Below are 56744 nucleotides of genomic sequence, written 5' to 3'. Positions count from 1 at the left end.
AGCGATTGAACAGCAATCGGAACATCCCTTAGCAGAAGCAATTGTTGAATATGCTAAAACTCAGGGGGTTGATTTTCCCTTACCGGAAATTAACAATTTTCAAGCCTTAGCTGGAATGGGAGTTCAAGGTTATAGTTCGGATCAGTTAGTACAAATTGGAACCTCTCGCTGGATGGAAGAATTAGGAATAAATACGGAACTTTTACAACAGTATCAATCAAGTTGGGAGTCGGAAGGAAAAACCACGACTTGGATAGCAATTAATGGGAAAATAGAAGGATTATTTGCTATTTCAGATGCACTAAAACCGACTTCAAAGCCTGCAATTCAAGCCTTACAAAAAATGGGGTTAGAGGTAGTAATGTTAACGGGAGATAATCAAAAAACTGCCCAAGCGATCGCCTCGGAAGTGGGAATTAAACGGATCTTTGCAGAAGTTCGTCCTGACCAAAAAGCTAATATCATTAAATCCCTGCAAACTGAACGGAAAGGGCAAAAAAAACAGGATCAAATTGTGGCAATGGTGGGGGATGGTATTAATGATGCTCCGGCTTTAGCTCAAGCGGATGTGGGAATTGCAATTGGTACAGGAACAGATGTAGCGATCGCGGCGAGTGATATTACCTTAATTTCAGGGGATTTAATGGGGATAGTTACGGCGATTAAACTGAGTAAAGCTACCTTAAATAATATTCGCCAAAATCTGTTTTTTGCCTTTATCTATAACTCGGCGGGAATCCCAATTGCAGCAGGAATTTTGTATCCTTTAACCGGTTGGTTACTCAATCCCATTATTGCCGGAGGAGCCATGGCATTAAGTTCAATTTCTGTTGTTACGAATGCGTTAAGATTACGTCAGTTTAAACTGAATTAATTTCTAAAAAAAGAACGGGAAATAGGTAATGGGTAATGGGTTTTGGACTAATAACTGGTAAGTAAGGGCGGGTTCATCGAGATGTGCGGTGATTAACAAAGATCTAAAAGAACCCGCCCCTACAAATGGGTTTGATATAATCAGGAGAGGAAATCATGAACAAAAAACTAAAAATCGGATTACAATTGAGCGGAATTTTCCTATCGATTTTAATGGGAAATTCTGCCCCAGTGCGGTCAATGGAATCCCATACAGAACCCGCTAATAATCAATTGCGGACTATTGAACAGCCGTTATCAACTAAAATGGCGGTTACTGCGGGGGGATTAGCCTTAATTGGATTAGAACTTTGGTGGTTTTTATTGAGTAAACCTAAAGCCAAAAAAGCAATAATTAATCAAGATACTCAAGAATTAGATATTTTAGTGGATGGAGGTTATCAACCTAACCGTATTACCGTTCAATTGGGTAAAAAAGTCCGTCTGAACTTTATTCGCAAAGATCCCAGTCATTGCTTAGATAAAGTGCTGTTTCCTGACTTTAACATTGCTCAAGATTTACCCCTGAATCAAACGACAACTATTGAGTTTATACCGGAAGAATCGGGAGAATATACCTTTAGTTGTGGGATGAATATGATTCGAGGAATCTTAGAAGTTCAGCATCAGTTACCTTAACCTTATTATCATCAGCAAAAATCATGAAAACCTTACAAAATTTGGGACTTTTGATCCTTGCGTTATCTCTAATCAGTTGCTCGTCTCCCCAGTCTAAAGTTGAAACTCAACCCAATTCTGTTGTAACTTCAACCCCTAAAATTTCTACAACAAAACCGCCCACAGTGACCTTAACTCCAGCAACAGATTGGCAAAGGGAGAATCATATTCATGGGATAGCAATTGATCCGAATAATCCTAATATTTTATATATTGGAACCCATCATGGATTAATCCAATATTCTCAAGATAAAAAATGGTCTTGGGTTGGTAAAGATCGTTCCGATTATATGGGATTTGCTGCCCATCCCACGGATAGTAACCGTCTCTATTCTAGCGGACATCCCCACACCGGAGGAAATTTAGGATTTCGAGTCACAGAAGATTACGGGGAAACTTGGCAAGTTTTGTCTAAATCCGGGGTTGATTTTCATGCTTTAGCGATTTCTAGTAGTAATCCTAATCTGATTTATGGTTGGGCAACATCGGGAGATAAGGGATTTTTAGTTTCAAAAGATGGCGGTAAAAATTGGGAGTCGATTACCCCAGTTGGTTTGGATCATGGGGTCTTTAGTTTAACCGTTAACCCGCAAAATTCCGATCATATTTTCGCTACTACTCAAGAAGGTTTATATGAAAGTAAAAATGGGGGTAAAAATTGGGAATTAATTCCCGGGACGGATACCAGTTTAATTGTTGGTTTAGCTTTGATTCCAGACAATAATAAAATGGTGATGATTGGATATCGGTTATTAGAATCTGACCCTGGAATTTATCAAAGTTCCGATAGTGGCAAAACTTGGGAAAAATTGGGAACTGGAACCGAAGGTGTTATTGTGTATCTGGCAACTAATCCTAAAAATCCCCAGATTATTTATGGGGTAAATCAGCAAAATGCTGTTTTTCATTCTTCTGATGGGGGAAAATTTTGGCATTCCCTTTAAACCAAACCCAGAAACAGGGCTTCTATAGTAGAGAAACCTGGTTTCTTTCACCCATTAAAAATCTGCACGGCGGTCAAATTTAATTCTGGAAAAACTACCGATTCAACCCTTTCATCTCCTCGAAATAGCTTAATTTGATACTCGGAATCTACTAACTGATAAACCGATAAAGTTGGCTGTTTTGGAGAACCAATATAACGGCTACCACCTAAACCCAAATAATCTACAATCCAATATTCAGCAATGCCTAATGCTTCATAATCAATCATTTTGTGGGCGTAATCATCGCGCCAATTTGTGCTGACAACTTCAACAACTAATTTTATGGAATCTCCTTGAGTAATAACTGATTCTCTTTCCCATCGAGACTCATTCGCTGCTACGGCTTGTTTATCTAATACAATGACATCTGGATCGTAGCCAGAGTTATCGCTAAATTTAATTGTACATTCCTTGGGAATAAAGTAAGGAAGTTGGAGTCGCCTGATTTCTAAACCAAACTCGAACGCCTGAAAACCTGCGCTGGCTGAATGTTTACCAGTTGGATTTGGCATTTCAACAATAACTCCGTTATGTAATTCATAGTGTCCGTTTTCTGGTTTCCATTCCAGAAAGTCATTAAAAGTTATTAACTTGGGTATTGCTTGAGTCATTGGGAAAACCTCATTACCTATTAATTGACAGAAAAATCAGATAAACTACTTCCTACAATCAATCCCTCTACAGACTGAAAATGTCGATCGTAGCTAAACAAAGCTAAACCATGATCAAGTCTATCAAACGGGTCGAAAGGTAACTGATAATTTCAAAAAAACTCTGAAAATTGTTTTTGATGAATATTTATAGCAAGAGGCAATAGGGAATAGGCAATGGGCAATAGGTAAATACTTACTGTGAGCAGCTTTTAGCTTTCAAGAATGTCCTAACAGATGCGGCAACTGCTATACCTAAATGGAACTATCGAGCCGTACCTCAACTCACTCATTAATCCATTTATTGATTTTTCGTTCCTTACTTCAATTTAGCCCTAAAGGGCTTACTACATAAATTCACTTCAGAGCTTGAATTTCCCTAGAGTGAACTTTGTTGTACATTAACAAATTATTGTCGTCAAACCTTTAAATCGATGGACTCTCCCTCTAACAGGGATTATAGCATTTTTTTATGTTTTTGAGGCGATCGCAAAGTTGATTTTTTTTGATTCAGACCCAAGATAATCAATAATTTGATTTTGCTCTTGTAAGCTAGGAATAGGAATAGCTAACAACGCTTCATGCTACAATCTACTCCCTAAAATAATGACCATAATTTGCAACGGCTTGGCGTTCGTGGCTTGACTCGAAATCAGATAGAAATTTACCTGTTAAATCTTGCAAAAGCTCTTGAATTTGTTTGGTTTCCCATTTGTATTCTCTTTGGTAATAGTCAATGGAGTATTTATTCCCCTTCAAAAGCTGGCAAATTGTTTTAGCATCTCCAAGAATCTCTCTCATTATACTATCTCCTCTAAGTAGCTATTGATAGATTTGATCTAACCATAAAGAAGGAAGCGATCACACTTTCCATCTCAAACTCTACCAGTGGAAGTGATCGCTATTGAAAAAAAAAGGACTCCTAGTATGGAATCCTTTCTACTAAATTAATAATGTGGACAAATAATTGATCAAACTGACAGCAATCTGTCACCACAAATTAAACTAAAATAGTTACCGATTTAGAATCGGAGCGACAGGATTTGAACCTGCGAGAAGCTCTAAAACACTGATTCTATCGTAAAAAAATCTACCCAAACTTAATCACTTATTTTAGGTTGGGTAGAAAATGGGTAAACAAGATAATGTGACTGTAGAAGGTTTTGGGACGTTTGGGGATGTTCTAAAGCATTGGCAAGTCATTGAGCCATTAATCCCCAAAGGAACTTCCCAGAAGGTAGAAACACGACTTAACTTTAAGTTTGTTGATCCCTGGAAAGGAGGTAAGCAACGTACGTTAGGCAGTGATTGTGAATGGAGTATCACAGGTATCAATGACTTTTTGGAAAAGTGTATCAAGCTCAGGCAGAAACTGAGCGCCGCTAAACGGGAAGGGATTAATGCTAGTGAATGGGATTTGTGGCTCAAGGAGAATATCTTACCTAGCAACAAGTTAGGAAGTGATGATCGCCTAACCTACCGTCAAATCTTTGAGATTATCGAAAATGAGTATTACAGTGGAAGACACAAATTTACGGGCGAGAAACGATCAAGAGATAGCGTTAGTTATCAAAAAAGTTATCAGACAAGTTATCTGGATTATTTTCTAAAATGCCCTAACTGGGATGATTACCCAAAGTGGGATAACGTCAAAACCTTTTGGGAATCGTTCCCAGAAGATACACGACAATATGAAGCGTTAGGCAAAATTAAAAAAATAATTAGTTATTGCCCTGATAGCGTTAAAAAGGAAATATTACCCAAACTAAACAGAATTAAAGTCGAAAAGCCAAAACCACAAAATACAATAGCTATTGACTGGGAACAATTTTTTAAATGGTTACAGGAACAGGAAAAATTAATTGAACAAATGCCCGAAAAGCAAGCAATGGCAAGGGAGGGATGGTTATGGGTATTTAAGATGTGCATAGCTTACGGGTTAAGGCCCGCAGAGATAATGAGCGCCGCCAACCTGTTCAAACCAATCAGTGATAGTGAAGTTAAAGCCCTGTGGGGCGAAAAGGGTAAAAAGTACGGGGAGTCTAAAGGAACTAATCCAGCGTTCAATGATAAGGTTAACAACCCTAAAATGCTTTTGATCTTAGGCAATGGGTTTATCGTCACTGACACATCTGGAAAAGCACACTTTATCACTAACAAAACAGGGGGGCGGTTCTGTTACCCGTTAATCAAGAATAAGGAAATACTGGGCTATCTCAATATTCAAGCACTACCTCAACAACTACCAGAATACACCCCCAAGGCCAACAGCAAACCCGCTAGTATTGCGGGAGGTTTCACCAATCAATTAGGGGATAAATTGGAAGACTGGAATTGCCCAACTACTCAGGGCTACAGTTTTAGACATCTGGGAAAAATGTTAGGGCTATTATCGGGATTACCTCTAGCGGTTATCGCCAAAAATATGGGGCATACAGAGTTGGCTAGTGAACAGTTTTATAACCGTCAAACAATGGCGACCGCTAATGATTTAGCAGAACAAGCGACAAAATACCCGCTACCCTATCAGGTAGCCATAGGAGAACTAGAATCCTCTGGCTTTAACTTAGACGATCCATCGGTTAAAGCAATTCTGCGAATCATTTACCAGTTAGACGATTAGAACCCAACTAATCTAAATATTTATCAGGCAACCTCTAACCAGGGTTGCTTTTTTATTGGGGCAGTGTCGATAGGGATTGTGAATGTTAATCGCAATTCTTCCCAAGGTATGTATAAAGGGAAGATAGAAAATATTTTTACAGAACCGTAAAAAGTAGACACTTAAAAACCCCGTACAAGCTCCAACACTAGCCTTGATAGGGTTCTATCTCATGCTCATAGACGCTGTTCATCAACCCAGGGATTGAGGCGTTATCCCACATGACCTTATAGATACCCCCCATACCGTCCCGTCGTGGCTCCTCTACTTCAACAACGCTTCCATAAAGTTTATGCCCGTCAACGGTTTTCTGACACGCCTCTATCACCCTGTCACCAACCTTGAACCCTTCTGGTTTAGGCATCGGTACGGGATCTGATTTTATATTTTCAAAGTTTTGTGTTTTTAGCTGTGTAGGCCGTGTAAACTGTGTATCTCCCTCTGTGTCGGGGTTTGAGCTTACACAGTCATCTACACAGCTAGGGGGGGTTGTGTAAGGGGATTGTGTATCTCCCTCTGTATCAGGAACCGTTACTACAGGACGCTTGTAACCCCGTTTACGATTGCCGTTATCATCCTTTAAGTTTTCAGTCTTGACCCATTTTAGTTTGGTCATGACATCGGATATCTCGCTTTGGGCGCGCTTAACCTGACTCAGATTATCCTTGCTAATTCCCATCAGGTTTAATAGTTCATCCGTGGTAACAGTTGCTTTACCCTCTAGGAAGTTCTCAATGTCATCTAACCAGGGGGAAGTCGCCGAAAATGCTTCATTGTTAGCGGTAGATTGTTTCTGTTCAGCGCTGTTCAGATACCACGTTTCGCCACTCTTGTAGGCTTGTACCGCCGCTCCCCATATCGCGTCGCGTTCTTGCTTCAAAAGGTCAATAGGGATCTTTTTAGCCACGGGTATTAACCAGAAGCGGCGGTCGCCTGTGGGGTCACGGAGGACGTCTACAGGGTTGACCCATTCAATACCTTGACCGCTACAGTTTAGGAATTGAACTTGATAGCTCCACTTGCCGTAGCTGTGTTCCATACCAGTTACCCGCGCTGGGAACCAACGCTTTTCGCTAGGGTTATCCCAACTGACTGAGGAAAAAACTTCTACCAATTGACCGATACGATACTCAGGTAATGGGATATCTGTTGACACAAAAAACTCAATTTTGCGTCTTTCAATTTGTGTTACAATCATGTTACAATTCTTTTTAGTTAGTGTTGTAGTTGTACATTTTGATTTGACCCGCCCTGGCATAAAAGGACGGGTTTATGTTTTTGAGTTTTACTCTGTAAAATCTACTCAGTAGAGTAGTTACAATTGAGCCATCAAATTGTTAATAGCTTGGTCTGCTAATTGTTCAGACTTTTCTAAACCTTTACCCATGGCTGCATAACGGGGACGCATCCCATGTAATGCTTTGGCGGTTGTACCCTTGTAGCCTTGAGTTTTAACCTCAAATTCAGCTTCGTTTCTGATCATCCGTTGCCCGTGACGGTTGATTTTTGCCTCGGCTTTTAAGATGACTTCGTGTTTATCGGCTGCTTTTTTAGTAGCAGTAGCATTTTGCTTTTTAACCCGTGCTAACTCGCTTAATCCGTCCGCCTCCTCTGGGGTAAATTCCCGCACACGGTCACAAACTGGCATTGTCCGATAAGTGTCAAAAATTGTTTCCGGTGGGTTGTCAGGGGTGATGGCGTTATCAGCACTGCGTTTGAAAACGTTATCCTTGCTAATCCCTTTATGGGAGCCGTCAACGGGCGCAATTGTTGATGATTTAAAATCATCTCCTCTCAAGAATCCGAGCATAGCTAATCTCCTATGGAATGAGTGTTACACTGATAACTGTTTTGATAAAAAGGGTTAGAATAATTCGTTTGATTCTGTGAACCGTTCTTTAACTTGTTCGACAAATTCATCCCAGTTATCCCAGCCCTCAATAGCTGAGCTATAAACCTCTATAGAAGAAGATTGGGTATAAAGAGTTATCCTGTAATACTCGGGATTAATGAAATACCCGCTTATGTCCCGAGTTGCTATTACAAACTCTTTTTTGTTGTTGGTAGAAAACAATCGTAAACAAGTCATAATGAGTGTTACAGTGATATTGTGACATGAACATTGGTTGCTAAATAAAACCCAGTTAGAAAGCACATCAGGTACAACAAACCAGGGAATAAGTAATCAATAATTCCCTTGGGTTTCATGTTGCCAAAGCTCCCGCTAGAATTTCTTGACCCGCTTCTAACCAGCCGAGATAAACGGCGGCGGTATCTTCGTCTAGTGGCTCCTGTTTGAGTGTTTCAAACTCCCCATCGGTCATAGTCACTCCTATGTAGGGTTCCATCCGTTCAAGGAGTTGTTTCCGCAAGGGTTTCTGATTCTGGTTGGTAACAGTCTTTAAGCAATTGGTCGGGGTGTTCTTTAACCCATTGATTGAGTTTTTTGTCCCACCGATGCCAACCTTCCATGTCACCTTCTAATTCAATTGGTGGGATGGGTTCAGACTTTTTTACAGAATGATCCGTCGCGGTGTTAACGATGGTTTCAATTCGGAATGAATGCCAATGGGTATCAATTCCCTTGGCGTTACAATTACCGTAGTGATCAAAGTACAAGATTTCATAGGCTTGATGACCCGTGGTAAAAGTTGCACCAGGCATCATCCAGGGTTGCCATGCTTCAAACCGTGGATCGGTTTCTGCGAGTTCAGGGAGTTGGCTAGGGTCAACGATTTCAGAACACAGCACCCACTCCCCATCAATCATGGTATGGGTAGGGTTGTCAAAAGGTAAATCTTCAACACTAGGCTGATTAACTGTTACAGCGATATCGGCACTGGGTTCAAACCCCTCTGTTTCATCCTCTGGGTATGACCACTGAGGGATACCCATTGCTTCACAGTGAGTATCTACCGCTACCTTCATCTCCTCAAACTCTGCGATCGCAATCTCCCACGTTGCCTTTTTGGACAAGCTACCGTACTGCCGTACTTCATCAGGGGTTAATCCCAGTGCGGTCGCTTTTGCTTTGAGTTCTGTCAGTGTCATAATTAAAATGCTCCTAGTTATTAGGGGTGAGTACCCGTTAGTAGTCTCAAGTCGCCAAACTTCTCTACTAACGGGTTTTTGTTTGTTCTATAGATACGGTAGACTACTTGCAAGATAATGTCAAGCTACGGTAGTATAGTATTACGAAGCTGTAATGAGGTAACATGATGTCAGTAGTAACAACCCTTCCTGAAGTGGGACAAACAAAATTAGACAGGGTTACTGTCTACCTAGACCCTGAAACTAAGAAAAAACTAGAGGAGTTAGCCAAATTAAAAAAAAGAACCGTGTCTAACCTTGTCTCAGTCCTCATTGATGAGGCGATACAAAATGCAAGCCAAAAAGAAACAGACAACTAACCCACTAACGCCCAAACACTAAAACCCCTGACTAACTATCAGGGGTTATTTTTTTGGCTATTTCACTGTGTAGGCTGTGTAAATGTTGTAATGCTTACAGGGTAATGGTTAGAAGCTATTTAGGATAAAAGTGTTTAATGGGGTTGTGTAGGGTTGTGTAGGGGGGTTGTGTAGGGTTGTGTAGGGGGGTTGTGTAAACCTCTAACCCTTATATATCAATACTTCCCACTTTCTTACACGGCCTACACAGCTATTTTAGTTAAATTTATTTTTTTACCAGCTATACCAGCTTTTGCCTATTTATTGCATGAAAAAAGTTATAGGTTATTGAGTTTGGCTAACGCTTCCTTGATTTCCTTTTTGATGGCACCCCCTGTGTTAGCAGGTAGGGTTAGGGCGTGGGTTAATGTGTCAATGGCGGCGTCTAATTCAGTTTGGCGGTCATAGCTACCCTTATCCAATTTGTGGGCATATTCTAAAACTTTAGGTGCGATCGCTTCTGGTAGTCGGTAGACTTTGATGGGTTTATTTACCCAGGGGGACTTATCTAGTCCAGAGGTGTTAGGAATACGGTTAGGCATAATGATTGCGTCCTCTGTTACGGTAGTTAAAACTTTCTACCGTTCCTATCCTAAAACTTTCTGGTTATCTTCCCAAGCTGCATACAATGGGAAGATTTACAAATTTCTCCAATGGCTGTGACAAAATTTTTAACTTAGCTGAGGATTGGGAGAATATACCCTCTCCCCCTAACCCCTGACAAATATTGATTGGAGGTTTCAGGTAGCAGTCAAGGTGTCTTCAACGTAGTGTGCCTTGACGGGTAACTGAACCGACTTAGAATCAATAGTCGGGTTAGGGGGGGAAACTTGTAGAGATAGTTTATAGGGATTATTCCTTATATATAATTTTCTATTTATCCCATTTGACACTTTTAAATTTATGTGTTAATGGGATTTTTAAGTTTTAAGGGTATAAGTAAAAATTAATTATTTAGGGTTTTAGATTAAATGTCTGTATGGGTAGGTAAAAAGTAATCTACCCAAAATCCTTTCGACTATGATGGATTTGGATAGATTCTGGATAGATTGTCCTGCTTACCTACCTTGGGGTGGTAGGGGTCGCAGGTGATAATCTTGACGCTGTATAGGTTCTATAGTTACTGACTTAGAATCGGAGCGACAGGATTTGAACCTGCGACCCCTACCACCCCAAGGTAGTGCGCTACCAAGCTGCGCTACGCCCCGACACAATTAACTAATGTAGCATAGTAAACAGAAACTTGTCAAGGCTATTTCAAAAGATTTTTAAGGTTTTTGTGGCTTGTACCAATTCCGCCACCACTTCCACGGGCCAAGCACCCTCCGCCCGGCGTCCGGTATTCAAAATCAACTGCACCGTATAAGCATTAGCATAGCCTTCTACCTGCATCCACAACCGATCGCTTTCTGCTTCACAGGCTATTTTTTCTTCATCCATCAACTCAACAGCCATTTGGCTCATGGTATCGGCTAGTTCACCCAACAACCGACAAAAATCATCAAACTCCGCCTGTGTCAGTTCCACCGCCCAGGTATCACCCCCAACTAACCCTTGAAATTCCGGGGCTTGGGGGTTCCAACCCAAACGCCATCCGCTTCCTGTTTTGAGAATTCTTTCCATATTCCCCAGGTTATTTTAGGCCTTGGGCACCTCCCGACTCAGGGGAATTACCGGAGGGGGTTGGCGGTTTAGGGGTGGGTGCAGAAGGAATCGGGTCAATACTAGCCGGATTAGGATTAAATAGACCCGCCAGCGTGTTAACTAACGCATCACGTTCAACTCGATTTAACTGTTGAATGGCTTTTTGATCCCCGATTAAAGGATTTTCTTTTAATACTTCCTGACCGGGATAACTTAACACTAACATCGGTTCATTGACCCCGAGATAATCGGCTAAGGTGAGTTTCCAATCAAAACGATATTGAGTCGGTCGAGCTTTCACATAAATATGATAACGAATTAACCGACTAATCAAGGTATTATCTTCGGCGACTTTCCCCGTTTCCTTGGAAAGATATTGATTTTCCTGGGGTAAATTTGGTAACTGTTCATAGACTTTTTTCCACACCTCTGAGACCCTCACTCGTCCCGATGGGGAGGATATTTCTGATGGAGGAGTTTGGGCGAGTCCCTGAATTTCCAGACCCTCAACAAACCCACCTAAAACAATGAATAGGGTAATCGTAACGGCGAGTAATAAAAAACTTAAAATAACTGGTTTTTGGGGTTTTCGAGATTTCAACATAAACCTATGATTAAGATATCTTGGAGTCTTTATCACCTCGGTGAATGAGGTTTTAAAGACACCCAATACCGCAATTTATCAATCTAACGATCCGCGATAATTTGCGGTTGATTTAGTTCATCGGACATTTCAATAATTGCGCGTAAAACAGGTTTGATGGTGTTCTCATCCCCATTATCAAAATCTTCATACCGACACCGTTTAGCCCGATTTGCGACTTGTACCGTAATCCGATAGCGATTAGTGGCGGCACTGACGAGATCGGCAGCCCGGCGAGTAATTTCTGTTGAGTCTATTTGATGGGAACGCTTGTGCATGAAGTTCACGATTTCCTAACCCTAGAGTTGTGTTTATATCTTATCAAAACTCCAGGAAGTAGGGAATGGACAATGGGCAATACGGTGGAATATCCAGATCATCGTTTCACTTGAACATAGGGATTGGGATCTTCTGCAATCCATCCTAAATCGGAGTTATAACGGATTTCAAAATGGAGATGGGGTTGATCCGTATCTGGTTGTCCCGTCGTCCCGACTGTTCCTAATACATCCCCTAACTTTACCGACTGACCCAATTTCACCCCAACATTGTCCAGATGGGCATAACGGGTTTGTTTCCCCGACCCATGATTAACCACAACTAATTTTCCATACCCCTCCCGTTCTCCCGCAAAGGCTATTTTCCCTGCCCCAACGGATAAAACCGGAGTTCCCACCGTCGCCGTCAAGTCCAAACCACTGTGAAATATCACCTTACCCGAAACGGGATTGAGTTGCCAACCATAACCCATTTGTATTGTTGTCGGTTGGGGTAACGGATAACCTGGTAACACCAATATCGCCACGGTTGGTGGCCCTTTGGGTGACCAATTCACGCCGGGTAAAAATAGGGCTGTTGGTTGGGTTTGACAACCATTCATTTCAAAAACCACATCAGGACGGGCATTATAAGCTCTGACCACTTCCTGCCAACTCCGACCAGGGGGAATATCTACCCGAATCCCATTATGGGGCGGAATCAAAATCTCCTGTCCTATGGGAATCGGCCCCCGTTGTAAAATTGGATTCATCCCCAGTAGGGTTGCTGGAATCAGATTATATTGGCGGGCAATACTTTCGAGGGTATCTTCAGGGGCAATCCGATGAGGTTTTAAACGGGATAATACCGGGGTTGGGCAAACATCTTGAGCTTCTGAGTTAAAGGGTTCATTTGCCTCTACAGACCTTATCCATGGCGTAATACTAACTAATATTCCGATTAGAGCCATCGACCGCAATAATAATATTTCTAAACGTTGAACCCGCATAATCAGTAATTAATCAAATTTAACTTTAAAGAAACCGATTCCCCTGTTAGTGATTGTTAAATAATAATCAGTTATCACCGTAATATGTAGTTTACAGTTATAATCAGATGGTGAAGTCTTTATTTTATTTCTTTCACTGATAACTGATAACTGATTACTGATAACTGATTATTGATTTCCACCACAGCAACAAAGATGGATTTATCATTCAAACAGTTTACGATATACCTGGCCTTAGTCTCATTAGGTGGCGGTGGTGGGTGGCTAGGAAGTCGCTATGTCCAAAATAATAACTCTGCCCAGTTATCAGCGACGGTCGCCATCGTTAAACCTATGCCTGCGGTTTCTCCCCCTAGGGTGACAGAAGATCAGGTGATTGACCGTAGTAGTTCTAATTTTATTGCCGATGCCGCCGAAATTGTTGGCCCGACGGTGGTTAGAATTGATGCGACCCGCAAATCGGCACAAGATGTACCCGATGCCTTTAAAAATCCCCTATTTAAACGCTTTTTTGGCAATCAAATCCCCACACCTGAAGACCGCGTTCGTAGAGGAACAGGTTCAGGATTTATTCTACATTCCGATGGTCGGATAATTACCAATGCCCATGTTGTGGATGGGGCGGATACGGTACAAGTTACCCTCAAAGATGGTCGGGTATTTGAAGGGAAAGTCAAAGGAGTTGACCCGATAACCGATGTGGCGGCGGTGAAAATTGAGGGGAAAGAGTTACCGACCGCCCCGATTGGTTTCTCTGACCATTTGGTTCCGGGTCAGTGGGCGATCGCCATTGGTAATCCCCTAGGATTAGATAATACCGTAACGATTGGGATTATCAGTGCTACAGATCGTTCCAGTACCCAAGTGGGAATTCCTGATAAACGAGTTCGCTTTATTCAAACCGATGCAGCTATTAATCCCGGAAACTCTGGGGGGCCACTTTTAAATGATCAAGGTCATGTGATTGGGATTAATACGGCAATTCGGGCGAATGCTCAGGGTCTAGGATTTGCCATTCCCATCGAAACCGCGATCCGCATCACCAGCCAACTTTTTGCCAAAGGAAAAGCAGATCATCCCTATTTAGGTGTACAAATGGTGCAACTCAACCCGGCGGTGAAAGCGGAAATGAGTCGGCAACTAGAAGTTAAATTAACCCAGGACACTGGGGTAGTTGTGGTGCGGGTGGTAGAGGACTCCCCCGCTGCCCAAATGGGAATTCTGAAAGGGGATATTCTGATAGCGATTGACGGCGTGGCGGTGAATACTCCTGCCCAAGTCCAAGAACAAATTGAAACCAAAACGGTTGGGGAAGAACTTCCCGTCGAAATTAACCGTCAGGGCCAACGACAAACCCTGATGATTAAAACCGCCGTCTTCCCAGAATCCGCCTTAGCCGGGGAATTCAATAATTAATCCGGTGTTTTGGAATCAATCGAAGCGGTGCGGGATAGGTTTTCTTCCAGGTGCATCCGTTGTTCCATTTGGCGTAAAAAGTACCCGGTCATCATTGCCGATGCTAACAGACCCGCTAAGTTTTCGCGGTTGGTTGTAATCTGCACATCAAAGTGATCGGAGGGGAGTACCCCGACTAATCCTTGGACGTTTTTACTAATGATTTCTTTGATTTCCAAACTCGCAGACTGAGCAACTGTCGCCAAAACATCGGGATGTTGACTTTGCAGGTAGGTCAACAACGGATTTTCGGCGGTCTCTTGAACATCAGATTTAAGGAAGTCAGAGTTAAAAACCATGATCTGCGTCTCTATATCATGCTTATGCTATCTATAGTTTATCTTATTTTTACACTTCGCCCGTAGGCTTGGTGTCGAGAACCGGTAAAGGGGCATCCAGGGGTAAATCGTCGCTAAAGTTTAATGAAAGTTGTTGGGGAAGCTGATCAACTTGGAAATACTGATGGAATTTTTTAGTCACTTGTAACCAATGGGAGCGGGAATTAGCTTGTTTGCGTTTCTGAACAAATCCCAGTTCTACGAGTTCGGTGACTTGTTGATAGGCTCCTGACCCTCTTAATTCTACTAAATCGGTTTGGGTAATGCCACCCTTGAGGGCGATCGCTGCTAAAGTTCTTAATGCCCCAACCCCTAACTCCGGTGCTACTAAGCTTTGCATTAATGACCGATAGGCTTCTCGCAGTTGTAAGCTATATCCAGAATCGGTTTCTACGACTTCTAAGGCACTATCCCGATGGGCGTAGTCAGACATCAGTTGAATCAGTGCTTCTTCGACTTCGGTGCGATCGCACCCGGCTAATTCTGCGAGTCCAGCAATGGAAAGCGATTGACCTTTTAAATACAAAATTGCTTCAATTTTCGCCAATAAACTCATTTTGAACAACAGATGAAAGATCACGGTTTGGGGTTCGTAACTGTTGACTGTACACACTTGTCCGTCAAGCGTCAACTTTTAGCCGGGGATTGGTGTTAGAATCCCTGTCTGTACTTACAGTTAACAAAATTTTTGTATATTTTTTCAGCAAATATTATTTGATCCCCTTTCTGTCTAAGACAATATTTTTTTCAACTCTCTAAAGACAGATTTTACTTGGAAACGGCAACTTAATTAAACTTAACAAAAATATAGATGAACTGTAAGTTAGATAACAAAGTTAGGGAAATCGATCATCCATAATTGAGTTTATATAATTATTTGGGATCGATCAACATGAACAGGGAAAATGCAGTTCCCTCAAATTGCCGTAATTGCCTCCACTACAAACCAGAAGGCAGACGGGGAGGAACTTGTCAGATGTTCCACGCGCCTGTCCAAAGTCATTGGAAATCCTGTTCCTTAGCCGCCTTACCCTTTATTTACTTATTGGATCGGGTAGAGACCGAATTTTATGGCATACCCGATGAAAAAGAGCAGAAAGTTTCCTGAACCCAACCCCCAATCAATTTTATCATTAATTAGGACAAAAACCATGACTGACATCGCCAAAAAATCTATAAAAGAAAACAAAAATTGTTGCTGCTTTCCAGTATTAAATTTTGACTAAGTTTCCAGAAACTTGTTTTGAAAATTTATGTTAAAATGGAATTTCAGATTTTTTTAAGATTAATCAATGACCATAAGTTTAAAATCCCAATTAACTCAGCATCTACAACAAATTATTAGAGAACGTGACCCTTATTTGGCTTCTGAGGGTCATTTTTATGTCCGTGAATATATTCGTCAGCAACTCCAACAATGGGGAACTGTGATCACCGATGAGTTTGAGCAAAGAGGAAAAACTCATCAAAATTTAATCCTAAATTTACCTGCTCTTTCCAAATCAAACAATTCTATTATTTTAATTGGTGCCCATTATGATGCTGTACCAGGATGTCCTGGGGCCGATGATAATGGTACAGGAGTTGCGGTTTTATTAGAATTAGCAAAGGCGATCGCAAAACACCCCCTAAAATATCCGGTTCAATGTGTAGCTTTTGATTTAGAGGAATTTGGTTTTCTGGGGAGTCAACATTATGCTCAATCCTTAAAAGAACAAAACCAGTCTATTCGTCTGATGCTCTCCCTAGAAATGTTAGGCTATTGCAATCCTAATCCTAATTCTCAACGCTATCCCCCCGGATTAAAATATTTTTATCCGAATTGTGGGGATTATATTGCTTTAATTGGTAACTTAAAAACTATCCCTGATTTAATTAGAATTAGTCGAGGAATTCGCCAAACTAAAACGCCTTGTGAATGGCTTCCGGTTCCCAACCGAGGAATGATGGTTCCCGATACCAGACGGAGTGATCAGGTTCCCTTTTGGGATTTAGGATATGCAGCAATTATGGTGACAGATACAGCCAATTTACGGAATCCTCACTATCATCAACCGACAGATACTTTAGAAACCCTAGATTTAGATTTTCTTGCTGGAGTTTGTCAAGGTTTATTAGCAGGTTTACGAAGGCTGTAATCCCGGGGGATTTACAGTAAGATGACCCAACTGAACTGTCGCAAAAACCCGGTTTCTGGCCACTTTTACAGTATAGCAGTTGCCACATCTATTAGGACATTCTTGAAAGCTAAAAGCTACTTATAGTAAGTATTTACCTATTGCCCATTGCCCATTCCCTATTGCCTCTTGCTATAACAATGGCTCAATTTTGATTTGCACCTCCTCAATCACATCTTCAGATACAGACTCAACGAATCGAACACCGCGAGCTTTCCAATCTAAACACTTGATTTGATCTGCAAGAATTACTCCCTGAACTTTCAATCCAGTTGGTAGAGGAACTTCAAAAGGATAGCCTTTTTGTTGCTTTGTAATCGGCATAAATAAAGCTAAGGAGCTTTTTTCATTGTAAGCACGAGGCGACAGCACAAAAGCAGGTCTAAGTCCTTTTTGCTCGTGTCCCTTAGTTGGGTCAAAGTCTAAATAAACGATATCGCCTCGACTCGGAATGTAGGGATTTGATTGTGTCACCAAACTTCATTCCCCACAGCAATTCCACTATCAATCTCATTATGAAGATTCTCTGGAGTAATCGCTTCAACCAACTCCTCTAGGGAATATCGCCGACGAGTTATCGGCTCGATTATTAGCTTACCATCTATCAATACAAACTGCACTTGGGAACCTTCAGCTAAGTTAATCTCTTTAGCTAAATGCTGTGGAATCCGAACAGCAAGACTGTTTCCCCACTTTGCGATCGTCGCAACCATAGCCTAATCCTCCAGCTAATGATATTACTCTGAGAAATTCACCATTTTTTATGATGTATATACAGAGTGTCTACAGTATAGCAACTAAGTAAAAGGTTGACAAGGAGCAATATTTTGTTATCTCTTAGTCCGCGTAGGCGGACTTCGTTTATGTAGCTGCGGTTTTAACCGCCGAAGCTTTGTTGGTATTTTCCTAAAATCTTAGCTTCCTGAAGATTTTTCGCGGATTACTGAACTAAATGAACGGTATGCAGATTTACCGGGAGATTTTGCTGATTTGTCTCTAATTGTTATTTCTGAACGGCTGAATATTCCGGCTATTGCTACTTTGGATAGTGATTTTGATGTTTATCGACGTTATCGAAAACAGGCTTTTGAGCGCGTGTTTAGACCTGAAGACTAAAGCAATTTTTATTTATGGTAAAGTTCTGCCTTAAACCTTGATTTATGGCATCACTTGAATAGTCACGTTTTACCAGGTTCTTAATATTCTCTTCATCTCTTAGTCCCCCTCTGCTAAGACTTCGTTTGTGTAGCTGCGGTTTCAACCGCCGAAGCATCAAGGAGATAACTCACAGCCTCTTTTGTGAGTCAGATTAAATGATTTGAAAATTCAGGCAAAGTTATCTGTAGTGAGGATATAATCAAGCATTATAAATTTGAAGGTGATTCCCAATGGTTGATAGTCAAGATCAAGCTTACCGAAATCTGATTCGTATGCTGTTGGTTTATCCCACCCAGGTAAATGAAATTTTGAACGCCCATCAAGAACTGATTGATGTTGGATTGCTACATACGATGAGGCAAGTAGTAGAAGATCTTGCTGCTCAGGGACATGAGAGTGCATCAAAGTTTTTAAAGGAGATAGCGAATCAAATGGCTACTCAGGGCACTTTTACCTGTTGTATTGATTTTGTATTAGAAGTATTATTGTTAACTGGAAAAAGCAATGGCAATCAAGAAGAAGTGTATTCTTTCTTAGAAGGAAACAAGGATAAATTAAATATAGATTTTCTATATACATTGAAACTTTATGCAAACCAATATTTAAAAATCGAAGAAGAAGAAAAACATCAAGGTCTTGCAGGAGTTATCTTTGATTTTAGTTTATTGATTCAGAACTTTCCGAAAGGAGATCGAGCAATTAACCTAGAAATTGCTCTCACAGGTTATGAGATAGCTCTTAAGGTTTACACCCTAGAAGTTTTTCCAAAAGATTGGGCAAATACGATAGTTAATTTGGCAGTTGTTTACCAACATAGAATTAGGGGGAAAACAGCAGAAAATTTTGAAAAAGCGATTCAATGTTTGGAAGCTGCTATGATAGTCCGCACTCAGAAAGAATATCCCGAACGTTGGGCAGATATTCAAACTAACAGGACTTACGCAAGCACGCTATATATAGAGTGTCAAAAGTAGGCGATCGCATACCAATGATAATAGCAATCGTCCCAAAAAGTCCTGATTATTTATTTAAAAATAAACCCAAAACAATCAAACAAGTTCCATTTTTATCGAAGGAAAATTCAATTCTTTGATTAAATAACTTGACAAAGATTCAGCTTTTAACTAATAGACTGTTTTCTGAGTCAGATGAGCTAATCTTTTCAATTGATTCCAAACTAAAATGGCACAAGCAATATGATTTCTTTGAATACTAGCTTTACGACACTGGCAAGATTCAATCCCTGTTAACTGCTTAATTTCTCGATGAAATTCCTCTATTTTCCAGCGAATAGCACAGGTTTTTTTCGTATCCAATGTGGATGCTTGAGTTAAGTCATTAGTTGCTACATATTCCGTTCTGTTGGTAGAAACAATAACCCGAAATAGCTTGACTTTATGAGATTTAGGGAAATTTTTGATTTTGATTAACTTCCCTGATTTTTCTTCAGTATTAGACCAGTTTAACTTTTCAATTGATTGGTATTTTTCTTTTCCTCCTGTGTCATCTACTAAACGATTCTTTTTCAATGGGCAATAATAAATTTTTCCTAATTCGTCAATCATTGCCATTAGTTTTTGTGACCCATACCAACTATCCATCAGGACTTTTGCGAAGGGGAGTTGTTTTTCTGTCACCAGATTATTCAACATATCAGCTACATGATCTAGTTTGGTTTTATCATCATACTCTGGCTGATATATGCGATAATCAATTACCCAAAATAAACCTAGTTCTGGATTAACATAAACACAGTTAACCAGCCCAATACCTGACAGTACACGATGTTCTGTTCCGCTATATTGACGACGGACTAATTCAATCTTTTCCCCAAACCTTTTATCCAGCACTGTATCATCAAAAATGATCGCACTATTTTCACTTATTTGGATATCTTTTTTGACATTTTGCCACAAAGATTCCGAGGTAAAATTTTCTTTGGTTAAGTAACGGTTTATGGTATCATGGCTAACGTTTTCTAAGTGGTTGGCTAAGTTATTTAAAGTATAATTGTTTGGACTGCTTAATAGATACTGGCAGTAATCTAATTGGCTAAACGACATATTTTTCACCCCAAGTTAACTTAATCAGTTTAGCATAAATATTGACTGTTAAATATCTGTCAATCAGTATGATTTTTGTGTCTAAATTTTATATTGCTGGCGCAAATACTTGAATAATTGGCAGCGTTCGCTGGCTTACCGCACACCATATATAGTGTGCTTGCGTAAGTCCTGGAAGATTTAAGTTTTTTGGAATTTTTTGCAGACGAAAAAGCTCATATTTTTGAAGAGCAAATTCAAGCAGATTTGGACTATTTTGGCAAGGGATCGGATTTACTAGAAAAAGCCTTAGATGCTATCCGAGGACGGGTAGAGATTGAGCAAGCAGAATGCGATCGCAACCTCCAAAAAACCATCCAAGCAGTAGGCTTTGGCATAGGTGCGGCGGGAGTTGTAGCAACTAGCGCCCCTTATTGGATAAAGCAAGAACCAGGAGTAATAGGTATTAATAAGCCATTGAGTTTTAGCGCCTTGTCTACATTCATATTAATTATCTTTCTCAGTCTGTCTGCGGGGTTACTTACATGGGGTATCGCTTCTGGAGTAATGAACGGTAAAGGCTCGATAGCGGGAGGAAAACAAAAGAAATGAATCTCGAAATGTTCAAACTTTTAAGTTGAATACTATCGAGCGACTTCTGTATAAATCTGAATCAAGACATTTGTTGATCCAACTTAAGTAAGGCTTGAATTCTAGCTTCCGTTGGCGGATGAGTCGAAAATAAACTAGCCATGGTTTGTCCTGAGAAACTATTCATAATTAATAGGGCTTCAAAGGCGGGATTTCCTTCAATGGGAATTTGTCTGGCCGTAGCATCTAACCGTTGTAAGGCTCTGGCTAATGCTTTCGGATTTCCGGTTAATTTAGCCGCCCGGGCATCGGCGGAAAATTCCCGGGTTCGGGAAATCGCTAATTGAATCACAGTGGCAGCCATAGGAGCTAGAATTATTGTTAATAATAATCCTATGGGATTTCCGCCCCCATTCCGATTGCGTGAACCTCCAAACCACATCGAATAACTGGCAAATTGAGCCAGTCCAGAAATAGCTCCCGCGATAGTTGCAGCTACGGCTTGGGTGAGGGTATCTCGATTTTGAACATGGCTTAATTCATGGGCAATGACGCCTTCTAATTCATCTTCGGGTAACAGATTCATAATTCCTTCGGTGACAGCGACAGCAGCATTTTGGGGATTTCTACCCGTGGCGAAGGCATTGGCCGCTTGAGTCGGGACAATATAAATCCCAGGTAGGGGTAAATTGGCGCGATCGCATAATCGTTGTACCATGGCATATAATCCCGGAGCCTGTTCTGGGGTAACGGGTTGGGCATTATAGGCTTTGAGGGCAATTTGATCGGAAAAATACCAGCTTCCTAGATTAGTGACCGCCGCTAAGACGATACCCACCAATAGACCGCCAGTTCCGCCAATCACCCAGTAGCTAATCATGACTAAAAGGGCACTTAATAATCCGAGTAAAGCAACGGTTTTAAATAGATTCATAGCAATTTTTCTCGGGTATAACTGTTTGTTTTGAGTTCTATTGTAGTCCTAAATGTGTCAAGAATAGGGGGAATATAACCCCAAATAATAGGTTTTACGGAATTCTTGAGAATCGAGTTGTTATACTAAATAACAATAATTTCATCAGAAACCCGAAAACCTATGCGAGAAATGTTAGCAAATACACTGGAGATTTTTGACCGACACAGTGGTTGGATTATTTGGAATCTGTTCCTCGCATTTATTCCTTGGGTTTTGAGTTTTTGGTTATTTCGCCGAAAAGTTATAACTCGAAATTGGGGTTGGTGGATTATCTATATTATTTTTATTGCTTTCTTACCCAATGCTCCCTATCTGCTCACGGATATTATTCATTTAATTCGGATTATTCAGGCGGGGTATTCGGTTTGGCTAATTACCTTAATTTTTATTCCACTCCATGTATTTGCAATTATGGCGGGTTTACAAGCCTATGTTTTATCCTTAATTAATCAAGGGCATTATTTGAGAAGGCAAGGGGTGAAACAATATATTTTTGCTTCGGAAATCATGACTCATCTTTTATGTGCGATTGGGGTTTATTTAGGAAGATTTAGGCGGTTTAATAGTTGGGATTTAGTGACTCAACCCGATGTTATTTTCTTGCAAACTTTAGATGATTTAACTGATAAAAAACCTTTGTTTGTGGTGACTGTTACCTTTGTCGTCATTACCATATCCTATACATTAATGAAGCAAGTCACCCTGGGATTAATTCTTCAGTTAAAACGAATTGCTTCAGGATTGGATGAATTAGACCCGGATGAATTTCCCCAAAGATAAATTGGCATCACCTATCAAAACGACAAATGTATTTAGGATTAATCGGACATTCAGTCGATGTTAGGGGGTTATTTTGAATAAACAAAAAACGCAGTTTATTCAAAGATTTTAAGGGTGTAATGTCAACCACTTGATTATTATTGAGATTGATTTCACTTACAACCTTTAAACTCTGAAGTGGGGAAACATCAGAAATTTGATTATAGCTAAGATTAATTCGGATTAATTTGGTTAAGGATTGTAAGGGACTAATATCCGTAATTTTATTATAACTTAAATCCAATTCTTCTAAATTAGTCATACTTTGTAAGGGAGTCAGGTCGGAAATATGATTATTTCTGACCTTCAAGACAGTAATATGGGTTAATCCTTGTAGGGGACTTAAATCAGAGAGGAGAAAGGTACTTAAATCTAACACTTTTTGTTCCGCTAACATTTGATTGGCGCGATCGCAATTGGAAGTTCCCACTTGTTGCAATAAAACATCAAGGGTTCTTTTCACATCGGGTGACAATTGCTGACGATTCAAACACCAATCTTGAAAGGTTTTAAAAGTCTGGGAATTCGGATCTGACTGGGCTAAACTCGACTGCGGTAAACCTAAAACCATTAACATTAATAAAAATTTCCCGATTTTCTGTGGAATTGTCCTTTTTGTCAAGGGTTTTTTCATCGTGATCAATCCTCGGTGAATAGTTGTGGTAGAATAGTGCAAGTTGCTTTTTAACTCTAGTATTGACGACACGATCGCTCTTTGTTCCTCAACTTCTAAACTAATGAGTATTCGGGGTATTGACGTTTCAGATTACCAGCCTACAGTAGATTGGCAAGCCGTTGCCCGTTCTGGGATTTCCTTTGCCATCATTAAATCAACAGAAGGAGAAAGCTTTGTTTGTAAAGTTTTCCCCAGCTATTGGGAACAAACAAAAGCCAACGGTTTAATTCGGGGTGCTTATCATTTTTTTAAGCCTGATAGTGATCCCATTAAACAAGCCTATCATTTTCTGAAAACTGTTAAACTCCAAGCTGGAGATCTGCCTCCGGTCTTGGATATTGAAACCATGGGAACTGTAGATGCCAAAACCCTCTGTGATCGAGCCGCCCAATGGATTGATGTGATTGAAAAAGAAACGGGTTTTCGTCCGATTATTTATACTTATCCTGGGTTTTGGCAAAAACTCAATACCACTCGTTTTTCCGATTATCCTCTGTGGATTGCCCATTATACCACGGCCGAACAACCGATTATTCCTGGCGGCTGGAAAACCTGGGTCTTTTGGCAATTTACCGACCAAGGCCAAGTTGAGGGAATTAGTGGGGGTGTGGATGTTAATTTATTTGAAAGTATTCGCAGAGGGGATAAGGGGACAAAAGTTGAAAAGATTCAAACCCTGCTAAAAAATCAAGGTCATGATCCCGGAACTATTGATGGGAGTTTTGGCAATGGTACGGAAACCGCTTTAATCAAATTTCAGCAAAAAAAACAGTTACAAGCGGATGGAGTCGCCGGGTTAAAAACATGGACGGCGTTGATGGGGCCCTCTGATTCTTTTGTTCTGCCTGTAGGAAGTGTTGAACCTACACCTGAGCCCACACCCACACCTGTACTCACACCTGTACCTACACCCGAACCCACACCCGAACCCACACCCGAACCCACGCCCGCACCTGCCCCCATTCCCAGTATTGAACTCATTGATATTTGTAAAGTTTATAAAGGAACTCCCAATCAGGATCAGGTGCTAACCTGGTTTGAGCCACAAATTCCCCAGACTATATTATTAGAATTTTCTAAACTCTGGAGAAACCAAACAAAGGTTCCAACTGTTTCTGTAAAGTTCATTAATGTTTGTAAATATTATCGAGGTTTAGCTAATCAAGATCAAGCCTTGCGGTGGTTACAAGAGAAAATTTCACCCACCCTTTTAAGTGAATTGGCTCAAAAATGGAATCAACAAACTTTATCACCACCGAGTATTAAATTAGAGGACGTCTGTAAATACTATAAAGGTTTACCCGGCCAAGTAAAGGCATTAGAATGGCTACAAAGTCAAATTCCTGCGGCTACCTTAGATGAATTTGTTAGACAGTGGAGAAAACCTTAAATCAGTCATCAGTTATTAGTTATTAGTGGTCAGTTATTAGTTATTAGTTATTAGTCAATAAATTAACTTTTACACTGTTGACTGATAACTGTTTACTGATAACTGTTTAGGCGCCAAGCAATTAAAGGTTCGACTTTTCCTTTCACAAAAATTGGATCACAAGGTTGAACATTTAGTTTACAATTTAAGGCTTGATACATAGGATCAGAAAGGGTGATTTCTCCAGCCGGAGTAATTCCTTCTAAACGTTTACCCGTATTTACCACATCTCCAATAACGGTGTAAGTTCTAACTTTTTTTCCGCCAAATAATCCTTCTATTACTTCCCCACAGTGAATACTACAACCTGCTCCTAAGCCATAGGGATTAAGAACATTTTTAGCTGCTGCTTGCATGGCTTGAGCCGCTTGAATCCCCTGTTGTGGGGTAGCATAAATTGCCATAATTTCATCCCCTGTTAGGGTAACTTTTAAAGGGTGATATCGTGAAGATTCTGGTTCTACGGTTTGATAATAATGGTTTAAAACTTGGGCAGCAATATCGGGCTGTGTTTGTTCACACCATTGAGTAAAACCGCGAATATCCATAAATAAAATAGTGCGATCGCATTTTTGAAACGCCAAGGCTTCAGGATTATTTAAAGCCGTTGCTACCATATAACTGCCCATCCCCCATTCTGCCATATTTCCTAAGAGTCTTGCCGTCTTTTGGAGTTGATTTCGCTGTTGCGAGAGTTGAAACGCTTGCAAACCTAACAGTAACCCAATTAAAATCAGACTTAACGTTAAAAATGAGTGAGTTTTACTTTGAAGAAAATGTAAAAAAGTTTTCCCGTATAATCGATTAGACTCTTGGGAAATTTCAACAACAATATAAAAAGCAATAATCATTAAAGTTCTGGTTATACTTTCCAGAGGGAAAAATAACCAATCAGCCTTTAATTTCCCATGAAATCTTAATCCCTGGAGAGTAGCAATGATCAAAGAAAATATCAAGAATACTAGATGAATAGGTTCTTTAAAAAAATTTACTCCATCAATGGGTAAATCCATTGCTATGTACAAACCAACACCAACCAAATTTCCCCAAAACCGATTAGAATTGGGACGAGAAATCACCCATGCTTGGACTAACATGGCTACAATTAATAAATATTCTGTGGGGTTAGTAAAATATTCAATCCAACTTTTAGAAATAATAGTAGAGAGACTTTTTAAGATCAAAAAATAACCACTGTTACTGAAAAGCTCACCCCAAAAAGCACTCCAGCGATTTCCTGTGAATAGAGATTCTAAAAGGGGTTTGAAGGAATTAGATGATGTATACATGAGTTCATAGTTTAATACCAATCTCATTTTTGAGATTTATTGTTTCACACAGACTGCCGTACACCGATTGTTTTTACGCCAGCTTTATTCACATCAATAATTTATTTTTTATAGACTGTGAATAGGGATTTTTTAAATTCTCAGCACCCAAACCGTAAGTAGTTATATTAGAAAGCCACACTCTGCATTATAACATACTTTATGATCTGGAGTATTAGTAATTAATTTCTGAACTCAATTTCGCTTGAGTCCTATCTAAATTAACTGAACTTAACTAAAATTAAACTATATTTCCTTATATTTTAGCGATATAAGATGTTAATCTTTTTAAAAGAGTAACAGTGCCTAGAATAGCCATTTGGCGAAATAGGAAGTGAAATTTCAAGGAATAGTTCATCGGATGGAGCTTCCTTGCTCAGTATTGAACCGTTGAATGTCATCTAAACTTGAGAGTAAACCTAAAAAGTGACAATCTAGTGACGATGCAAGTGTTTTAGGAAGTAGGCTACCTTCCCCGTAACAGTCAGTGGCCCAGAATTATTCAAGAAATCTTAACACTCCCTTGATAAGTTCAGAAATTTCTGTAACAATAAATACAGTAGTGAAAATATTTATTAGGGCTGTTCCTGTCAATCAACCGACTGTTCAGGATGGGAGGAAACTGGGAAATAAATGTTTCTTTGTTCCGTTTTAACCCGATGGCAACAGGCTTGATAGTCCAATTCAAAATGTCAAGGCTATTTTTAGCACCTAAACCTTCTTAAAAAGGAGTGTTTCTTATGAAAACTCAATGGGAAATTTATCGCAAATTAGAATTAATTCCTGAGACAGTTTCATTACCTTTAGATGAACAGGGAATATCAAGATTTTATCAAAGTAAAATATGGCAATCTTGGGTAATTTTTTGCGCCAAAAATTTATCGGAACAACAAACATTTGACCATATCGAGGGCTGTTTTAAACTAGATTCTTCTGATCCTAATTCGACAAAAAGATTTCATTTATTCCGAACCCTTTGGCTGATTTTAAATCAACCCATTAAATTCTCTCATTTTTCCACAAAATCAGAACCTTATATTTGGAAAAGTTATAATTTGGGAGGTTCCACCCAATGGCATATTTACGATCCCAAAAGTGGACTAACCTATGATTTAGACTCGGAGGAAGATGTTTTAAGTTGGCTGGAAAAACAGAATTCTAATTAGGCAAAATTGAAATAGTTGTTGAGCGAGATCGGACTTTTCTCAAGGCTTGAATGGTGTTGATCGTATGCTCTGCCACTTGATTAATTTCTGATTCTGTGGTGAACCGACCCAAACCAAAACGAATCGAAGCATAGGCTAAATGATCCGAATGACCTAATGCTTTTAAAACGTGGGAGGGTTCAATTTTAGTTGAGGTACAAGCAGAACCAGATGATATCGCCATCATCGTTTGTAATCCCAATAATAAAGCCTGACCATCAACGCCGTCAATACTAATATTTAAATTTCCAGCTAACCGTTGGGTTGGATGACCATTCAAATAAATTCCTTCTAGGGCTGATAATTTATTCCAGAGGGTTTCTCTGAGTTGAATTAATTGTTGAGTTTCTGTTAGTCTTTGGGATAGGGCAATCTCAATTGCTTTAGCAAATCCGACAATTTGGGGGGTACATAAAGTTCCTGAACGCATTCCCCGTTCATGCCCCCCACCATGGAGTTGAGCCGCTAATTTCACTCTAGGATTTCTCCGCCGTACATATAATGCTCCGATCCCTTTGGGGCCATAAATTTTATGGGCGGTTAAAGACATTAAATCAATATTTAATTGCTGAACATCTAAAGGAATTTTACCGATAGCTTGGGCGGCATCGGTATGAAATAAAACTCCATGATGATGACAAAGTTCTCCAATTTCAGCCAGGGGTTGCAGTACCCCAATTTCATTATTAGCCGCCATAATTGAGACTAAAATAGTATCGGGACGCAGGCCTATTTTCAGGTCAGCTAAATCAATAATTCCATCGGATTTCACCCCAAGATAAGTAACTTCAAACCCCAAAGTTTCCAAATAATGACAGGGATCAAGAACAGCATTATGTTCGGTCATGACGGTAATAATATGTCTGCCTTTATTAAAATAGGCTTCAGCTACTCCTTTTAAGGCTAAATTATTAGATTCCGTGGCTCCACTGGTGAAAATAATTTCTTCAGGAGCACAGTTAATCCCATTAGCAATAATTTCCCTAGCCTGTTTAACGGCCGCTTCAGCTTCCCACCCATAAATATGATTAATACTGGCGGCATTGCCAAAATATTCGTTAAAATAGGGTAACATTGCTTCTAAAACCAAGGGATCAACGGGGGTTGTGGCGTTACAATCCAGATAAATTGGACGTTTAGACATAATTATTACCAATAAAAATAGGTGGGTTTTAATCTCTAGTCCTCAAGTTTAGTCTATTTTTTTTGATACCGAACCCAGTAAACCCTTAATATTCTATAATAGAGATTGTGGTGCTGTTCATCCCTAACTATTTTATGGCTGAATCAAAAAACGCTTTAGATTTATTTCGGACTGCTTATGAACATCGTTATACCTGGGACTCTCACTTCCCCGGTTATCGGGCTGATATTGAACTGAAACAGGGGGATGAAGTCTACACCGGACAGATTCAGATTAACCCAGACCTGACGGTAGAAGTGAGTCAAATTGCCGACGAAGAAGTCAAGCAAAGCGTCTATACCCAACTGCGGGATGTGGTCACCCATCGCAAACGCAGTTCTTTTGAACAAGCCCATGGAAAAAATAAATTTAGTTTAGGAGAAATTGACGATACTGGGGCTTTAGGAATCCTAGTCGAAGGTGATGCCATGGGATCAAATTATTCCGTGCGTGGCGATCAAATTTCTCGGGTTAGTCGCGTCATGGGTCGGATGGCATTTGTGATTAATACCCATGAAAGTTTAGACACCGGAGAAGGTTACGCCGCCGCCCGTTATGATGCGGTATTTCGTAACCCTCAAACTCAGGAAATCATCAAGGAACTTGAGTTTGAAGATACCTTTGAAAAATTTGGCAACTATTACATTATGACTCGCCAAGTAGTTCATTCTAAAGAAGCCGACAAAACCACAAAAACGGAGTTCAACTATTCCCAAGTTAAACTACTTGAACCCGTTGCTGTTTAACTTTGATCGGTGATCAATAACCTAGAATTAATTGATCTGCAAATAACGTTAGGGTCAACAACTCACCGTTAAATCAAATTCTGTACTATCAATTTAAGGTAAATCATGGATACATTAGCACTAACTGAAGAAAACGTAGAGACAGTTTTAGATGAACTTCGTCCTTATCTAATGTCGGACGGGGGAAATGTAGAAATCGTTGAACTCGATGGCCCGATTGTTCGACTCCGACTCCAAGGCGCCTGTGGTTCCTGTCCGAGTTCGACGATGACTTTAAAAATGGGAATCGAACGCCGTTTACGCGAAAGAATTCCTGAAATTGATCTGGTGGAAGCCGTGGCTTAGGAGAGCTTTTACCGAACCCATTGTCCAAGGTTCAATGAGCAATCATCATGAACTTTGGACTCGATAAATTTTCCCTTTTTCTCTCTCATTTCTGTTCCCTCCATGCGTTTTTTATTGGTAGAAGATGATCCGGATCTGGCTGAGACTTTGGTGGTGGCTTTAGTTCACCAAGGGTACACTGTTGACAGGGCAACAGATGGCAGGGATGGGTGGGAAAAAGCACAAAAATTGACCTATGATTTAATGATCTTAGATGTGGGATTACCCCATTTAGATGGGATTAGTTTATGTAAAAAACTGCGATCGCAAAATATTATAAATCCAATTATCTTATTAACCGCTTACAATCATCGAGAAGATAAGGTTAAAGGCTTTGATGCGGGTGCGGATGATTATGTGGTTAAACCCTTTGATATTCAGGAATTATTAGCTCGAATTCGAGCCATCTTGCGCCGACAGCAGCAAATACCCTCGACTCTCTTAGAATGGGAAAATCTACATTTGGATACAAATACCTGTGAAGTGACCTATCAACAAACTCACCTCAATTTAACCCCTAAAGAATATGGGCTATTAGAATTATTTCTCAAACATCATCAACAGGTTTTTAGTTTAGACCTCATCTTAGAAAAACTTTGGACATTTGAAGATCCCCCAGCGGAAAATACTGTACGGGCGCATATTAAAGGATTAAGAAATAAACTTAAAAATGTGGGTGCCCCCTCAGATTTGATTGAAACAGTGTATGGCATAGGTTATCGTCTTAAACAACAATCTCACCCTAAAATAGAACCTAAAAAAAATAGTAAAAAATCCGAACCCAATCAAGATAAACTGAATCAAGCCATTGTTGAAATTTGGCATAGGTATCAAGGCAAAATTTTTGACCGCATTACCCTATTAGAAGAATTTTCTCTCTCCCACCAACAGGAAAAACCCGATCAAAATATTCAAAAAGCTCGACAAGAAGCCCATAAACTTGCCGGATCTTTAGGAACTTTTGGTTTAGGGGGAGGCTCAATTATCGCCAGAGAAATCGAACAACTCTGTCAAAATTCAACCTTAAACCTAGCAGAAATCACCCTCTTTCAAAAATTAGTCTCTAAACTCAAGCAGGAAGTTGAGCAATACTCTCCCGCTTCCACCAGAGAAAACTCCCAACCCACCCCGATTAAATCCGACCATCAAGTTTGGATTATTAGTCAAGATCAATTATTAATTGAATCCGTACAAATAGCAGCTAATAATTTAGGAATAAAAACCCAAATTCTCAACGATTTATCATTAATTACAGCCATCCAATTACAATCCCATAAAAAATCCTATCCTCCCCTCGTATTTTTAGATTTTGACTTCTATTTCTCCTATGAGTTATTAACCCAACTCACCCAACAAACTCCCCCGATTCCTGTGATTGTTTTAACGCAACAAAAAAACTTAACCCAACGGGTAAAAGTCGCCCAATTTGGCGGCCAAGGATTCCTAGAAAAACCCATCACCTCAGAACAAATTATTAAACTGATGATGGATACCTTTCGTCAAAACTGTAGCTTCAATGCTAAAGTTTTAATTGTTGATGATGATGCCCAGATTCTAGCCACCTTTCAAACCCTACTGGAACCTTGGGGAATTCAAACCTTTACTGTCGAAGACCCCCGAAATTTTTGGGAAATTCTCAAAACCACCACCCCAGACCTACTGATTTTAGATATTGAAATGCCCTATTTAGATGGTATTGAACTCTGTCAAATTGTTCGGGCTGACTCCCGTTGGAAAAGTTTACCCGTGATGTTCCTGACCGCCCATACCAATCGAGATCTACAACATCAAGTTTTTATGGTCGGTGCCGATGACTACTTAACAAAAACAACAGAAGCTTCTATCCTTGTTAATCGCATTTTAAATCGATTACGACGAACCCAGAGTTTACGAGAATCCTCAACCTAAGTTGAGTGGATTTTTCCCTAATCCCGATTAAAATTCACAAAACCATTGAAACTTTATTAAAATGATTAACTTTTTTCCTGAACCCGATCAAAATCAACAAAACCATTAAAACTTTATTAAAATGATTAATCAAAATTCCGAAACTGAAACTCAATTGATTGCTTCCCTACAAGCAATCAATCAGCGCTTAATTCAAGAAATTCAAGAACGAAAGCGGGTAGAAGAAGAATTGCGAGAGAGTTCAGAACGGTTGAAAACCTTAATTAATGCCATGCCGGATTTAGTCTGTTTCAAAGACGCTTCAGGACGTTGGTTAGAAGCCAATCAAGCAACCATAGAACTGTTTCAACTCCAGACCTTAGACTATCAAGGAAAATCCGATATTGAACTAGCAGAATTAGTGGCACAGTTTCAGGGTAGAACCCTCGGTCAAAATGCCTTAATCAATTTTAATAGTCAACAATCTGACCAAGAAGCCTGGAAAAACAAACAACCCTCCCAGCAGCAAGAAATTATCCCAGATGTTAATGGCAACCCTAAAATTTTTGATGTGATTAAGGTTCCTTTATTTCATCCGAATGGAGAACGAAAAGGATTAGTGATCTTAGGACGAGATATTACCGAACATCAACAAGCCGAAAATGCTTATAAACAATTAGCTGCCATTGTAGAATCCTCCGAAGATGGAATTATTGGCAAAACCTTAGAAGGACAAATTATTAGCTGGAATAACGGGGCGAAACAAATTTATGGTTACTCCGAAACTGAAGTTAAAGACTGTCCCTTTAGCTTATTAACCTTACCCGAAAGATCGAGTGAAGTTCCTCAAATTCTAGCCAGTATCCAATCCGGGGGAAGTATTGATCATTATGAAACCGTTCATATTCGTAAAGATGGACAACATATTGATGTTTCTTTAACCATTTCTCCGATGAAAGATGAACGGGGAAATATTACGGGAATCTCTACAATTTCTCGGGATATTAGTTATCAAAAAAGAATCGAAAAAACCCTAGAACAACTCCGTCATCAAAATGAGTTAATTTTAGATTCAGCCGGAGAAGGAATTTGTGGTTTAAACCAAGAGGGCAAAATCACCTTTGCTAATCCCGCTGCTGCCAGAATCACCGGATACACTGTCCGAGAATTACTGATGAGTGATTGGCAAAAAATTACCCAAGAAATGATCACTTTTTCTTCCTCTGAGACTCCCCAAAAAAACCTCTATTCCGGTTATAAATCACTAACTAATCAACAAAGTTCCCAAATTTTTGCCACCTTAGAAGATGGTTTAGTTCGTCATGTTGTTCACGAAGTTTTTTGGCATCGAAATGGGTCTTATTTCCCCGTCGAATATGTGAGCACGCCCATTCAAAACCAAGGAAAAATTATTGGGGCTGTGGTCATCTTTAAAGATATTACTGAAAGGCAAGCCATGGAAAAAATGAAAGATGAATTTATCTCCGTTGTCAGTCATGAACTTAGGACTCCTTTAACCTCAATTCATGGTGCTTTAGGATTATTAGCCAGTGGATTATTAGATACCCAACCCGAACGAGTTAAACGAATGTTTGACATTGCTGTTGCTAATACAACTCGTTTGGTTCGTTTAATTAACGATATTCTCGATTTAGAACGGATGCAGGCTGGGCAAATTACCCTCGATAAAAAATACTGTAATTTAGCTGATTTAATGGTTCAAGCGAATAATGAAATGATCGCCATGGCGGAAAAATCTGGTGTAAAGTTATCAATGAAACCCCTAGGAGTTCATCTCTGGGTCGCCCCAGACCGAATTATTCAAGTATTCACTAATTTATTAAGTAATGCGATCAGATTTTCTCATGTTGATAGTTGCATTTGGTTTGATGCCACCCTCCACCATTCCAGTCTATCCAGTTCCCGCCTGGAAGTTTTAATTACCATCAAAGACCAAGGACGGGGAATTCCCAGCGATAAACTGGAAACCATTTTTGGTCGTTTTCAACAGGTGGACGCCTCCGACTCCCGCCAGAAAGGGGGAACTGGACTGGGACTCGCTATTTGTCGCAGCATTGTGCAGCAACACGGGGGTCACATTTGGGCGGAAAGTCAATTGGGCAAGGGAAGCACCTTTTTTGTGCGTTTACCCATTGCGGCCGAAGTTGGAGAAGATATTGATTTTCAGTAATATAAAGTTTTGTAAAAAAAAACGAATTTCTATCACTATTTTTCTTTTCTTCACAAGATCTTCATACTTCCCTTTTATCCTGAATAGTGTAGTCCACCTGCACTTGCAGCCAGACTTAATGCAACTCACCTAGGAGGTGGAGATCATGCCCTCAGTCTATCTTATGCTTCTGACTTTTGCCCTGGGTTCCATCTGGATCTATACACAAACCTCTAATGATGTTCCCTTCGTTTTAGCGGGAGTGATTGGACTTATCTGCCTAGTTTGGGGGTTTGCCTTCGCCCATTGGAGTCTTCAACTTCTGATTTTACTGGGGTTGTGGCGTTTATATAAAGTTTATCTACCTGAAGAAGTTAACCTGGGTTGATCTCAATTTCCTTTGTCTATTTTGAACCGCAAAAATCCCCCAAACACTACGAATTTGAGGGATTATTGCTATTTAGGGAGTAAATGGGGTTCTGAGGTTAAGTCCTAGAACCCTTCAATGCGTTGAAAAGAATCCGAACAATTACATTAAACCTAATTGAGACAGAATCCCTTGACCGGTTAGGAATTCCGTGGCTAAACCAATAGCGAACCCTAGCATCGCTAAACGGCCATTCCAAGTCTCAGCGAAGTCTGTGAACCCAAACTTGGTATCTTTGCTTTCCATAATCAAAAACTCTCCTGTTTGCTTGAGCCAACTACATAAAAGTTAACACAAATTTCTCAAGTTTGCAACTTTTTGTTAAAAATGATTGACAAAAATCTAAAACCTTTATTTATCTGGGATTCAATTCTTGTAAATTCGATTGATCAACCACAGCGCCCCAGCAATCCCAACAAAATGAGCAAGAATCGTATGGGTATTGGCTAGAACCACGAAAAAATCCAGGGGTTGGATAAAATCCTGCAAGTTGCCAGAAGGGGAGAATAAACCCCGAGGTTGAGAGATGGCTTTTGCCAAGAGAATCCCATTAATGGCTTCTGAAGCCAGTAAGGTCACCGCCATTCCACTTAAATTACTGGTTAATCCTATACGAATGCGTTTGAAAGTTTCTCCCCGACTGGGACGGGTGATACCCGGCGCTTTCAGCCTACGGGCCAAACGAGTATAACCAAAGGCCTGAAAAATACTAAACCCCAAAATCCCCAATCCGATTAAGGCAAAGACCAAACCCCCACCAATTCCCGATGTAGAGGCCGTTGTTCCCGCCGTCCCGCGACTAAAAACTAAAATAGCGAAAAGCTGAATAATAACCGAAATTACCCATAAAACCAGTTGTGTCCAAAAGCAAATCCAGCCTGTGGTACGCAGGGCAGAGGCAACTCGTTGAACCGAATTCGGAGTCGGTGATGGGTCAGGTAGATAGGACATTTTTTATACGATCAGGGGGTAAAATCAAAATCAACGCATGAAAAACCCAAGGAATTCAATATGAACCAACCCCAACCCACAACAACCCCCAACCTCAACGAACCCAAATTTGGATTCAATCAATATGCTGAACGGTTAAATGGTCGAGCCGCCATGATTGGTTTTTTGATCACCTTGGCGATTGAATATTTTAGCGGGCAGGGTTTGTTATCCTGGCTAGGGCTGAGTTAATCTTACCAAATCGATTGATTATTGGTCATCAGTCTTCCGTTCAGGAGTGAGGGTAAATTTAGGATTTCAAGGGTTCACCAGTTGTTTTTGTGATTCACTCAAATCCAGGCTAAATAGAATCCTAAGTTTCCCCTCCATCGAGCGGATGACTAATCACCCAAATCCAGTCAATCCCTATAAATTAGGTTAAATTGGGATTAGATAAACTTTCAAGTGAAGAAGATTATAGGATAATGCTATCGGCTCCCAATCCGAGAGATTGTACTCAAGTTAACCCGTAAAAATTTAGAGTGAAATTGTGATGAATGCTTTATGGCCGCGTGTTCTCAAGTCTGCGTATCGTCGAGAACCTATTGTTAGTTTTGTGGTCACGGTGGGAACCGTAGATGCAGTGATTGGTGGGGTCAGTTCCAGTGTGTCCTTATTAAGTTTCGGCCTCTCCACCGTTGGGATCATCTTGGTTTTGCGGTGGTGGATGTGGCAAAAGTCTAAACTGCAACAAGCCGAAACCGCCCCAGAATATGCTCTCCCCCCAAGTTCTGCCCGCTCTCCCCTTCCTAGATTAACCGATAAGAATCGTTCTTCCTATTAAGTCCGTTAATAGTTGGGATTACGGAAAATGGATGCTGTGATTGCAGATGAAAGATTAAAAATCGGTGATGTCGCTCAACAAAGTGGCTTGTCGGTGAAAACCGTTCGCTATTATGAAGAAATTGGCTTGCTGGCGCCAACGGTTGAACGGTCAGACTCTGGATATCGACTGTTTGCTCCGTCGGTGATTAATCGTTTGGGTTTTGTTAGACGTGCTCAAGCTTTGGGTTTGAGTTTAAATGAAATTAGAGATATTTTAAAGGTTAGCGATCGCGGGGAACTTCCCTGTGAGGAGGTTAAACAACATTTGGCACTTAAAGTTGAGGAGATTAATCACCAAATCACAGCCTTGGAAATCTTAAAAGACGAGTTGCAACAGTTACTCAGCCACTGGCAAGATCATCCTTCATCCGTTCAGGTGAACACAACAATCTGCCCCAATATTCAGGGAGAATCCCCTTAAAAAAATCGGGAAGGAATCCGATTGATCCTTCCCGTTGCTTTGTTGATTCAGTTTATTTCTCAGGGTTTGCCGTTGTTTTTTTAGTTGTCGCGCCCTGGCAGAACCGCCTTTTCCTTTCGTATTTCTCCCTTGAGAGCGGGGAGATTCCCAACTTTTCAGGTACTGCGCCATTTTCTTTTGTTTTTTCCACACTACCCCAACATTCTACACTAATTTTTAGCTCTGTGTCAAGTCAAATAGCTGATTACTTCTGCCGCCATTCTTAACTCTTAGATATTATTAAAAAAAATCTTAAATATTATTAAAAAAAAATGAATATTTGGACTAATTAGAGTAATAATCTATACAGCAAAGGATTGCATAGATTAAAAATTCTAATCTTAAAAGTTCACTGGGAACTTTTTTAAAAAATTTATTAAGGCTACACTACAGATCAAATAAAGAAACGACTTTAGATGCAAGATATTTAGCAAAGTCTCATAACAACTAGAAAATTTCTAGTTGTTAATTTCAACCCCCTGGCTCGAATGTGACCTTATATAAAGGACTTTTCTATGCGAACCCTTTCTACTCAATATTTATCCCATTCTCCCGGGCATTATCTTTCCCCTGATGCTTCTCCCATGAGAATCGTAGCCCTCGGAGATAGTTTGATTTATGGTTTTGGTGATCCGGTTGGTGGCGGCTGGGTCGAACGTTTACGTCGTCAATGGATGTCCACGGGAAATACAGGTCATGCCCTTTATAATTTAGGAATGCGAGGCAACGGTGTGGCCCAGGTTTCACAACGACTGGAAAAAGAATGGAGTCACCGCGGACATCCACAAAATCGCCGACCGGAATTAATGATTCTTTCGGTGGGTCTGAATGATTCTCCCCGTTTAGGACGCCCTAACGGAAGGGGTTTTACAGAATTTGAACAGTGGAAAACCCAAGTGGCGCACTTATTAGATCAGGCGGTCAATCTCTGTCCCGTCGTATTTATCGGAATGGTACCTGTTGATGAAAGCAAAATGCCATTTCTTAACTGTTTTTATTATAATCACACTGACCAATATCGTTACAAAGAAGCTACAAAATCAGCCTGTGAACAACGTCAAATTCCCTATCTGGATATCTTTGATCTTTGGTTAAAACGAGGAGAAAATTGGCTGCGACTAAACCTGAGTGCCGATGGTCTTCATCCCAATGTCCGAGGATATCAAGCCCTATTACATGACATCCTCAACTGGTAATTAGTTATCAGTCAACAGTTATCAGTTATCAGTTTAAGAGTTATCAGTTATCAGTTATTAGTTACCAGAACACCGAAACACCGGAACAGTAAGTAGTGAATGAGTTGGTTGGATTTGGAATTGTCCTAACTGTAATGGGTAGCGCTATACCACCGATAATAACTCCCAAACTGATAACTCCCAAACTGATAACTTCTAAACTGATAACTTCTAAACTGATAACTGATAACTGATAACTGATGACTGATTACAAAGATCGCGATCGCTCGTTTGGACTTTAGGATTAGTTCGGAGATAATCATGAACCCAATCACAAGCACGATCAATCAAATTATCTAAATCCAGATTCCACATAATTAATGTACGATCCCGACTGGCAGAAACCAAAACCCGACCATCGGGACTAAAACTAATCCCCATCACACTATCCCGATGTCCTACCAGGGTTTTCAGTAAAGTGCCGTCATCACGACTCCACAACTTCACCGTACCATCGTAACTCGCCGAAGCAATTAACTGACTATCTGGACTAAACACCACACTGGTCACACTATCACTTGATCCCTTTAACAGCGTCTTCAGATAGTTCCCCCGATTATCCCAAAGTTTAACCGTATTGTCATAGCCAGCAGAAGCAATAAATTGACCATCGGGACTAAAACTGATACTCAGAACATAACCCTGATCAGCCATAATCGTCTTTAACAACTTTCCCTGATCATCCCAAAGTTTAATCGTCCCATCATCACTAGAAGTAACAATCTTCTCCCCATTCGGACTAAAGGTAACACTATTAACCCAGGAACGATGTCCGATCAGAGTGTGTAATAATTTACCCTGCCGACTCCACAATTTCACTGTTTTATCCTTACTAGCTGTAGCAATTTGTTCGGCATTGGGACTGAATGTGATACTAATAATGCTATCGTCATGACCAATCCAAGTCTGAAGCAGTTGAATAGATTCCATCGAAACCCGGTTTTTTGTTTGGGGCAAAGTCGCGTCGTGAGCCCCATTTGACAAGCCCATTAAACTGCTTCTACTTCGCTCAGGAGAGCCTTGTCGAAGGGACAATTTTAATTTTGCTGCACCCCAAAGACTAAAATGATCAGGCAATTTAAACAAACCCCCACGGGATTTTTCTGAGCTTTCTAAATCAGAACTCAGTTTCCACAATTTCACCGTCCGGTCAAAGCCCGCCGTCGCTAAAAGTTCTCCATCGGGACTAAAACTCACCGTCGTTACCCGGTTTTGATGCCCGGCTAAGGTGGTCAATAATGCCCCTGTCCGGCTCCAAAGTTTCACCGTTGTGTCCTGACTCGCCGATGCAAACATCTCACCATTGGGGCTAAAACTCACCCCTAAAACCCGATTTTGATGTCCCGTCAGGGTTTTGAGGGGAATTAAATCTGAACTCCAGAGTTTCACCGTTTTGTCATAACTTGAGGAGACTAAAGTTTTGCCATCTGGGGAAAATTGAATATTCGTCACCTTATCCCCATGTCCTTGCCACTGCTTTAAGAGAGTTCCCTCCACCGTCCATAAATAGATATTTTTATTGTCCGTAGAAGTTGCCAACAGTTTACTATCGGGAGAAAAATTCACCCCATACACATTAGAACGATCTCCTTTGAAAGTTTTTAAAAGTTGACCATGAGGAGTCCACAATTTCACCGTTTGATCTTGTCCTACCGTAGCAATTAGTTGACCATTGGGAGAATAACTCACCTTATAGACGGTTTTATTCGGATTAGCTGTATGATCCAAAGTGTGGAGTACCGTTCCATCCAGTTTTAGCAGTTTTACCGTCCCATCGGCTGCCGCGATCGCTAAAACCTGACCATCGGGGCTAAAAGCCACCCAGGTTAAAGGAGCCGCAGCCCGATAGACCGTTCGCAATAAAGTCCCCTCTCGACTCCATAATTTTAATCGACGATCATCGGACACCGAAGCGATTAAACGGCCATCGGGCGAAAACGTCACTGCGGAAACACCCTGGCGATGGGCTTGGAGAGTAACGGTCGTGACCGGCCCTTTGATTGTCGATAAGGCTGCGACGGGCCAAAGTTTAATCGTCCCATCTTGAGAAGATGAGGCGATCATTTGACTATCGGGACTGAAACTAACACTGGTGACACTTCCTCGATGACCGATTAGGGTTCGCAGCAGTTGACCCTCGGGTGTCCACAATTTCACCGTTTTATCCACACTCCCAGAAACAATATAATTGCCGTCGGGACTAAAGGAAACATCCCAAACCACATCCTGATGTCCTTCTAAACGGTTATGTTCGGTTGTTCCATAGACCGCCTGTTGCAAGGTAGCCGCAATTCGAGTTTCTATGGTTTTGAGTTCCGACTGCTCTTGGGTTATGGCTTTTAACCGTTGAAATTGCCGAGCCGCCCTTAAACTTTCCAGGAGAGCATCAAATTTATATTGGGAGAAAAATAGGGCGTCGGAAGCGGCCGTTAAGGTGGCTAAATCGGCAATTTGCTTTTGCCCGTCGGCCCGTCGTTGTTGATAGGTGGCTAGTTTTGTAGTAAAACCCAATAACAGGGCAACAATGATCGATACTCCTAACAATTGTTGTAACCGTTGATTACGCTGCAACAGTTGCTCCCGACTCATTTTTTTTAAAGCTGCTTCCGCCTTTGATTTTTCAGATTGGGCTTTGTGTAACCGTTGCTGAATATCGTGCTGGCGCTGTTTTTCCTGTAGTCCGTAGCGCTGTCGAATTGGCAGGACTAAATAATCATGTAAAAGTTGATATCGATCTTCAGGTTCTTCCCGTCTTCTTAATAGCAACCCTGATTCTAAAATGATATCAATAAACGCTTCTGCTTCTTCCTGATCTTGTATATTTTCTCTGAGTTGTTGACCATAAATTCCACAATCCAAATTAAACCTCCCCCTACCTCCCCCTGCTCCCCCTGCCTCCCCTGCTCCCCCAACCTCCCCTGCTCCCCCTGCCTCCCCTGCCTCCCCGGCCTCCCCTGCTCCCCCTGCCTCCCCTGCTCCCCCAACTCCTCCAACTCTCCTCGCAGTTGTAATTAATTCTGCTTTAGTTCTAATCGGACGAGTAAATTTTTCATCTGTTAGGGTAAATAAAACTTCCCAAGCTGCATCTTCATTGATACTTCCACAATCTTTGATCACCTGTTCAATGGAATGTTTAATTAATTCAGTTTTAGGACTAGTTCCTAATTGTTTATAGGCGGTTAAGGTGGTAATTCCATGGTCTCCTTCTTCCTGAAGTTGCGCTCCGACAACTTGCAATTCAATCGGGCGAATTTCCTGCCGTTCATCGGCTAAATCTGTGACTAAAGCATCAATTAAACCTGGCTCTAATTGGAGTTTAGCCCGTTGGGTTAAGCGCTCAATTACGGTTTTTGCTTCTGCTAAAGTAAAATCTCGCAAATGATAGCGATTTTTTTTATCGAGAATATTATTATTAATGGCATCCAAATTAATTAATTGATCACATTCTAAGAGATGATGCAAATAATCTTCCCTGAGAGAAAAAATTATTTTTACATAGGGTAAATCTAAGCAAATTTTGAGAAAATCATAAAATATTTTTCGCTTTTCCTGATGACAATGGGAGACAAAAAAGAATTCCTCAAACTGATCAAAAATTAAAACTGTGAGTAAATTTCTTTCGGCATTTTCGGTGAGTTGTTTCAAAACAAAAGAGGAAGGATGCAGAATAAAAGCTGCCGGATATTCTTGATCAATTTGATTAGGATTGCGATTATTCCAATCTTGAATAGAGGATTGGGCTATCACTTTATACCAAAGTTTTTTGATTGACTCGTGGGGATATTTAAAGGAATCACAATTTAATAAGGCACTCGCTAAACTTCTTTCTAATTCTCGATTCCAATTCATATATCCTTGAATCACCACGGGCAAACAATCCCGCGCACTAATTGCCGTATTCTTTAAAGCTGGAACTAAACCCGCATTCACTAAAGAACTTTTACCCACCCCAGAACGGCCATGAATAATAATCAATTTATGATCATCACGACTTAATCGATGCAGCAAGTTCTGAATATCATGTTGGCGACAGGATGCCATCATTTCTTCCGCAATCGTAACGACATTTTCTCCTCGGGTACTAGAGGGATTAATCGCTTGTTTTGGAGGTTGCAGTTGGGCGGCTCCAATGAAGGCACGAAACCCATATTGATGCTGAAGTTCCCGTTGTTTTTTCTTGATTCTAAAAGATTGACGATACTGACCTTGCTGATACTCAATATTGCGTAATTCCTCCAAAATATCCAGATACAACTGAGGATTATATTGGGGTTCTATTTGGGTCAAAGCTAATTCTAATTTCTGCTTTGCCTGTTGCCATTCTCCCTGATATTGATAACAACGGGCTAATAATAATAAACACTGTGCTTGACTCACCGTAGGTTTCCCAGATGGTAAAATCGTTAAAGCCAATTTTGCTAACATCAAAGCCCGATGCCATTCTGAACGTTTTAGGGCTACCTCCGCCATAAATACATAATCTTGAGCCAATTGACTCGACGTGCCATAAACCAAGTGCATTTTTACGCCCCCCAGGGCTAATTCTTGCAACATTTCCCATAATTGTAAGCGTTGCAATACTTCACCTAAAGGGGAAATCACTCCCGCCACTAAATCAGGGCGTCCGGCTTGTTGAAAAATTTGCTGACTTTGTTCAAAATAGCGTTTGGCTTCTGCTAATAAAACCTGAACTAAGTTGGGATTTCGAGTGGCTTGAATACAATAGGTTAAAGCAATATGAAACAATACAATTCCCTGACGTTCCCTTAAACAAAACACAAGTGGGCGGGAAGTCTGGGGGGCCATCACAGCCAGGGACAGTCCGACACCGGAGATTTGACCGGGGAGTTCACCTTGGGCGGTATAACCTCGTAAACCCGCCTCGTGTTGCAGCAGGGCTAAACTCTGTTGATAATGTTGGCGGGCAATTTCGATGTGGTCATGGGCATCGCAATCTTGACCCAAAATAAACTGACGACTGGCTTCTAAAGCGGGTTCTAACTCATAACCTCGATTTTGTAAATCCTGCCAATGGAGTTCTAATTCTCGCCGTCGGTTGGAACCCACGCCAAAATCAGACGGAGAACTACGCGATACGGTCGATTTAAACACCTGTTGGGTTTTGGGTTCCCAGGCTTTGATTTTTAATTCTGCTAGGGTAAATAGGGTATTGGCTTGTAATTTTAAGTAATCTAATAATTCAGTCGTGGTTAATTCAAATTTAATCGTGGCCGCAGCCCAACTTTTAAAATCAGGGGCTAAACGAATTAGACCCGTGGCGATATCATCGGTAATCCAAATAATAATCGGAAAATTAAATTGTTTTCTAAATTCATCCCGAACCTGATTGGTTGAACTCAGAAGAATATCCAGATTTTCCACGGTTTCTAACCCTAAAATCATTAGTGCCGAGGGAGTATTTTTCTCGGCCCTTTCTAATAAGGTTGTATAGAGAGTTTGGGTATGAGGAGATAAAATTAAAGGCTCAATCTCAATGGCAGAATCAAGCTGTACAGCCTGTAGAACTTTTTGTCTGAGTTGACTGGAATTGCATCGAACCAAAACTAAGGAAAACTGACCTTGGGACAAGGATACAGCGCGTAACAATCGATTCAAACCTCGTTCATTCACAGAGGCTACTATTTTGGGGTCAACAAGTTTATCCATGGTAAAACGGCACATTAATGATAATTACAATGAGTATTTTAGAGTATCAATACTCTCATTCGCTTCTGTTCCCAAAAGCCAATATTTCAGATTTGGAAAATTGGGCATCTGATCCCAAAACAAATTTGAACACTTCAAAAATTAGTTGAGTGCTTAGAAGTTATTTGCTCTTTAATATCTTTTATTCCCCTTATATAAATCTAACTCATCAGGTTATAATTGACAAGAAAATAAACAAAAAAAATATATCCCCCATTTTTTTGTAAATTGGACTACTAATTAATAGGTAATTACGAATTACGAATTACGAATTACGAATGGGTAATAGAAAGAGTTTACCTCCCCCTGCTCCCCCTGCTCCCCCTGCTCCCCCTGCTCCCCCTGCTCCCCCTGCTCCCCCTGCTCCCCCTGCTCCCCCTGCTCCCCCTGCTCCCCCTGCTCCCCCTGCTCCCCCTGCTCCCCCTGCTCCCATACCTCAGTTAAGCGGTTTTATTCAGGGAATTGACCGATAATTTGTATTGACTACTCTCCGTCAAAGCGGGATTAATTCCAAACCAACGCCCCTCTTGATCCCGATATTCAAATACAAACATACTTCGGAGTAGGGTTTGACATTCATCTTCCCCTGTCACCTTTTGGGTTTTAACTACTCGTAACAATAACTCCCATTCTTCCTGATTAATTGCCCCTAAAAGATCATCTCGATATTCTTGAATCACCTGTTCCAAACAAGCCCGGGTAAAAGGTGGATCTTCTTGTTGTAAACAACTGTACATCAACATCAATAGACGTCGAATATGGCCGCCACTAATTAAACACAAACGATCCAAAGTTTCGGGACTATCAAATAAACTAGAAATCAACAGAAAACGATCTTCGGCTGCCAGATCAGGAAACGCCCGAGCTAATACCATTTGTTGTAATTTTAGCATCCCGGCGGGATTTTCTGCCCCATCGCGTAAACGTACCGGAACCATCGGTAAAACCTTGGGTTTGACTCCAAATCGACTCGACAGGCGATCATAATCATTAGAAAACATCAAGGTCAAGGGAATAGTAAAAACCACATGACAATTGAGGCGTTTGAGTTGTTCGCCGCGATCGACAAATAGATATTCCGGTTGAGTTCTGCCCCAGGGTTTAGGAGAGTTATCAATTCGATCTAAATTATCGACAATCACGACAATGCCCTTTTTTCCTTTGGCTTGTAACGCCGTATTAGCCCGTCCCAATAATTCATCATTAATGGCATCTAAAATATTACTGGTACGCGGTTCTAAATATTGTCGTAACTGGGAACGTAATTTGGGAGAATCCTTGGTTTTGGCTGTAATTCTAGCAATTCCTACGGATAATTCAGCCTCGGCCGAGAGTTGAATCGGGGTTTGCATTAACTCGGAAATTTCGGTAAATAAGTTAGCAAAATATCCGGGTTTGAGACGAATTTGATCCCCTTCTAAACTTTCACTCACCTGACGAGCAATCATTAATAAAACATCACTGATATCCACATCCGCCATATCGAGATTTTGAGAGGATTCAAAGTAAACGACATGATATCCCTGATGTTCTAATAAATCTTTCAGACGAAATAATTCAGTCGATTTCCCACAGCCTATATGACCGCTAAATAATTGACAAGTTGGTTCATCATGGGACAGCAAAGTAATGGTGCGACTCAATTCTCGAATAATATCGCTACCCCGGACGGAGGAAAAATCGATGTAATACTTTCGATCTTCCGGGTTCGCCATGTCGATGGTCTTACTGGGGTTACAGGCTTTATAAAATCTGCCTAAGTCAAGCTCGATCACAATTAGACTCTTAACCTCTGTATCAATTGAATAGATAGATGATTCGGGTATTATTCTATCTGCGGAAGCTGAGTTTCAGGGTGGGGGGGATCGGGGGTAGGGGGGATAATCAGTTATTAGTTATTGGTTATCAGTTATCAGTTATTAGTTATTAGTTATCGGTAAAGAAATCCCCAAAGCAATTAGAAATAGGGGGATACAGAATATGCTAAATTGTTGGCGGTGACCAGTGGTGAGGAGGAAAATCGGGCCGCTTATGGGCAATCTGACCAATATTGACTCTCTTTCAACCCGTCAATTAGGACGTCGCCGCCAGCAGTTACGACGTCAACGTCGTCTAAAGTTAGTTCAACTGTTATGGCAAACCATGGCACTGGGGACTCTGACAGGAAGCCTGTTTTGGCTGATTAACCAACCCTTCTGGTTTATTCGCCAACCTGAACAAATCAAAGTCGAAGGCAATCAGCTATTATCCGATCGAGCGGTTCGTTCCTTAATACCGCTATCCTATCCTCAGTCTTTATGGAAAATCCAGCCCCAGGTCTTAGCCTCGGGCTTGGAATCACGAGGTCAGATTGCCTCTGCCTCTGTCACCCGTGAATTATTCCCCCCCAGTTTAACGGTTAATATTCGAGAACGAAAGCCTGTAGCGATCGCCCATCCCGCCTCTACCCCTTCTCCTATCGAAGCAAATAACGCCATAGGATGGTTAGATGCCACCGGGGACTGGATGCCGTTAGAAAACTATACGGAATTAGAAAAATCCCAAAAACTCCCCACCCTCAAGGTAATTGGCAACTTCAAGCAGTATCATTCTTACTGGCCACCAGTTTATCAAGCTATCAGTCACAGTCCGGTGAAAATCTCCCAAATCAATTGGGAAGATCCAAATAATCTGATTCTGGAGACAGAAATTGGTACAGTTCATTTGGGCCCCTATACCTCCAAATTCCCGGAACAGTTGCGGATGATTGATCGCATGAGGAATATCCCCCAACAGGTAGATCGGACTCAGATGATGTATTTTGATCTAAAAAATCCCAACCAACCCCTACTCCAAATGCAACCCGAAAGCACCGATAAAAGCAGATTACTCGAGGACAAGTCTACCTCGAACTAACAGACCGATCGCTTGGGAAAGAATAACTCTCCTCCGGGACTTGGTTTCTAATCCAACTTACCTTATATTATTTGTGTTTATTTGGTTTAAAGTGATAGAACCGTTATTCATCTACTCCCCCTATTAAAATGACAGTTAAGAATAATCTGGGGTCAACCCTTGGCAATTCTGATGCTGAAGGAAAAGCGAATCCCTGGTTGACAGAAGATTCCGCCAATCCATTCCGTAGAAAAGAACTAATAGTTAACCCTAATAACGATTCTAAAGATATGCCCCGTGAAGATTCTTGGAGTGGCGATATTATTCCGAGCAATGCTGCAAAGATCAAAGTCATTGGTGTAGGTGGCAGTGGCGGTAATGCCGTTAACCGCATGATTGATAGCCAGGTTGCCGGAATTGAGTTTTGGTCAATGAATACCGATGCCCAGGCTTTAACCCTATCTAAAGCCCAAAAACGTCTACAAGTGGGCCAGAAATTAACTAAGGGGTTAGGAGCAGGTGGAAACCCGGCCATCGGTCAAAAAGCAGCCGAAGAATCCCGGGAAGAAATTCAGAAAGCCTTGGAAGGGGCTGATTTAGTCTTTATTACCGCCGGGTTAGGAGGAGGAACCGGGACGGGTGGAGCACCCGTGGTTGCGGAGGTGGCGAAGGAACTCGGAGCTTTAACTATTGGGGTGGTGACCCGTCCTTTTCACTTTGAAGGCAAACGCCGAATTTCCCAAGCCGATGAGGGAATCGCCGCATTACAATCGAGGGTTGATACCTTGATCGTGATTCCGAATAATAAGTTATTAGAGGTGATCGCCGAACAAACCCCCGTGCAGGAAGCCTTCCGTTATGCCGATGATGTCCTTCGTCAAGGGGTACAGGGGATTTCGGATATTATTACGATTCCGGGGCTAGTGAACGTCGATTTTGCCGACGTGCGGGCGGTGATGGCCGATGCCGGGTCTGCCCTATTAGGAATTGGCATTGCTTCTGGGAAATCCCGGGCTAGAGAAGCCGCCGTAGCCGCGATCGCCTCTCCTTTATTAGAATCTTCTATTGACGGAGCCAAGGGTGTCGTATTTAATATTACCGGAGGCACGGATTTAACCTTACATGAGGTGAACGCAGCAGCCGAAACCATCTATGAAGTGGTTGATCCCAATGCCAATATTATTTTTGGGGCGGTGATCGATGAACGGATGCAGGGAGAGGTGAAAATTACGGTAATTGCCACCGGGTTCTCGGGAGAAAACAAAAGTGCTATCCCCGTGGCTCGGACGACCAGCGTACCCCAAAGCAATATTCCAGCTATTCCGGCTCCAGTTAACCCCAACCAACCCCCAACCCCCGCCAGTCCCAGTCAACCAGGTTTGGATATTCCTGACTTCCTGCGACGCCGACGTCCTCCCAATCGTTAACCCATCCATCCATCCCGAATCGAGGCTTCCTTGCGCGAGTAATTATCGGCAAAAGCACGGTGACGGTGGGCAGCTTTCTGATTCAGCCCAGGGGGAGGGGGTACAGGGGATTCAGCAGCATGACGGGGCAAAATTTGGTGGGCAGCCTCTGGTTTTGGACTCTCCTCCTTCACCGGGGTGGATTCTTCCGGGGATAATGGGGTTGAGTGTCGTAGCAAGTCCCGTTGGACGGCTGCGATCGCCTGTCGGACTGCGGTTTTAATCGGGGCATGGAATTCTTCCCTTCCCCTCTTGAGTTGCTGTATCCAACCTTCTTGTGAAGAAGCATAAAGGGGTGGCAAACGGTTGAGAGCATAGGTTTCGACTTCAACTCGTTTAATGTATTGGCAGAGTCGAGGAGCCAGGGAAGCTAATTGAATCTTGACTTCCTGGGCAACTAAGTCTTCCATCACATTATGATATCTGCGGTTAGAATCTATAGTCATAGTATTCACCGTTCCAGATTCTGTATTCAGTATGATCACGGAGATTATCCTCTAGCTTCTAGTTTAACAATTTTCCTGGGCGCGGCGAGTTCCCCTAGAAAATCTAGGAGAGAACATGGTCGTGCTGCACTCTAATATTTACGGGGTAACAGGATTTTGGGCGTGGGTGAGGGTGATTAAATCTTCAATCTGTTTGAGATTTGGATCACCTGCTAGGTAACTAATTCCCCGATGCAGGTGCAGGCGGAACTGGGTGGCGAGGGTTTCTGCATCGGTTTCCAAATGGTCATTATGGCAACGTTGCTTCAGGGCTAGGGTGAATAAATCACCCATCTCTCCCCCAAAGACTTGCCAGGTCATTTCCACGTTACTATCGGCGGGGATGGGAACCGGGGAGGGAATGGTTGACTCGGCTAGGGAACGGCACAACGCCCAACGGCAAAGGATGTTCCAGTTATCTATTTTGGTAATTCGTTTGAGTTTGGTTAGCTGCTCCTTCGCTGTTTGGGATAGCCGAATTCGCTCTACGGGGGGTTCCATTGGTTCAGTGATCAGTTATCAGTGTGGGAGTTGTCATTGCCCATTGCCTATCTCCTATTCCGTTCTTAATATGGGAATCTACGGATTTCAGATTGATATACTAAGCATTTTATACCTGAAACCTGAGAAAGTGTTCCCCAGTATTGAGACTTCTTTACAAAATCTTGATTAAAAATGGACTTTTGTTAAGTTTTAGTTAATATAGCAAGAGGCAATAGGGAATAGGCAATCTCGCTTCGCTATGGGTAAATACTTACTGTGAGCAGCTTTTAGCTTTCAAGAATGTCCTAATAGATGTGGCGACTGCTGTACCACAAGTATCGGTCAGAATTAGATTTTTCGCCTTTTTTTCCAGCCGATAACCCGGTAAATATCAACCATTTCTTGTCTTCCTTTCAGTGGTATTAGTCCCCAAGATTCAACTTCAAAACTGTCCGCAATATATTGTAAAGTTTGGTAAGCAATTAAAATTCGACAAATACCCGGTTGTCGATCTTTTTCACAACTTTCTAAACGGGAGGCAATATTAACACTATCTCCCAATAAACCATATTCTAAGCGTTCTTTTCCTCCCAAACTTCCGGCGACAATCGGGCCAGTAAAAATACCAACTCGCATCGAAATTTCGGGGAAGTTGCGGTTTTTCCAATCTTGATTTAACCGCTTTAAATGGTCTTCAATGGTCAAAGCACAGGCAACCGCATTATAAGCATCTTCAGCAATAGATTCCTGGTTTTTCCGAGCGAGGGGAACGCCAAAGGCTGCCATAATTCCGTCCCCGGTAAACTTATTAATAATACCATGATGGGTTTGGACACATTGGGTTAAAACGGATAAATATTCATTTAACCATTCCATTAAGGTTTCTGGGGGCATTTCTTCAGAAACGGTACTAAAATTTCTAATATCACTAAATAGAATAGTGGCAATTAATTTTTGACCGGGTAATTTTCCATCTTCCAATAAACGATCGCGACTATTCCATAAAGCATTCGCAATTTCCGGTGAGGTATTTTGTCCTAATAATCGCATCACAATTTGTTGCTGACGTTGGGCTTGAAATGCACGGTAACCAGTAACAGTACCACTGGTAAATATAAGGGCTAAACCAGGAGTTGTAGTGGGAACCCAACGGTTATGTAAAAATAGGAAAAAACTTAATCCAAATAAAACACCGACTAAAAATGGATTCCCTAGGGTAATAATCAAAGGATTTCGACTTGACCAAGCTAAGGTGGCTCCGATTAAACCCCAACTACAAATCCATAAAAGTTCTCCCCATTGTTCCCAAAAAACAAATAAATCGCGCTGACCTAAAACCGCATCTAAAATTTGACTCACCATTTGAGCATGAACGATAACTCCTGGCATTTTAAAGGCATTCTTTTCCGCCGGACTATAGGGAGTTAGAAATAAATCTTTGCCACTGGGAGCTAATGTACCAATTAAAACAATTTTATCTTTAATCCAACTTTCGGGAAGGGTTTGATCTAAGAATTGTGTTAAACTAATCATTCTGGCAACATGATCAGCAGCGCGATAATTTAATAAAATTTGATAACCTCGATCATCAATGGTTTGATAACCGCCAGAATTTCGAGATAATGGAACAAATTCAGCCTTTCCCCAAGTAATAAAATTAGGATCTCCCTGATTATTAGCGGGTGCAATTCCTAGGGACAATAAATACTGCAATGCCATTCTTAAAGAGAATGAATAAAAAGTGCCATCTGGGGTACTAGCAAACATCAAATTTCGACGAATGACATTATCGGGGTCAAGCAATAAATCATTAAAACCGACTCTTTCATCAGAAATATTAGGCGGTGCCGGGATGCTTTTTATTTCACTATATCCTAAATTACTAATCACAATTACATTATCGGAAATTTGAAGTTGTTTCTGAAATTTATCATATCCGGGTTCATATCTAATATCACGATAAAGATCCAAACCAATAACTTTAGGGTTATATTCAGATAGTTTTTCTAATAATCGTGCAATCACTTCATCGGACAGAGGCCAACGCTCAAGTTTTTGAATATCTTCTTCGGTAATTCCGATCACCACTAATCGAGGATCAGCTGCTAAAGCCGGACGCAATCTGACCAGTTGATCATAAGCGACTAATTCTAAGGGTTGTAACCAACCTAAATAATAAATTCCCAAGAGTACAGATAACACAAAAATTGTGGCGATAATTACGGCAGAAATCTCCGATAGATCAAGCCACTTATTGCTCAATTTATTAATTCTTAAAATACTCACAATAATCAGTGATCAGTAAATAGTTATCAGTTATCGGTCATCCGTCGTCAGTGAAATAAATAAAATCGGGACTTTACTAATCAATTATAACTTTAGATTGCCTCCTAACTGAGTAGAGAGGTGTCATAGCACGTCTTTACACTGATTACCGATCACTGATTACTGATCACTGATTTTGCAGTAGTATGGGATAGGGGGGTTCATAGTCAGCGCAGGCGATTACGGACTACAGTGAGTAGTCTGAGGAAAGTCCGGGCTCCCGAAAGACCAAACTTGCTGGGTAACGCCCAGTGCGAGCGATCGTGAGGATAGTGCCACAGAAAAATACCGCCTTCGGGTAAGGGTGCAAAGGTGCGGTAAGAGCGCACCAGCAACGTCGTGAGGCGTTGGCTCGGTAAACCCCGGTTGGGAGCAAGGTCGGAGGAACTAGGGTTGGTCTTTTTCCCGTTTCGTTAATAGTGGTACCGCTAGAGGTGTTTGGTAACAGACATCCCAGATAGATAATCGCCGTTGGTGTGCTAATTCTAGCCACCAATAACAGAAACCCGGCTTATGTCTGACTCTGAACTCCCCCTAATTTTTTCCCCTACAGTGAGTCCTATTTTCGCTCTTACTACCAAAATCTATGACTATTGGCTATCCAAATCGAAAACGCCAGTTGCAAAAGCTGATTCAACGTTTGGGACTCCCGGCTCATCTCCCGATTCGATGGGATTTGTTGGACTTGGCCCTCACTCACCCGACACTTTCCGCCGAGGCTAATTATGAACAATTGGAGTTTGTCGGGGATTCGGTGGTGAGATTGGCGGCGTCTGAGTTGCTCTATGAAGTTTATCCTGACTGTCCAGTGGGAGAATTTGCGGCAATTCGTTCGATTTTGGTGAGCGATCGCACTTTGGCTGAAATTGCTGATCAGTATGGGTTTGGTACGTTTTTACTGGCAGCCGGGAGCGCGATTCGAGACAAGGCGGGGGAAGAATCCCGTCTAGCGGACTGTTTTGAAGCAGTCTTGGCGAGTTTATATCTGAGTAGCCAGAATTTAACCTTAATTCGTCCTTGGTTAGATTCCCATTTTCGCGATCGCGCTGCCAAAATTATCCGTGATCCAGCCCGAAATAATTATAAAGCGGCTCTACAGGAATGGACACAAAGCCATTATAAAGTTTTACCTGAATATAAAGTCCAGCAAAATCGCCAAATTCATAATGATGAGGGGCGTTTTACGGCGGTGGTTTGGTTACAAGGTCGTCAACTGGGGGAGGGTACCGGACGCTCAATTAAAGCCGCGGAACAGGCGGCGGCGGAAGTGGCTTTTCTTTCTGTGGTAGAAACTCAAAAACCCGCCGGGATTAAGCGATAAAAACAAGAAAAATCACCAAATAAACAATCAGCAATTGATCTCATATAGAATCCTTTAAAAATGAATTACCATCGGAAACTAGAATAATTGTTGGTATTATTAAGACGATGGAAGAATAAATCCCCATTCCCCATTCCCCATTCCCCATTCCCCATTCCCCATTCCCCATTCCCCATTCCCCATTCCCCATTCCCCATTCCCCATTCCCCATTCCCCATTCCCCATTCCCCATTCCCCATTCCCCATTCCCCATTCCCCATTCCCCATTCCCCATTCCCCATTCCCCATTCCCCATTCCTATGATTAATATTGCTATTTTTGGTGCTGGTCGTTGGGGAGTTCATTTAATTCGTAACTTTAATCAACACCCTAATTCTAAAGTTGTGGCGATCGCCGATCCCAATCCTGACCGTTTACAAGCGGTGAAAGAACAGTTTCAACTACCCGACGATATGATTTTAGCGACCGATAGTTCAACAATTTGGAATTTACCTAATATAGATGCAGTTGCGATTGCCACCCCTGCGGCTACACATTTTTCTTTAATTTCCGACGCCTTAGCCCAAGGTTGTCATGTTTTTACCGAAAAACCCTTAACCCTAAGTGTGACTGAATCGTTGGAATTATGCCACCTAGCCGAACAAAAACAGCTACAACTTTTTGTCGATCATACTTATTTATTTCATCCGGCAGTAGAACGGGGAAAAACCGTGATTGAATCGGGGAAATTAGGGGAATTAAGATATGGTTACGCCACCCGAACCCATTTGGAACCAGTGCGGCAAGATGTGGATGCGTTATGGGATTTAGCAATTCATGATATTGTTATTTTTAATAGTTGGTTAGGGGAAAAACCGATTCAGGTGAAGGCCACGGGAACGGTTTGGTTACAACCCGCATCGGGATTATCGGATTTAGTGATTGCTAATTTAACCTATCCCAGTGGGTTTGAAGCCTTTCTACATTTGTGTTGGTTAAACCCAGACAAACAACGTCGTTTAGCGGTGGTCGGAAGTCAGGGAACTTTAATTTTTGATGAACTACAATCCCAAGCTCCTCTGACGATTCAACAGGGTTATTTTGATGTTATTGATAACAGTTGGAAAGCCACCGGATTAAATCGAGAAGTGATTGAGATTGAATCCAGGGAACCCCTAGCCCAAGTTTGTGATCATTTTCTTAATTCTATTCAAAATCATCGACTTTCCTCGATTTCTTCGGGATGGGTGGGTGCAGAATTAGTTAATATTTTGTGCGGGTTTAGTGAATCTTTAAAACAAGGAGGACACCCTATAAATTTATAGCCGTTTTCAGTCCTATTCAGCGATCATGGGATGGGAAGCAATAGCATTTTGAGTTTCAGGTGATTTTGTATTAGTATCAGATAGGGGAATACTAATCATCACACTGGTTCCGAGATCTAAACCTGGACTATCCAGGGTAATAAAACCCCCCATCATTTGCATTAAACTGCGAGAAATGGCTAAACCCAATCCAATTCCTCCGAATTCTCTTGTGGTTGAACCATCGGCCATGGCAAAGGGTTCAAAGATTTTTTGCTGATGTCCCAAGGCCACACCAATTCCAGTGTCGGTAATGGTGACTACAACTTGATATCGCGCGGTCGTAGATTTTGAGGCGGTATTATTCTGCATTTCAATTAGAGAATTGGTAGCAAATTCAATCCGAGTGGAAATGATAATTCCTCCCGATTTAGTGAACTTGACAGAATTATTCAGAATATTAATAAAAACTTGTTTTAATTTATCAGGATCAGCCTGAACAATAATAGGTTTATCGAGGGTAGGTAAGTCAATTGTTAAGTTTTTTTGTTGAATATCCAACATTTGCAAATTCACCGCATCTTTCACAATTTGCATTAAATCCGTTGGTTCAAGCATCACGGATAACTTGCCTTCTTCAATTAAAGCAATATCTAAAATATCATCAACTAAATTTAATAGATGTTGGCTGGAATCCGAGGCGATTTGGAGATATTCTTCCTCCTCGGCTTTGGTATCACATAAACCATCTTGAATCAGACTAATTGAATTAATAATCCCATTTAAAGGGGTTCTTAATTCATGAGAAACAACTCGTAAAAATTCATTTTTTAATTGATTAGCAACTTGGGCTTCTTTGGACGCATATTCTAAGGCTTGCGCCCTAGCCCTAAGACTTGCTACCATCGTATTGAGAGCTTCAGCTAACTGATTAAATTCTCGAATTTTGAGATTATCAGGAACGTCACCCGGACTATCTAAGTTCTTGGCTTTGATTGCATAATCTCTCAATTTTTCTAAAGGAATCGCTAAATCCCTAGAAACATAAACCGCAGCAATAATACTGGCAATGACTAAAGATAAAACCAAGAAAATTAATAACGATTTAATATCTTTTAAACCCGATAGAGCTTGCTGTAAATCAACAACCGCTAAAACCACCCATTGCTTATCGTTTTCTGAGGTAATGGGGCTAGGAATTGAATCATATCCCGCTAGTAGTTCTTTACCTGATTGATCAAAAGAAAATAAATGAATAAAAGAATTTTTTTTCCTCTCTAACGCATTAGATAATAGGTGGCTGAGTCGGTTAGCATCCGCTTGCTCTTGAATATTCCGTCCCAATTTATTCAAACTTGGATGACTAATAATTGTTCCACTTTGATCAATAATAACGGTAAATCCCGTTAAAGATTTAGGACGTTCTTTTGATTCTAAATATAAAGTTGATTGCAGACTTAACACATATTTTAATTGATTTTCATTATTCTGGTTGATATAAATTGGAGAGTTGAATACCAATTTAATTTGGTTTCGCCATTCTGAATTTTTTTGATCAAGGCCAGGAACTAAATAGTTAATATAAATCTCAGAATTTTGCTGTTTTTTTAACGGCCAAAAGTTTTTAGAAATGGAGTAGATAGGCTGTTTTCCACAGGTGCTGGCAACCATTTGTTGCGTTTGTAAATCAGTCAATTGCAGACAACTAACCAAGGGAGAAAACTGCTCCTGAAGTTGGGAAAGCACCACAGAATACTGTTTAGATTTTTCGGGTTGTAAAACAATATTATTGGTAGCAATCGTCAAACCGGACTTGTTGAAATTAATCCATTCATTAATGGTTTGTGCTTTTTTACTCGCACTTTCTGTTAAATTTAATCGGGCTGTTTCGAGTAAACCAGAACGTGCTTTTCTATAGGTAACATATTCTCCCACCAGCAGCACAGGAAGACTAAGCAGTAAAATCTGCGACAGTAAAATCCGGCGAAATGACGATTGACCCAACTTAGGCATAGTAGAACATGGGACAGAAGACGGGACGTAGACAGCAGGTAGACTGGAGTAGACAATAAACCACAAATATTATAGTGATAATCTTGCCTCTGAACTGAAACGATAACCGACACTTCTAACCGTTAGAATAAAAAAAGGATTTTTGGGATCAGGTTCAATTTTTTTACGAATCTGACCAATATGAACATCAATAACCCGCCCGTCTTCGATACTATCATCTTCAAAACCCCAAACTTTTTGTAATAGTTCTGCGCGTTTCCAAGCTCTACCTGGTTTACTTGCCAAACAATAAAGCAGATTGAACTCCAAGGCACTGAATATTACTAATTCGCCTTTGAGATAAACTTCTCGGCGATTAGGATCAATGATTAAATCCCTATAAGTTAAATTCTGGGGATCTAAGTTAGGTACTGACATCCGGCGTTTTAAAACTGCCTTAATTCGCAGACTTAACTCCTCTAAATCAAAGGGTTTGGTTACAAAGTCATCCGCTCCTTCTTTTAACCCTAGTTTGGGATCTTGTTCACTGGTGAGCATCAGGATCAGAACGTGAGTTTGATTTTGCATTTCTCGACATAATGCTAAACCCGTTGTATCCGGTAAATTCAAATCTAATATGACTAAATCGGGGTTGAACTGTTCAAAAACTTTCAACGCCGTCTTACCGTCAGCCGCTACTTCTATTTGATAATTCTGTTGGCTTAAATAACGGCTAATTAAATTTCGGATTGCCGGATCATCATCAACGACAAGAATCTTTGCTGAGGTCATAACTACAAAGCCCGTGAGAATTTAACGATTGATGATCGGGCATGAACAGTTAAGAATATAGGACAATTACCCATGACAATTAACGTTCACCCGTGCGCCGATCAAACATATATCCCACACCCCGAATTGTTTTAATATAGGAAGGTTGATCCGCATCCGGTTCGATTTTTTTACGAATCTGACCAATATGAACATCGACAACGCGCTGCTCCCCTTCATACTCATAACCCCAAACTTCCTGCAATAATTCTGCCCGTCGCCAGGCTCTACCGGGTTTGCGGGCTAGACAATACAGCAAGTCAAATTCTAATGCACTTAAGGCGATTAATTCACTACTAATACAAACCTCACGACGATTCGGATCAATAGTTAAATCCCCATAAATTAAATTTTTAGGTTGTGTATCTACTGGATTTCGTTGCCGCTTCAAAATTGCTTTGATCCGAAGGTTTAATTCTTCTAAATCAAAGGGTTTGGTCACAAAATCATCTGCTCCCTCCTTTAATCCGAGTTTGGGATCTTTTTCGCTGGTTAGCATTAGAATAAATACACTGGTTCGACTTTGCATTTCCCTACACAATGCTAAACCTGTTGTATCCGGCAAATTTAGATCCAATACCACTAA

The 56744-nt window shown here is 41.0% G+C and carries 57 protein-coding genes, 1 tRNA gene, 1 other RNA gene and 1 pseudogene (2 of these 60 only partly in view); 28 read left to right on the top strand and 32 right to left on the bottom strand.

Annotated elements, in window-relative coordinates:
- The 3 genes from AC2D3N_RS23770 to AC2D3N_RS23760 all read left to right on the top strand — a co-directional run.
- Positions 1-874, top strand: the final stretch of a protein-coding gene (locus AC2D3N_RS23770) for a heavy metal translocating P-type ATPase (protein ID WP_484692356.1). It extends 1397 nt beyond the left edge of the window; 874 of the gene's 2271 nt are visible here — the last part of the coding sequence; the start codon falls outside the window, past its left edge; its stop codon occupies positions 872-874.
- A 155-nt stretch (positions 875-1029) separates the two neighbouring features.
- Positions 1030-1551 carry a cupredoxin domain-containing protein gene (locus tag AC2D3N_RS23765; RefSeq protein WP_079680170.1) on the top strand — a complete coding sequence of 174 codons (522 nt, stop codon included), beginning with the start codon at positions 1030-1032 and terminating at the stop codon, positions 1549-1551.
- 23 nt (positions 1552-1574) lie between these two features.
- A complete protein-coding gene (locus tag AC2D3N_RS23760) occupies positions 1575-2534 on the top strand; it encodes a F510_1955 family glycosylhydrolase (protein WP_484692355.1) in 960 nt (319 codons plus the stop codon).
- A 47-nt stretch (positions 2535-2581) separates the two neighbouring features.
- On the opposite strand, the gene AC2D3N_RS23755 is transcribed toward AC2D3N_RS23760, so the two are convergent.
- Both AC2D3N_RS23755 and AC2D3N_RS23750 read right to left on the bottom strand, forming a co-directional pair.
- Positions 2582-3187 carry a Uma2 family endonuclease gene (locus AC2D3N_RS23755; RefSeq protein ID WP_484692354.1) on the bottom strand — a complete coding sequence of 202 codons (606 nt, stop codon included), beginning with the start codon at positions 3185-3187 and terminating at the stop codon, positions 2582-2584.
- A 630-nt stretch (positions 3188-3817) separates the two neighbouring features.
- A complete protein-coding gene (locus tag AC2D3N_RS23750) occupies positions 3818-4027 on the bottom strand; it encodes a GmrSD restriction endonuclease domain-containing protein (RefSeq protein WP_484692353.1) in 210 nt (69 codons plus the stop codon).
- A 328-nt stretch (positions 4028-4355) separates the two neighbouring features.
- Here AC2D3N_RS23750 and AC2D3N_RS23745 point away from each other — a divergent pair, with 328 nt between their 5' ends.
- The gene (locus tag AC2D3N_RS23745) at positions 4356-5849 is read left to right on the top strand and encodes a hypothetical protein (protein WP_484692352.1); all 1494 of its coding nucleotides are present in this window, start codon (positions 4356-4358) and stop codon (positions 5847-5849) included.
- Between the two features lie 187 nt (positions 5850-6036).
- On the opposite strand, the gene AC2D3N_RS23740 is transcribed toward AC2D3N_RS23745, so the two are convergent.
- The 3 genes from AC2D3N_RS23740 to AC2D3N_RS23730 form a co-directional block, all read right to left on the bottom strand.
- Positions 6037-7086 (bottom strand): VapE domain-containing protein, encoded by a 1050-nt coding sequence (locus AC2D3N_RS23740; RefSeq protein ID WP_484692351.1) that lies wholly within the window; start codon positions 7084-7086, stop codon positions 6037-6039.
- A gap of 117 nt (positions 7087-7203) precedes the next feature.
- The gene (locus AC2D3N_RS23735; RefSeq protein WP_484691985.1) at positions 7204-7698 is read right to left on the bottom strand and encodes a hypothetical protein; all 495 of its coding nucleotides are present in this window, start codon (positions 7696-7698) and stop codon (positions 7204-7206) included.
- 542 nt (positions 7699-8240) lie between these two features.
- Positions 8241-8939 carry a hypothetical protein gene (locus AC2D3N_RS23730; protein WP_484692350.1) on the bottom strand — a complete coding sequence of 233 codons (699 nt, stop codon included), beginning with the start codon at positions 8937-8939 and terminating at the stop codon, positions 8241-8243.
- Between the two features lie 164 nt (positions 8940-9103).
- On the opposite strand from AC2D3N_RS23730, the gene AC2D3N_RS23725 reads away from it, so the two are divergent.
- Positions 9104-9298: a ribbon-helix-helix domain-containing protein gene (locus AC2D3N_RS23725; RefSeq protein WP_484692349.1), complete on the top strand. Its 195-nt coding sequence runs from the start codon at positions 9104-9106 to the stop codon at positions 9296-9298.
- 317 nt (positions 9299-9615) lie between these two features.
- On the opposite strand, the gene AC2D3N_RS23720 is transcribed toward AC2D3N_RS23725, so the two are convergent.
- From AC2D3N_RS23720 to AC2D3N_RS23695, 6 genes are all read right to left on the bottom strand, one after another.
- Positions 9616-9879: a hypothetical protein gene (locus AC2D3N_RS23720; protein WP_484692348.1), complete on the bottom strand. Its 264-nt coding sequence runs from the start codon at positions 9877-9879 to the stop codon at positions 9616-9618.
- 592 nt (positions 9880-10471) lie between these two features.
- Positions 10472-10545: transfer RNA gene (locus tag AC2D3N_RS23715), tRNA-Pro, on the bottom strand.
- Positions 10546-10594: 49 nt separating this feature from the next.
- The gene (locus AC2D3N_RS23710; RefSeq protein ID WP_484692347.1) at positions 10595-10960 is read right to left on the bottom strand and encodes a DUF1818 family protein; all 366 of its coding nucleotides are present in this window, start codon (positions 10958-10960) and stop codon (positions 10595-10597) included.
- Between the two features lie 10 nt (positions 10961-10970).
- The gene (locus AC2D3N_RS23705; RefSeq protein ID WP_144017805.1) at positions 10971-11585 is read right to left on the bottom strand and encodes a hypothetical protein; all 615 of its coding nucleotides are present in this window, start codon (positions 11583-11585) and stop codon (positions 10971-10973) included.
- Between the two features lie 83 nt (positions 11586-11668).
- Positions 11669-11902, bottom strand: a complete 234-nt coding sequence (locus AC2D3N_RS23700; RefSeq protein WP_079680173.1) for a DNA-directed RNA polymerase subunit omega — start codon at positions 11900-11902, stop codon at positions 11669-11671.
- A 98-nt stretch (positions 11903-12000) separates the two neighbouring features.
- Complete coding sequence (locus AC2D3N_RS23695) at positions 12001-12891, bottom strand: LysM peptidoglycan-binding domain-containing M23 family metallopeptidase (protein ID WP_484692346.1); 891 nt, start codon at positions 12889-12891, stop codon at positions 12001-12003.
- Between the two features lie 195 nt (positions 12892-13086).
- Here AC2D3N_RS23695 and AC2D3N_RS23690 point away from each other — a divergent pair, with 195 nt between their 5' ends.
- A complete protein-coding gene (locus AC2D3N_RS23690; protein ID WP_484692345.1) occupies positions 13087-14307 on the top strand; it encodes an HhoA/HhoB/HtrA family serine endopeptidase in 1221 nt (406 codons plus the stop codon).
- Here AC2D3N_RS23690 and AC2D3N_RS23685 read toward each other — a convergent pair.
- Together AC2D3N_RS23685 and scpB are read right to left on the bottom strand one after the other, a co-directional pair.
- Positions 14304-14645, bottom strand: a complete 342-nt coding sequence (locus tag AC2D3N_RS23685; RefSeq protein ID WP_079680176.1) for a DUF760 domain-containing protein — start codon at positions 14643-14645, stop codon at positions 14304-14306. The genes AC2D3N_RS23690 and AC2D3N_RS23685 overlap by 4 nt on opposite strands.
- 49 nt (positions 14646-14694) lie before the next feature.
- Positions 14695-15240 (bottom strand): SMC-Scp complex subunit ScpB, encoded by a 546-nt coding sequence (gene scpB, locus AC2D3N_RS23680; RefSeq protein WP_484692344.1) that lies wholly within the window; start codon positions 15238-15240, stop codon positions 14695-14697.
- A gap of 336 nt (positions 15241-15576) precedes the next feature.
- Between scpB and AC2D3N_RS23675 the strand changes: the two genes are divergently transcribed.
- Both AC2D3N_RS23675 and AC2D3N_RS23670 read left to right on the top strand, forming a co-directional pair.
- Positions 15577-15792 (top strand): hypothetical protein, encoded by a 216-nt coding sequence (locus AC2D3N_RS23675; protein WP_484692343.1) that lies wholly within the window; start codon positions 15577-15579, stop codon positions 15790-15792.
- Between the two features lie 184 nt (positions 15793-15976).
- A complete protein-coding gene (locus AC2D3N_RS23670; RefSeq protein ID WP_484692342.1) occupies positions 15977-16822 on the top strand; it encodes a M28 family peptidase in 846 nt (281 codons plus the stop codon).
- Positions 16823-16993: 171 nt separating this feature from the next.
- Here the strand turns inward: AC2D3N_RS23670 and mazF are convergent, their stop codons facing one another.
- Together mazF and AC2D3N_RS23660 are read right to left on the bottom strand one after the other, a co-directional pair.
- Positions 16994-17335 carry an endoribonuclease MazF gene (mazF, locus tag AC2D3N_RS23665; protein ID WP_484692341.1) on the bottom strand — a complete coding sequence of 114 codons (342 nt, stop codon included), beginning with the start codon at positions 17333-17335 and terminating at the stop codon, positions 16994-16996.
- Positions 17332-17574: an AbrB/MazE/SpoVT family DNA-binding domain-containing protein gene (locus AC2D3N_RS23660; protein ID WP_484692340.1), complete on the bottom strand. Its 243-nt coding sequence runs from the start codon at positions 17572-17574 to the stop codon at positions 17332-17334. Before AC2D3N_RS23660 ends, mazF begins: the two co-directional genes overlap by 4 nt.
- 277 nt (positions 17575-17851) lie before the next feature.
- Between AC2D3N_RS23660 and AC2D3N_RS23655 the strand changes: the two genes are divergently transcribed.
- A complete protein-coding gene (locus AC2D3N_RS23655; protein ID WP_484692339.1) occupies positions 17852-17977 on the top strand; it encodes a hypothetical protein in 126 nt (41 codons plus the stop codon).
- A 272-nt stretch (positions 17978-18249) separates the two neighbouring features.
- The gene (locus tag AC2D3N_RS23650) at positions 18250-18993 is read left to right on the top strand and encodes a hypothetical protein (protein WP_484692338.1); all 744 of its coding nucleotides are present in this window, start codon (positions 18250-18252) and stop codon (positions 18991-18993) included.
- 75 nt (positions 18994-19068) lie between these two features.
- Here AC2D3N_RS23650 and AC2D3N_RS23645 read toward each other — a convergent pair.
- Positions 19069-20082 (bottom strand): annotated as a pseudogene (locus tag AC2D3N_RS23645) (IS701 family transposase).
- 189 nt (positions 20083-20271) lie between these two features.
- Here AC2D3N_RS23645 and AC2D3N_RS23640 point away from each other — a divergent pair.
- Positions 20272-20673, top strand: a complete 402-nt coding sequence (locus AC2D3N_RS23640) for a hypothetical protein (protein WP_484692337.1) — start codon at positions 20272-20274, stop codon at positions 20671-20673.
- Between the two features lie 61 nt (positions 20674-20734).
- Here the strand turns inward: AC2D3N_RS23640 and AC2D3N_RS23635 are convergent, their stop codons facing one another.
- Positions 20735-21586, bottom strand: a complete 852-nt coding sequence (locus AC2D3N_RS23635; RefSeq protein WP_484692336.1) for a M48 family metalloprotease — start codon at positions 21584-21586, stop codon at positions 20735-20737.
- 162 nt (positions 21587-21748) lie between these two features.
- Between AC2D3N_RS23635 and AC2D3N_RS23630 the strand changes: the two genes are divergently transcribed.
- Positions 21749-22408 carry a DUF1361 domain-containing protein gene (locus tag AC2D3N_RS23630; RefSeq protein WP_484692335.1) on the top strand — a complete coding sequence of 220 codons (660 nt, stop codon included), beginning with the start codon at positions 21749-21751 and terminating at the stop codon, positions 22406-22408.
- Positions 22409-22415: 7 nt separating this feature from the next.
- Here AC2D3N_RS23630 and AC2D3N_RS23625 read toward each other — a convergent pair whose 3' ends face one another.
- Positions 22416-23081, bottom strand: coding sequence for a leucine-rich repeat domain-containing protein (locus AC2D3N_RS23625; RefSeq protein ID WP_484692334.1), 666 nt, complete (start codon positions 23079-23081; stop codon positions 22416-22418).
- Between the two features lie 103 nt (positions 23082-23184).
- On the opposite strand from AC2D3N_RS23625, the gene AC2D3N_RS23620 reads away from it, so the two are divergent.
- Complete coding sequence (locus AC2D3N_RS23620) at positions 23185-24513, top strand: GH25 family lysozyme (protein WP_079680184.1); 1329 nt, start codon at positions 23185-23187, stop codon at positions 24511-24513.
- Positions 24514-24605: 92 nt separating this feature from the next.
- Here the strand turns inward: AC2D3N_RS23620 and AC2D3N_RS23615 are convergent, their stop codons facing one another.
- Positions 24606-25841, bottom strand: a complete 1236-nt coding sequence (locus AC2D3N_RS23615) for an adenylate/guanylate cyclase domain-containing protein (RefSeq protein ID WP_079680185.1) — start codon at positions 25839-25841, stop codon at positions 24606-24608.
- 779 nt (positions 25842-26620) lie between these two features.
- Between AC2D3N_RS23615 and AC2D3N_RS23610 the strand changes: the two genes are divergently transcribed.
- Positions 26621-27046, top strand: a complete 426-nt coding sequence (locus AC2D3N_RS23610; protein WP_484692333.1) for a hypothetical protein — start codon at positions 26621-26623, stop codon at positions 27044-27046.
- On the opposite strand, the gene AC2D3N_RS23605 is transcribed toward AC2D3N_RS23610, so the two are convergent.
- Positions 27039-28229, bottom strand: a complete 1191-nt coding sequence (locus AC2D3N_RS23605) for an IscS subfamily cysteine desulfurase (RefSeq protein WP_484692332.1) — start codon at positions 28227-28229, stop codon at positions 27039-27041. The genes AC2D3N_RS23610 and AC2D3N_RS23605 overlap by 8 nt on opposite strands.
- A 134-nt stretch (positions 28230-28363) precedes the next feature.
- Between AC2D3N_RS23605 and AC2D3N_RS23600 the strand changes: the two genes are divergently transcribed.
- The 5 genes from AC2D3N_RS23600 to AC2D3N_RS23580 all read left to right on the top strand — a co-directional run bounded on the left by AC2D3N_RS23600 (position 28364) and on the right by AC2D3N_RS23580 (position 33843).
- Complete coding sequence (locus AC2D3N_RS23600; protein ID WP_484692331.1) at positions 28364-29014, top strand: DUF3386 domain-containing protein; 651 nt, start codon at positions 28364-28366, stop codon at positions 29012-29014.
- Between the two features lie 105 nt (positions 29015-29119).
- Positions 29120-29359, top strand: a complete 240-nt coding sequence (locus AC2D3N_RS23595) for a NifU family protein (protein ID WP_079680189.1) — start codon at positions 29120-29122, stop codon at positions 29357-29359.
- A 102-nt stretch (positions 29360-29461) separates the two neighbouring features.
- A complete protein-coding gene (locus AC2D3N_RS23590) occupies positions 29462-31306 on the top strand; it encodes a response regulator (RefSeq protein WP_484692330.1) in 1845 nt (614 codons plus the stop codon).
- A 121-nt stretch (positions 31307-31427) separates the two neighbouring features.
- Positions 31428-33476, top strand: coding sequence for a PAS domain S-box protein (locus tag AC2D3N_RS23585; protein WP_079680191.1), 2049 nt, complete (start codon positions 31428-31430; stop codon positions 33474-33476).
- Positions 33477-33621: 145 nt separating this feature from the next.
- On the top strand, positions 33622-33843 hold the full coding sequence (locus AC2D3N_RS23580; protein ID WP_079680192.1) for a hypothetical protein: 222 nt from the start codon (positions 33622-33624) through the stop codon (positions 33841-33843).
- A 141-nt stretch (positions 33844-33984) separates the two neighbouring features.
- Here the strand turns inward: AC2D3N_RS23580 and AC2D3N_RS23575 are convergent, their stop codons facing one another.
- The gene (locus tag AC2D3N_RS23575; RefSeq protein WP_079680193.1) at positions 33985-34128 is read right to left on the bottom strand and encodes a chlorophyll a/b-binding protein; all 144 of its coding nucleotides are present in this window, start codon (positions 34126-34128) and stop codon (positions 33985-33987) included.
- Positions 34129-34248: 120 nt separating this feature from the next.
- Positions 34249-34833, bottom strand: a complete 585-nt coding sequence (locus AC2D3N_RS23570; protein WP_484692329.1) for a DUF3611 family protein — start codon at positions 34831-34833, stop codon at positions 34249-34251.
- A 60-nt stretch (positions 34834-34893) separates the two neighbouring features.
- On the opposite strand from AC2D3N_RS23570, the gene AC2D3N_RS23565 reads away from it, so the two are divergent.
- The 4 genes from AC2D3N_RS23565 (at position 34894) to AC2D3N_RS23550 (ending at position 37353) form a co-directional block, all read left to right on the top strand.
- Complete coding sequence (locus AC2D3N_RS23565) at positions 34894-35064, top strand: hypothetical protein (protein WP_186440269.1); 171 nt, start codon at positions 34894-34896, stop codon at positions 35062-35064.
- Between the two features lie 301 nt (positions 35065-35365).
- Complete coding sequence (locus AC2D3N_RS23560; protein WP_079680195.1) at positions 35366-35656, top strand: hypothetical protein; 291 nt, start codon at positions 35366-35368, stop codon at positions 35654-35656.
- A gap of 27 nt (positions 35657-35683) precedes the next feature.
- Positions 35684-36118 carry a heavy metal-responsive transcriptional regulator gene (locus AC2D3N_RS23555; protein ID WP_079680196.1) on the top strand — a complete coding sequence of 145 codons (435 nt, stop codon included), beginning with the start codon at positions 35684-35686 and terminating at the stop codon, positions 36116-36118.
- Positions 36119-36741: 623 nt separating this feature from the next.
- Positions 36742-37353 carry a GDSL-type esterase/lipase family protein gene (locus tag AC2D3N_RS23550; protein ID WP_484693787.1) on the top strand — a complete coding sequence of 204 codons (612 nt, stop codon included), beginning with the start codon at positions 36742-36744 and terminating at the stop codon, positions 37351-37353.
- A gap of 210 nt (positions 37354-37563) precedes the next feature.
- Here AC2D3N_RS23550 and AC2D3N_RS23545 read toward each other — a convergent pair whose 3' ends face one another.
- The 3 genes from AC2D3N_RS23545 to AC2D3N_RS23535 all read right to left on the bottom strand — a co-directional run bounded on the left by AC2D3N_RS23545 (position 37564) and on the right by AC2D3N_RS23535 (position 44873).
- Entirely contained in the window at positions 37564-43059 is a 5496-nt protein-coding gene (locus AC2D3N_RS23545) for a WD40 domain-containing protein (protein ID WP_484692328.1), read from the bottom strand.
- Positions 43060-43363: 304 nt separating this feature from the next.
- Positions 43364-43531, bottom strand: coding sequence for a hypothetical protein (locus tag AC2D3N_RS23540; protein ID WP_484692327.1), 168 nt, complete (start codon positions 43529-43531; stop codon positions 43364-43366).
- A gap of 7 nt (positions 43532-43538) precedes the next feature.
- The gene (locus tag AC2D3N_RS23535) at positions 43539-44873 is read right to left on the bottom strand and encodes an AAA family ATPase (RefSeq protein WP_234996754.1); all 1335 of its coding nucleotides are present in this window, start codon (positions 44871-44873) and stop codon (positions 43539-43541) included.
- Between the two features lie 256 nt (positions 44874-45129).
- On the opposite strand from AC2D3N_RS23535, the gene AC2D3N_RS23530 reads away from it, so the two are divergent.
- Positions 45130-45993, top strand: coding sequence for a cell division protein FtsQ/DivIB (locus tag AC2D3N_RS23530; protein ID WP_200816808.1), 864 nt, complete (start codon positions 45130-45132; stop codon positions 45991-45993).
- 128 nt (positions 45994-46121) lie between these two features.
- Entirely contained in the window at positions 46122-47399 is a 1278-nt protein-coding gene (gene ftsZ / locus AC2D3N_RS23525) for a cell division protein FtsZ (protein WP_079680201.1), read from the top strand.
- Here the strand turns inward: ftsZ and AC2D3N_RS23520 are convergent.
- The 3 genes from AC2D3N_RS23520 to AC2D3N_RS23510 form a co-directional block, all read right to left on the bottom strand.
- Positions 47396-47884 (bottom strand): late competence development ComFB family protein, encoded by a 489-nt coding sequence (locus AC2D3N_RS23520; protein WP_234996755.1) that lies wholly within the window; start codon positions 47882-47884, stop codon positions 47396-47398. The genes ftsZ and AC2D3N_RS23520 overlap by 4 nt on opposite strands.
- A gap of 138 nt (positions 47885-48022) precedes the next feature.
- Positions 48023-48424, bottom strand: coding sequence for a DNA sulfur modification protein DndE (gene dndE, locus AC2D3N_RS23515; RefSeq protein ID WP_079680202.1), 402 nt, complete (start codon positions 48422-48424; stop codon positions 48023-48025).
- Between the two features lie 330 nt (positions 48425-48754).
- Positions 48755-50692: a CHASE2 domain-containing protein gene (locus tag AC2D3N_RS23510; protein WP_484692326.1), complete on the bottom strand. Its 1938-nt coding sequence runs from the start codon at positions 50690-50692 to the stop codon at positions 48755-48757.
- Between the two features lie 202 nt (positions 50693-50894).
- Here AC2D3N_RS23510 and rnpB point away from each other — a divergent pair.
- An RNA gene (gene rnpB, locus AC2D3N_RS23505) (RNase P RNA component class A) lies at positions 50895-51260 on the top strand.
- Between the two features lie 57 nt (positions 51261-51317).
- Positions 51318-52052, top strand: a complete 735-nt coding sequence (gene rnc / locus AC2D3N_RS23500; RefSeq protein WP_079680204.1) for a ribonuclease III — start codon at positions 51318-51320, stop codon at positions 52050-52052.
- A gap of 65 nt (positions 52053-52117) precedes the next feature.
- On the opposite strand, the gene AC2D3N_RS23495 is transcribed toward rnc, so the two are convergent.
- Entirely contained in the window at positions 52118-52333 is a 216-nt protein-coding gene (locus tag AC2D3N_RS23495; protein WP_484692325.1) for a hypothetical protein, read from the bottom strand.
- A gap of 18 nt (positions 52334-52351) precedes the next feature.
- Between AC2D3N_RS23495 and AC2D3N_RS23490 the strand changes: the two genes are divergently transcribed.
- Positions 52352-53356, top strand: a complete 1005-nt coding sequence (locus AC2D3N_RS23490; RefSeq protein WP_484692324.1) for a Gfo/Idh/MocA family protein — start codon at positions 52352-52354, stop codon at positions 53354-53356.
- 12 nt (positions 53357-53368) lie between these two features.
- On the opposite strand, the gene AC2D3N_RS23485 is transcribed toward AC2D3N_RS23490, so the two are convergent.
- The 3 genes from AC2D3N_RS23485 to AC2D3N_RS23475 form a co-directional block, all read right to left on the bottom strand.
- Positions 53369-55348 carry a sensor histidine kinase gene (locus tag AC2D3N_RS23485; RefSeq protein ID WP_079680206.1) on the bottom strand — a complete coding sequence of 660 codons (1980 nt, stop codon included), beginning with the start codon at positions 55346-55348 and terminating at the stop codon, positions 53369-53371.
- 69 nt (positions 55349-55417) lie between these two features.
- Positions 55418-56119: a response regulator transcription factor gene (locus AC2D3N_RS23480; RefSeq protein ID WP_079680207.1), complete on the bottom strand. Its 702-nt coding sequence runs from the start codon at positions 56117-56119 to the stop codon at positions 55418-55420.
- Positions 56120-56198: 79 nt separating this feature from the next.
- Positions 56199-56744 carry the 3' portion of a response regulator transcription factor gene (locus AC2D3N_RS23475; protein ID WP_079680208.1) on the bottom strand. 147 nt of this gene lie beyond the right edge of the window, so 546 of the gene's 693 nt are visible here — the last part of the coding sequence; the start codon falls outside the window, past its right edge; its stop codon occupies positions 56199-56201.

The organism is Planktothrix sp. PLAVEN19ND, from assembly GCF_057220675.1.
This window is presented reverse-complemented; position numbering and strand designations above follow the sequence as displayed.

Excerpts from the sequence above, each read along its gene's own strand:
- AC2D3N_RS23595 (WP_079680189.1), top strand. The coding sequence starts at position 29,120 with ATGGATACATTAGCACTAACTGAAGAAAACGTAGAGACAGTTTTAGAT.
- AC2D3N_RS23695 (WP_484692346.1), bottom strand. The coding sequence starts at position 12,891 with ATGCGGGTTCAACGTTTAGAAATATTATTATTGCGGTCGATGGCTCTA.
- AC2D3N_RS23480 (WP_079680207.1), bottom strand. The coding sequence starts at position 56,119 with ATGACCTCAGCAAAGATTCTTGTCGTTGATGATGATCCGGCAATCCGA.
- AC2D3N_RS23765 (WP_079680170.1), top strand. The coding sequence starts at position 1,030 with ATGAACAAAAAACTAAAAATCGGATTACAATTGAGCGGAATTTTCCTA.
- rnc (WP_079680204.1), top strand. The coding sequence starts at position 51,318 with ATGACTATTGGCTATCCAAATCGAAAACGCCAGTTGCAAAAGCTGATT.
- AC2D3N_RS23570 (WP_484692329.1), bottom strand. The coding sequence starts at position 34,833 with ATGTCCTATCTACCTGACCCATCACCGACTCCGAATTCGGTTCAACGA.
- AC2D3N_RS23610 (WP_484692333.1), top strand. The coding sequence starts at position 26,621 with ATGAAAACTCAATGGGAAATTTATCGCAAATTAGAATTAATTCCTGAG.
- AC2D3N_RS23725 (WP_484692349.1), top strand. The coding sequence starts at position 9,104 with ATGATGTCAGTAGTAACAACCCTTCCTGAAGTGGGACAAACAAAATTA.
- dndE (WP_079680202.1), bottom strand. The coding sequence starts at position 48,424 with ATGGAACCCCCCGTAGAGCGAATTCGGCTATCCCAAACAGCGAAGGAG.
- ftsZ (WP_079680201.1), top strand. The coding sequence starts at position 46,122 with ATGACAGTTAAGAATAATCTGGGGTCAACCCTTGGCAATTCTGATGCT.
- AC2D3N_RS23630 (WP_484692335.1), top strand. The coding sequence starts at position 21,749 with ATGCGAGAAATGTTAGCAAATACACTGGAGATTTTTGACCGACACAGT.
- AC2D3N_RS23590 (WP_484692330.1), top strand. The coding sequence starts at position 29,462 with ATGCGTTTTTTATTGGTAGAAGATGATCCGGATCTGGCTGAGACTTTG.
- AC2D3N_RS23720 (WP_484692348.1), bottom strand. The coding sequence starts at position 9,879 with ATGCCTAACCGTATTCCTAACACCTCTGGACTAGATAAGTCCCCCTGG.
- AC2D3N_RS23760 (WP_484692355.1), top strand. The coding sequence starts at position 1,575 with ATGAAAACCTTACAAAATTTGGGACTTTTGATCCTTGCGTTATCTCTA.
- AC2D3N_RS23585 (WP_079680191.1), top strand. The coding sequence starts at position 31,428 with ATGATTAATCAAAATTCCGAAACTGAAACTCAATTGATTGCTTCCCTA.
- AC2D3N_RS23620 (WP_079680184.1), top strand. The coding sequence starts at position 23,185 with ATGAGTATTCGGGGTATTGACGTTTCAGATTACCAGCCTACAGTAGAT.
- AC2D3N_RS23615 (WP_079680185.1), bottom strand. The coding sequence starts at position 25,841 with ATGTATACATCATCTAATTCCTTCAAACCCCTTTTAGAATCTCTATTC.
- AC2D3N_RS23740 (WP_484692351.1), bottom strand. The coding sequence starts at position 7,086 with ATGATTGTAACACAAATTGAAAGACGCAAAATTGAGTTTTTTGTGTCA.
- AC2D3N_RS23540 (WP_484692327.1), bottom strand. The coding sequence starts at position 43,531 with ATGGGAGCAGGGGGAGCAGGGGGAGCAGGGGGAGCAGGGGGAGCAGGG.
- AC2D3N_RS23565 (WP_186440269.1), top strand. The coding sequence starts at position 34,894 with ATGAACCAACCCCAACCCACAACAACCCCCAACCTCAACGAACCCAAA.
- AC2D3N_RS23750 (WP_484692353.1), bottom strand. The coding sequence starts at position 4,027 with ATGAGAGAGATTCTTGGAGATGCTAAAACAATTTGCCAGCTTTTGAAG.
- AC2D3N_RS23745 (WP_484692352.1), top strand. The coding sequence starts at position 4,356 with ATGGGTAAACAAGATAATGTGACTGTAGAAGGTTTTGGGACGTTTGGG.
- AC2D3N_RS23520 (WP_234996755.1), bottom strand. The coding sequence starts at position 47,884 with ATGACTATAGATTCTAACCGCAGATATCATAATGTGATGGAAGACTTA.
- AC2D3N_RS23625 (WP_484692334.1), bottom strand. The coding sequence starts at position 23,081 with ATGAAAAAACCCTTGACAAAAAGGACAATTCCACAGAAAATCGGGAAA.
- AC2D3N_RS23545 (WP_484692328.1), bottom strand. The coding sequence starts at position 43,059 with ATGGATAAACTTGTTGACCCCAAAATAGTAGCCTCTGTGAATGAACGA.
- AC2D3N_RS23580 (WP_079680192.1), top strand. The coding sequence starts at position 33,622 with ATGCCCTCAGTCTATCTTATGCTTCTGACTTTTGCCCTGGGTTCCATC.
- AC2D3N_RS23730 (WP_484692350.1), bottom strand. The coding sequence starts at position 8,939 with ATGACACTGACAGAACTCAAAGCAAAAGCGACCGCACTGGGATTAACC.
- AC2D3N_RS23735 (WP_484691985.1), bottom strand. The coding sequence starts at position 7,698 with ATGCTCGGATTCTTGAGAGGAGATGATTTTAAATCATCAACAATTGCG.
- AC2D3N_RS23490 (WP_484692324.1), top strand. The coding sequence starts at position 52,352 with ATGATTAATATTGCTATTTTTGGTGCTGGTCGTTGGGGAGTTCATTTA.
- AC2D3N_RS23635 (WP_484692336.1), bottom strand. The coding sequence starts at position 21,586 with ATGAATCTATTTAAAACCGTTGCTTTACTCGGATTATTAAGTGCCCTT.
- AC2D3N_RS23550 (WP_484693787.1), top strand. The coding sequence starts at position 36,742 with ATGAGAATCGTAGCCCTCGGAGATAGTTTGATTTATGGTTTTGGTGAT.
- scpB (WP_484692344.1), bottom strand. The coding sequence starts at position 15,240 with ATGAGTTTATTGGCGAAAATTGAAGCAATTTTGTATTTAAAAGGTCAA.
- AC2D3N_RS23650 (WP_484692338.1), top strand. The coding sequence starts at position 18,250 with ATGGTTGATAGTCAAGATCAAGCTTACCGAAATCTGATTCGTATGCTG.
- AC2D3N_RS23675 (WP_484692343.1), top strand. The coding sequence starts at position 15,577 with ATGAACAGGGAAAATGCAGTTCCCTCAAATTGCCGTAATTGCCTCCAC.
- AC2D3N_RS23755 (WP_484692354.1), bottom strand. The coding sequence starts at position 3,187 with ATGACTCAAGCAATACCCAAGTTAATAACTTTTAATGACTTTCTGGAA.
- AC2D3N_RS23530 (WP_200816808.1), top strand. The coding sequence starts at position 45,130 with ATGGGCAATCTGACCAATATTGACTCTCTTTCAACCCGTCAATTAGGA.
- AC2D3N_RS23710 (WP_484692347.1), bottom strand. The coding sequence starts at position 10,960 with ATGGAAAGAATTCTCAAAACAGGAAGCGGATGGCGTTTGGGTTGGAAC.
- AC2D3N_RS23660 (WP_484692340.1), bottom strand. The coding sequence starts at position 17,574 with ATGGTTGCGACGATCGCAAAGTGGGGAAACAGTCTTGCTGTTCGGATT.
- AC2D3N_RS23600 (WP_484692331.1), top strand. The coding sequence starts at position 28,364 with ATGGCTGAATCAAAAAACGCTTTAGATTTATTTCGGACTGCTTATGAA.
- AC2D3N_RS23670 (WP_484692342.1), top strand. The coding sequence starts at position 15,977 with ATGACCATAAGTTTAAAATCCCAATTAACTCAGCATCTACAACAAATT.
- AC2D3N_RS23690 (WP_484692345.1), top strand. The coding sequence starts at position 13,087 with ATGGATTTATCATTCAAACAGTTTACGATATACCTGGCCTTAGTCTCA.
- AC2D3N_RS23560 (WP_079680195.1), top strand. The coding sequence starts at position 35,366 with ATGAATGCTTTATGGCCGCGTGTTCTCAAGTCTGCGTATCGTCGAGAA.
- AC2D3N_RS23575 (WP_079680193.1), bottom strand. The coding sequence starts at position 34,128 with ATGGAAAGCAAAGATACCAAGTTTGGGTTCACAGACTTCGCTGAGACT.
- AC2D3N_RS23705 (WP_144017805.1), bottom strand. The coding sequence starts at position 11,585 with ATGTTGAAATCTCGAAAACCCCAAAAACCAGTTATTTTAAGTTTTTTA.
- AC2D3N_RS23495 (WP_484692325.1), bottom strand. The coding sequence starts at position 52,333 with ATGGGGAATGGGGAATGGGGAATGGGGAATGGGGAATGGGGAATGGGG.
- AC2D3N_RS23555 (WP_079680196.1), top strand. The coding sequence starts at position 35,684 with ATGGATGCTGTGATTGCAGATGAAAGATTAAAAATCGGTGATGTCGCT.
- AC2D3N_RS23700 (WP_079680173.1), bottom strand. The coding sequence starts at position 11,902 with ATGCACAAGCGTTCCCATCAAATAGACTCAACAGAAATTACTCGCCGG.
- AC2D3N_RS23685 (WP_079680176.1), bottom strand. The coding sequence starts at position 14,645 with ATGGTTTTTAACTCTGACTTCCTTAAATCTGATGTTCAAGAGACCGCC.
- AC2D3N_RS23605 (WP_484692332.1), bottom strand. The coding sequence starts at position 28,229 with ATGTCTAAACGTCCAATTTATCTGGATTGTAACGCCACAACCCCCGTT.
- AC2D3N_RS23485 (WP_079680206.1), bottom strand. The coding sequence starts at position 55,348 with ATGCCTAAGTTGGGTCAATCGTCATTTCGCCGGATTTTACTGTCGCAG.